Raw genomic sequence first — 57,671 nt, 5'->3', positions numbered from 1 at the left:
TAAAAGTGGGATTAAAGGCATATAAACGTGGAAAAGGTTCCCCTAAGCAACCAGTAGACAAAGAAGAATTTAAAGAATGGATGAAAACAAAACCTTATGAAAGTACTAAGCCACTAGATGAAACATATTTACCTTATCTAGGAGGTAGAGATGTTGGAAGATATTTTATAACTCCATATCATCAGTATATAAAGTATGGTGAAAATTTAGCTGAGCCACGTAGTATATCGATTTTTTCCGGGGGTCGACTGCTTATTAGAGAAATTAGCGGGCAATTACCCTATGCGATTAACTCTACATTTTTACGAGAAACGGCCGTAAATAATCAAAGTGCTAAAACAGTAGTTAATTTAACTATCAATGGTTATTTCCTAATTGGAGTATTAAATTCAAAGGTGGAATCATTTTGGGCAGCAATGAAATTTGATATGCTCCAGCGTAAAACATTTCCTCGTTTCACCACTGCCCAAATGAGGGAATTTCCTATTCCAAATTGTACAACAGAAAAACAAACAAAACTAGCTAACCTAGTTCAGCAGCAGTTAAGTTTGCATCAAAATGTTGAGTCTGAAGATGTACTGGAAGAGAGAACAAAATTAGATGATCGTATTGATGAACTTGTAATGGATTTATTCCAACTGAGTGATGAAGAAAAAGTAGTTGTTCGACATTTTAGTGGAAATTAATTTCACAATATTATTCTATTAATATAACAATTGAAAAAGTGTTTAAAGGGTCGATCCATATATGCACTCGATGAATAATATTGATACATTTATTTATAGAAGTTATGGAGAGGGCATATCATCCTCTTCATTTCATTTCCTCAACCATTATCATTTATCTGTTTATGATTTTTATGGCAAAAGCGGAAATCGTTCCTTTCAACGTATGCTGGTGGATGCAGGTGTGGAGGATGACTTTTATTGTGCGAATGAAGAAAAGATCGTGAAGCGTTTACCTAAACTGTTTTATTTGAATTCCAGTAAGCTCCCGACGTTTTTCATTCGATATGTAGAGGCGCAGGGTGAGCCCGAAGTTCATGATGAAGAAGAAAAACTAATGGTGAATATGCTTTATTACACCTTCTTTCAAAAGGATCAGCAAAGGAGGGGTTTGCATCAGTAAGTGAAGCCCTCCAGTCTGTGTTGGGACATGAGCGGATGTAGCAGGAGATACTAGATTTACTGACATTGAACTATAATTCGATTAAATCCATTGAAAAAGCTAATGATTTTGATTTTACAACACCTTTAACAGTACATACCATTTACACTAAACATCAGATTATGGCTGCCTTCGGTTATTACAACGAGGCAAACGCCCAGCATTTTGAGAAGGAGCGAAGCACTTTAAAGAGCAACGTGTGGATGTGTTTTTAATAACTCTAAATAAATCAGAAAAAGACTTCTCACCACCAACATTATATGAGGATTATGTGATCAATGAAAAATTATTCCATTGCCAGTCGCAAAGTACTCTAAGAGCTCAAAGCCCAACAAAACGGAAATCAGATTGCTTTGTTCGTTAGGGATTACAAAAGGGAACATGGCTATACGGCGCCGTTCACGTTCTTGGGTACTTGCGATTATGTGCGTTATTCTGGGGAGAAGCCGATTAGTTTTGTATGGGAGTTGCGAGAGGAAATGCCGCCAGGGTTGGTGGCTAGGGCGTATAAGAGTATGGTTTGATGGTTTTGGAAAAAACTGTTCTTCATGATCTTGTTAATCACTCATTGTTCTTGTATAGGAAGAGTTAACAGGTGTGCTTTTCATAATTAATGTAAGCCCTTGTAGCCTGATTTTCTTTATCCATTAGGGCTTTTCGTGTTTCGCTATTGAAGTGAAAATAATTATTACGGTTTTATAACTAATAAGGGCGTCTAAGTTATTATAAAGTGAGGTGATGGTGAAAATGAAGAGATCTTATCTATTAGGAGTTGCAATTATTTTACTGTTGATATTAAGCGGGTGTGGAAAGTCGGATTTTTATGGAGAATATAGTGGAGATGGTAAACCAAGGTATAATATTAAGATTATGGATAACGATACAGTGACATTGAATTTTGATCAAATGTTTACTGTAGAATATGAGAAGAATGAAAACCGTCTGGAAGTCATTCAGGACGATGTCTATTATTATTACGTAGATGGAGTGACAGAGGTTTTTTTCGAGCTTATAGATGATGATACGCTTTTCTATGGCATTTTGCAGAATGGGAAAGAAAGTGAAATTGGTACGTTCACGAGAATAGAAGGAAGCGATGGGAAAAGTGGAGAAACTAGTGTTTTCTGGATGACAATTAAAAACATGATTTATGGACTGCTTATATTCCTTGGCATGTTTATTGTAATAAGGGTAATTTTTGCATTTATGGGTAGAGAGTAGTTGTGTGGGCTTATTTATAGAAATAAAGCTTACTTCTTTGAACTAATTTCATAATTCTAAGCTTTTGACCCCCCAAGCAGTTTAAGGCATAAAAAGAAAGCACCTTTGCAAAACTAGATAAAAGACTCGAAGGTAAAAGATTTGAAGCAGAGTTGTTAAAAGTAATTACTGACAGAATGAATTTTAGGGTCAGTCCCCCGTTCGTTAACGCTTTAGCACACTGTGGGACTGACCAGGACTGACCCAATAGCGTTTGAAATATACCGGACGCAGCATTTGCAGTTGACCGTTCTGCATGCAGTTCACTTCCTTTGTATGTTTTATATTGCTATACATATGCGCAGGTAAATAGGTAAGTGTGTAGTGAATGCATAAAAAATTTGATCGTAATCCCATTTTCCTTCAAGATTTTCCCCTCCCGCCCCACTCAACATTGGTACTGACAAAACAATCCCAATCATATTCTTATAAAAGAACCCATGAGAAGGAGGTCAACTTCTTGAAAAACGTGAAGGTTAACTTACGGCCAATTGTAAGCAATTTAAATTTACCCACTGTTATGAAATCAGCGATGCCTCCAGGTGACGCAGTGGAAAGGTTATTTATCGCTACCCAGTTAGGGGAAATTTTTTGCATAGGGAATGGAGAAATCAGAACTTTTTTGGATATCAGGCAGCGAGTCCTGGAGCTTGGTACTGCTAATGGCGGGTATGATGAGCGGGGGTTGCTTGGAGTAGCGTTTCATCCGGCATTTTATTATAATGGTTTGTTTTACCTTCATTATTCCGCAGCTGGAACACAAGGTCCGGGTGCGCCTCTAGCATCTTTTATTCCTGATCCGTGTGATCCCGAGAACTTGAACAACACGTGGACAAATAGAGAGACGCACTATGATCATATTGATACCGTTGAAGAATGGGTGTGGCAATCGAATGGTCAGCCGCAAATACGACGGACATTACTTAACTTAAGAAGACCGTTCGCTAATCATAATGGTGTTGATAGTTTAAACTTTTCACCTGAGACAGGAAAGCTTGTTTTAACAACCGGGGATGGCGGATCAGGCTATGACCCATTTAATTTGAGCCAGGACGATAGGGAAATATGCGGAAAAATAATTGAAATCGATGTAGCCCAGCATACATCTGTCGGGCATCCACCCATCGTCACACGTTTTCATGAACTTCCTGCATCTATTCAGGGGACACTTACGGTAATTGTCAAGGGGGTTCGCAATTCACCGGGTATTTCTTTTCAAAGGTATTATGATCAGTATATGAAATATGTAGGTAATGTCGGACAGGAACTGGTAGAGTCCATTTTTTCATTCGCACCTTATAAGCCAATCTCTGTGCCCCATATTGTTCAAGCCACTAAAAGAAACGCTGAACTTGATCAGGAAGGATTTATCAACCTTGGCTGGCGGGGATGGGAAGGTGATTTGCCAACTCCGATTTTAAGAGACTGCAATCATAATCCGGACTCAGATGAGAAAAGCCTTGCTTATTACGATGAAGTAATTAAAACTTCAGTGAAGCGGATTCAGCCGTTAACCAGCTATTATCATCAAGATCCCCGACCGGATAAGTTTGCGGGAACTGCACTTACAGGGGTTCATGCCTATATGGGGAGAGACATCCCCGATTTAACGGGAAGCGTTGTGTTTACCGATATTTTTCGGACGGATAACTCCCAAACTCCTGCCAGAGGGGTTTTAGCTTATACCAGGCCCCGTCCGGATTGTAAATTGAGTGATTTTCATGTGATTGAAACCGATTATGATTTTGGGTCTGAATCTGCTTATTTTGTCAGTTTGGGAACGGATCCGGACCAGAGCCGATTATATTTAGGGGTTTATGGATCTATGAATGTGACGGATTTTAACCAAGGTACTGTTTTTGAAATTGTCCCATGACTAAATCATGATCCTTTTTAATCTGTTAAAGAGGATGAGGGAAATTTCAACCCATAACCAGCTGTAAAGGAAAGTAAATAACAAAATACCCCCAGCTGCCACAAAGGAAAAGGAATCAGAAACGACTGGACCTAAAATAGGAAAGCGAAAAACAAACAAGAGACTCATAATCCCCAACATTAAAAGAATAGCGCCAACAGCAATGATGCTTATTCTCTTCCTGAAAAAGGAAAAAGAAGCCCCGATGCCAAGTCCGAGCATACCCGTTGTAAAAGGAAATATGATCAGTTCCGTCGGCTGCAGGATGAATAACAGCATAATTGTCAGGAAACAGGACATTATCCCAAACGGAATGGAAAACATGGCACATAACAGAATAGGCGCAGTGGCAAGCGGACTTAAAAATAAACCTATCCCCGGCAAAAAGCCCCCAGCTGACTGAAAAATAGCGGCAATACTGGCAAAAATAGATGCTAAAATGAGTTTCATCGGTTTTTTATGGTCCCTGAATTTATGTTGAAATAAGCGAACCTCATCAGAAACAGGTTTAAAAAAATACACCCTTCCACCTCCAATAAGTGATTGATTCGTTACTATTGTATGTGGTGTTTATTGGAGGTGGAAGACATAGTTATTCTTGATTTTTAACGGGTTTCTTGGTTTGTTGATCCTGTGCATGGTAATGCTTTAACAAGCGCAAGTTAAATAGAAATATCTGATCATGGCTATTATCTATTTACTAGATCTATGATGCAAATCAATCTGTATGACCGGAGTGACTGGTATGTAAATAATAAACAATGCCATGAAGGGATTTGCCCGAACATTGATAGACAAGATCCTGTGAGAAAAATAATTGATGGACCCGCACCAATGACAGTCAGTAAACCGTCTATCTTATACGACTATTATTGGCTAATCAAAAATTCAACCCTCTATCCATTTAAAAATTATCAAAATAGGTTTATAATAAAGAAATAAGAGACTTTCTATTTATCTAACACATACCTTTATATAAAACCAAACCCAAACAATCTACATACACACAAACCAAACCACAAAAGACAAGGAAGGATAAAATGAGTAACAAACACACACAAGCAGACGTTATCTTAATTGGCGCTGGGATTATGAGTGCCACGTTAGGGTCATTACTAAAAGAGTTAGCACCAGAATGGGACATCAGGGTGTTTGAGAAACTCGGGCAACCAGGAGAGGAAAGCTCGAACGAATGGAATAATGCGGGCACGGGGCATTCTGCATTGTGCGAGCTGAATTATACATCCGAGAAACCGGATGGATCTATTGATATTACGAAAGCTGTAAAAATTAATGAACAGTTTCAGCTTTCCAGGCAGTTTTGGTCATATCTTGTGAACCGCAATGTGATCCGCAATCCACAAGACTTTATTAGAGCCTTACCACATATGAGCTTAGTACATGGGAAAGACAATGTAACGTTTTTAAAAAATCGCTTTAAAGCGCTATCAAGTAATCCGCTATTTGAGGGGATGGAATTTTCCGATGAAAAGGAAAAACTGAAGGAATGGATGCCGCTCATCATGAATGGTCGCGCGTCAGATGAACCGATGGCTGCAACGAAAATAGATGCTGGTACAGATGTGAATTTTGGAGCGTTAACGCGTATCTTGTTTGATCATCTGCAGAGCACGGACATTGATGTGAACTACAACCACAGTGTGGAAGATATTAAGCGTAATAGTGAAGGATTATGGGAAGTAAAGGTGCATGATAAGCAAGACGAGAAACTTGAATACCATACAGCAAAATTTGTCTTTATCGGTGGTGGAGGCGGAAGTCTGCATTTACTTCAAAAAACAGGTATTCCGGAAGCAGAGCATATCGGGGGATTCCCAGTAAGCGGACAATTTATGGTATGTGATAATCCACAAATTATCGAGCAGCATCATGCAAAAGTTTACGGAAAGGCGAAAGTTGGTGCACCACCAATGTCTGTCCCACATTTGGACACACGTTTTATCAATGGTAAAAAAACGATGCTATTTGGACCGTTTGCAGGCTTCTCACCGAAGTTTTTGAAAACCGGCTCATTGCTTGATTTAGTTACTTCCGTAAAATCGGATAATCTTTTAACAATGTTATCAGCAGGTGTTAAAGAGTTGCCGCTCACAAAATACCTCATGCAGCAAGTTGTTTTATCGAATGAGAAACGGATGGAAGAATTACGAGAATTTATTCCGAATGCGAAAAGTGAAGACTGGGATATTGTCGTAGCTGGCCAACGTGTGCAGGTAATCAAAGATACCAAGGACGGTGGCAAAGGAACACTTCAGTTTGGTACGGAAATTGTGAGTGCTGAAGATGGATCCATTGCCGCACTATTGGGCGCGTCGCCAGGTGCTTCTACTGCCGTTCAGATCATGCTTGAGATCATGGAAAGATGCTTCCCTGAGCAATTGAAAGACTGGGAGCCGAAAATTAAGGAAATGATACCTTCTTATGGTGTTTCGCTATCAGAGAATCGAGAGCTTTATAAAGAGATTGAAGCTTCGATTGAAAAGGCGCTTGGTTTAAGTGAGAAAGAACTGGAGTATAGTTGATTTTTAATCGATCGTATAGGCGGTTTGCGGGTATGGATAAGGTGAAGACCGGGAGCCTATGAATTACTCGTTTTTCAGAGGTTATCAGAGTATCAACAATCATCATGTTTAAGGCTAAATAGAGAGGGAGGCACTTTGTTTCTTTTAACCACGGAAGTTGCATAGTTACTAAAAAACCGGAAATGCTATTGGTAATATGCATGAAGGTTAGAGGTGACTTACAGTGTGGAATGATGAACGGAATAAAAAGCATTTTAAAAATGTGCAATATGAAACCGACAATCCTGCTATTTTAAATGATGTCATGAGTACTGATTTGGAGCAGTACACCGATGAAAAACGAGAAAAGAACCACTCCCTTCACCCAGTACAGGAGGTAGCCCGCGATAATATAGACGGAAAGACATGGCAGAATGTAGACGAATAAAGGTGGTGCTCTTGTCACTTCACGAATCGGAATAGAAATCCCTTTCCAAATAAGACCACTGAAAAAGTTTAAAAAGGTATGATTTCCGAATTTACGATGGGAATCGTATCTTTTTTACTTACAATAAAAGTTGGAAGTGAATGATGCGAAGAAATTGTACATGCCTTTGGTTTAGTAAAAAGAACTGGAATATAGTCGATTGTTGAACGGACCTGAGGCCGGAGCCAGCTTCTGCACAAAATTTTCATTCCGTATTGACATATCATAGAATTTTGTGAATAATTATATCAGTGATCACTACAAACACATAAGTGTTTAGGGAGGTATGTCATGGCTGGAAGACTTTGGCTAGGTCTGTTTTTTCTTGTATTTGGTTTTGGTTTTCTCTTGAACCAAGCGGATGTCATTGATTTCGGGCAAGTACTGTCTACTTGGTGGCCGCTCATTCTAGTTGTCATCGGTATTATGCAGCTATTCAGCCGCACGCAGTCTTCTAAAATTTCAGGTTTTTTGTTTTTATTTGTGGGAATCTTCTTTTTCGTGAATCAAAGTTTTGACTTGAATTTAGCTTCTTACCTATTCCCACTAATTTTCATTTTTATCGGTATCATCATTATTTTTACCCGAGGTAATCGTGGAAAAACGCCTCATACGGATGGGAATTTAAACACGTTTGCGCTTTTTTCAGGTGCAGAGATTAGGAGTCAATCGAAGAACTTCCGTGGTGGAAGTGTCACGGCGATATTCGGTGGCGCGGAAATTGATCTCCGTGATGCGGTGATTGCAGATGGAGCCACGCTTGACTTGACCACTGTCATGGGAGGAGCGAGTATCATGGTACCAGAAAATGTTCATGTGGAAGTTTCCGGTACCCCAATTCTTGGTGGATGGGAGGATAGCACAAGGAAAGCTAGGGAAGATGATGAAGTCGTCGTGTTGAAGCTAAATTGCCTTACGATTCTTGGTGGAGCGGAGATTAGGAATTAATAGAAGAAAGAGAATCCCTCACATGCCGCGTGGTGAGGGATGTTTTTATTTAAAAAGTTTACATTTAAATGCAGTGCAGGAAATTACTATTTGGTGTAAATTAGGTTATGGTGGAGTTATCCTGATTTTAATGAAAATAACTATTTAAAAAGCTTGGTGCTGCCATGTTGTAGGGATCGGGATGAAGAGTAGGATCAACCCGAGAGTGAAAACAATAAAATTAAACTTGGAAGTGAACATATGAAATATGGAGAAGTTATACACGCTCGACTGCACAAGCGTATAAACAGATTCATAGCCGAAGTCCTCATAGACGGCAAATTAGAACAGGTACATATAAAAAATACCGGCCGCTTAAAAGAACTTCTCAGGCCGGATGCTGAGGTTATTTTGGAAAGGAGTGGGAATCCCAATAGGAAGACAAGGTTTTCGCTAATTGCTGCAGCTAAAAATGGTAGCTGGGTAAATATTGATTCCCAGGCTCCGAATACGGTCGCCTTTGATGCACTTAAGGAAGGCAAAATAACGGAGTTTGGTTCGGTGAAATTGGTAAAAAGGGAAGTTACTTTCGGTGCTTCTCGATTTGCTCTTTATTTTGAGCAGAAGGATGCAAAAGGGTTTATTGAGGTGAAAGGCGTAACACTTGAGAAGGGTGGGATCGCCTTATTTCCGGATGCGCCGACTACCAGAGGGACGAAACATGTATTGGAGTTGGCAAATGCCGCTTTAGAAGGATATACGTGTGTGATTTTGTTTGTCGTACAAATGAAAGCTGCCCGTACTTTTGTCCCTCATAGAGAAATGGATGCGGCTTTTGCCGATGCTTTATTAGAGGCATCACGACAGGGTGTGCAGATTTTGGCCTATGATTCGATTGTTAAAGAGGATGAATTGGTGCTGGATAAAGCTCTTCCGGTGTATTTAGCATAAGTAAACATGGAGGGAATCGACCTCTCTTTCTTTATTTCATAGATTTTTTAAAAATATACTTGCATAAATATACATTACTATTTATAATTATAAATAACTTGTTACAATTATAGGAGAGAGTGCTATGAAGAGAAAAAATATTATAATTATAGGTGCGGCCGGAAGAGATTTTCATAACTTTAATACGTATTATCGTGATAATGAAGCATATAATGTTGTTGCTTTTACAGCAACACAGATTCCAGATATTGATGGACGTAAATATCCAAGTGAATTAGCGGGAGATCTCTATCCAAATGGGATCCCGATTTATTCACAGGATCAATTACCGGCGTTGATTAAAGATTTAGACGTGGATGAGTGTGTTTTTTCATTTAGTGATCTTAGTTACGAAGATGTGATGGGTATCGGGGCAATTGTGAATGCAGCGGGTGCTAACTTTACGTTGCTCGGTCCGAAGAGCACGATGTTAAAAAGCAAGAAGCCAGTCATTTCTGTTACTGCTGTTCGGACTGGAACGGGAAAAAGCCAAACATCGCGGAAAATTATTGAAACACTGTTAGAGCATAACTTAAAAGTCGTTGTATTGAGACATCCGATGCCTTATGGTGATTTAAATGCGCAACGTGTACAGCGCTTTGCGACAGTGGAAGACTTAAAGAAACATCAATGTACGATTGAAGAAATGGAAGAATATGAACCGCATGTATCAAGAGGAAACATTGTGTATGCTGGCGTTGATTATGCAGAAATTCTAGCAGCGGCTGAAAATGACCCCGATGGTTGTGACGTGATTTTATGGGACGGGGGAAATAATGATTTCTCATTCGTTGAGCCGGATTTAGCGGTTACTGTCTTGGATCCGCATCGCCCAGGCCATGAGCTGAAATACTATCCTGGCGAAGTGTGCTTGCGGACAACCGATGTGTCTATCATTAACAAGATGGATAGTGCAAAAGAGGAAGCTGTTCAAATTGTAGAAGACAATATAAAATCTGCAAATCCAACGAGCACGATTATTAAAGCTGAATCAGAGATTACCGTTGATGATTCCGAGCTTATTACTGGAAAACGCGTGTTAGTCGTTGAAGATGGGCCAACGTTGACACATGGGGAAATGAAGCTTGGTGCAGGTACCGTTGCAGCGGAACGTTTGGATGCTGCGGAAATCATTGATCCACGGCCATTTGCAGTTGGTACACTGAAAGACACATTTCATAAATACAACCATATTGGTAATGTGCTTCCAGCAATGGGATATGGCAAAAAGCAATTAAAGGATCTGGAAGAAACGATTAATAACGCGGACTGTGATGCTGTCATTATTGGAACACCAATCGATTTAACGCGCGTCATTTCCATTAATAAGCCAAGTACACGTGTATACTATGATTTAGATGAAATGGACGGTCCGAATTTAGACGATACATTAAAAGATTTCATCGAAGCGCATAAGCTGGTGACAGATAAACACACAGCGCATTAGACTAATAGAAAAAAAGACTAGCGGCTATTTAGGTTGCTAGTCTTTTTGAATGGGAGTATCAAAGAATTTTAGGCGCTGAAGGTGGATGCTTGTAAAGATTTGTTAAGTAGCTTATAGTGATTACTTACTAATTTCAGTGGAGGTGACCTTGTGAAGCAGATTTCTAATAAGAAACCAATTTTATGTATCATTGTCATTCTTTTCATTGCTGGTCTTTTTGATATGAAATACAAAGGATTATTCTATCGACTATTACAAACGTTTCGAAGCGATTAGCATTGTGGAAAAGCTTGAATCGTACATGATCGCTTTGCTTTTGTTACACTAGAGAAAACTTACCCATATATGTACACATGTGAATTTTTGTACAGGTTCGCTATGGGAGATGGAGTGTAGGAGAAGTGAAATCAATTCAGGTTGCGGATTTAGTACGGGAATTTTCCTTAGAAATATTGGCTGGGGACGATCAATTGCACCGGCCGATTACGAAGCTGAGGACACATCGGCCAGGTCTGGAATTCATTGGCTACTTTGATTTTTTTCCAATGGAACGTGTTCAGATACTTGGAAAAAAGGAAATTGGCTATTTGCATCAGCTAACGAGTGAGGAACGAGACCTCAGAATAGGTAATGTCGTCCATTACCATCCGCCGTGTTTTATCGTAACAGGTGGACAGAAGGGTCTGACCTATTTGAAGCAATATTGTACAAAAGAAAATATTCCTTTACTCAGAACAGCTGAGACGACAACGGATTTTGTTGCCAAAGTAGACGGGCATTTAACAAGAACCCTGGCGCCGGAAATTGCCGTACATGGGGTCTGCCTGAATGTGTTTGGAATCGGAATACTCCTGCGTGGTGAGTCAGGTGTGGGGAAAAGTGAAACAGCCCATACCTTAATTGGCAGAGGGCACAGGCTTGTAGCGGATGACATTGTTATTTTGAAAAAGCTGAGCCATCAAACGGTCCTTGGTACCCATAATGAGAAAAACAGGGAGTTTCTTGCACTAAGAAGCATTGGATTATTAAATGTTTCACGAATGTATGGAAGGAAGGCTTTTCAGGAAGAGACGAGGATTGCCTTGGATATCGAACTGACGAAATGGGAGAAGGATTCCTTGAATAATGAGTTGGAGATGGAAACGGAAAATACGGATTATATGGGTGTCCCCATTCCCCATATTGAAATCCAACTCCAGCCAGGCAGAGATGTGGCCGGCCTGATTGAAGCCGCAGCAAACAACTGGTACCTGCAGCAGCAAGGATACAGCGCGGCGGAAGAGTTTATGAACCGGATAGAAGAATCGGATGAGTGAAGGCGATTTGTCTACAGTGGAGTATGGCAGTCCGAACCGGGAGAGAGCACCTTCAAATTGGGAGAGAGTCAGTCCGAACCGGGAGGCAGCCTCTTCAAATTGGGAGAGAGTCAGTCCGAACCGGGAGGCAGCCTCTTCAAATCGGGAGAGAGTCAGTCCGAACCGGGAGACAGCGCCTCCAAAACGGGAGAGAAGCAATCCGAACCGGGAGACAACCTCTCCAAATCTCGATTCCAAAAAAACAAAAGCCTCCCTCAGATGTGGAGGCTCTTGCAATAATTAAACATTTACAAATAAACACCAATCCCCGGCCCAAACGGGAGTCCCAAAAATACAAATGCCAACAACAACAAAATCCACACGGTAAGGAATATTAAGGCATATGGCAGCATTAAAGCCATTAGTGTTCCTAAACCGGCTTTTTTGTCGTATTCCTGCATAAACGCGAGGACAATAATAAAGTAAGGATTCATCGGCGTAACGACACTGGTTGATGAATCAGCAATCCGGTAAGCTACCTGAATGAAGGCTGGGTGGTAACCTAGGAAATAAAACATCTGTAGGAAAACAGGTGCTTCTAGTGCCCATAGAGCTGATCCGCTAAAAATAAGTAAATTTAAAAGAGCAGTCAATAAGATAAAGGCAATAACAATACCAATTCCTGTCATGTCGGCAGATTCCAGAAATGTCGCTCCGCTCACGGCAAGCCACGAGCCGATATTTGTCCATTCGAAATAGGCAATAAACTGTGCCGCTGCAAAAACCAGCACGATAAATCCGGACATATCCTTGATCGCATCGCCCATCATTTTAGCAATGGAGCGGGAGTTTTCAATTTTCTTCGTGGTGGTCCCGTAGGCCACAGCGGTAGTAACAAAAAATAGCATAATAATTGGCACAATCCCGTCTAGAAATGGTGAAGGGATCATTCCGCCATCTTCACTTCTTAGTGGTGAATTTGGTAAGAAGAGAACAAGCAACAAGAGGCCAATATAACCAATAGCTGCAATTGCGGCATTTCGTAATGCCCTTTTTTCAATTGGTTTTGTAGGTTCAAATTCCTTATTTGCATTTCCCTCGTATTTTCCGAGTCGTGGTTCCACTATTTTTTCCGTAATCAATGCGCCTGTTACAGTTAATAAAAGCGTGGAGGCAATCATGAAAAACCAGTTATCAACCGGTGTAACAGTCACATTCGTGTTTAATGCTCCCATTACCTCTGCTGAGATACCGGATAGTACCGCATCTGTATTGGTCACAATGATATTAGCGGTAAAGCCCGAACCAACTCCAGCAAAACCTGCAGCAAGCCCCGCTAACGGGTGACGCCCAACATTGTAAAACACCATTGCTGCAAGTGGCGGAACGATAATAAAAGCCGCATCAGCAGCCAAATTCCCCAAAATACCTGTGAAAATGACGGCATAGGTTACAAGTTGCTTCGGTGCCTGTAAAATCGTATTTTTGATAAGCGTCTCCAGCAAACCAACTTTATTGGCCAGCCCTATCCCGAGCATCATGGTGAGCACGATTCCAAGTGGGGTGAACCCAACAAAGTTGTCCATCATGGACGTGAGCATATATTGTAAGCCTTCTGCTGAAACAAGGCTTTGTATAGCAACCTCTTCATTCTCTCCAGGCTGGGTAAAGGTAACACCAAATGAAGATATAATCCAGGATGCAATGATAACGATGACAGCCAAAATGATGAAAAGCATAAACGGATCCGGAAGTTTATTCCCGGCCTTTTCAATTCCGTTTAAGAACTTGGTGAGCTTTGTATTTTTTGCTGTATCGGTTTGTGTGGTCATGATGTTATCACCCTTTTCAATTCATAGATGAAATAATCCTATCAGAATAGTAAAGTTTGGGCAAGAATGCTGTTTAGTAGGTATATGTATAGCTGTATGATGAGGGATTAGTGGGGGAGTTTGATGTCCATAAAAGCTAATCCAGCAATTCTTCATGTGGTAAAAGATAAACTTAATATTAATAGATATTGCAGTGTTTTTTGGAATATGTGGAGAATATAGTAACTTACACCAAGAAGCCGACTTCTAGCAAAATAAAGCCTGGGAGAAGATTTGATGACTAAGTATAATGCGTTTAAACTAAGAATATATTATGATATAGAACAAATACTACAACGAAATGATATTGAAGTAAAACATATTGACCTCATTCTAAATGACTTTATTATTGTGGAAACTAATGATAAGGATAGATTAGTTCAACAAGTCAATAAAATAGTCCAGGAAGGGAAATCCTTTTGCCGTTTCATTCTTCACCCTTATCAATCATATATAATGCCATTTGAAATCACAAACGAGTAGAACCAAAAAATGGTTTTACCTCGTTTGTGTATATAACTTTCTTATTCACCCAACAAAAATAAGCCTTCTAACTATTCTTTTCTCGAACAACAGCTGATAAGTCAGTTACATTAACCAGATCAAAATCCTGTTCCCTAACCATGTAATTATTAAAAAAGCTCATATTAAAACCTGTTAATCGATGAAAGAAAGTAGTCTCTGCCATCCAATCATTTTCGATCATCTGGCGAACATCAACCATTCCCTTTTTGGCAACTAGATCAATAATTGATTTCACTTTTTGTGGCTTTTGAATAGGTATAGTTTCATCAAGAGGCTCTCGTTTCAAATAACCTTTTCGATGAAGGGCCGCATAAAAATTGCGGTGGCTTTTCGCATCCAGTATACTTAAATGAGCCGCTCGATATCCTAGAACTTGCAATGATGCTTTCCATTTCCTTTTTAGATCCATATATGCGTCTGGATTCGTTACACGGGCAACAGTTTGCATATCGGTTAAAAATGAATCTTCAGGCAGAAGGAATGCACTTGCGAACTGATTGGCTTCGTTCTCAATTGCTTTATGTTCTTTTCGATCCAAACTGGTAAACTCAACCAGATAATGAAGCAATAAGTGGCCGAGTTCATGTGCAATATCAAAATTCCTCCGTACCGCTGACTGTTTCAAGTTCCCTAAAATGATAAACGGTCGCTCCTGTTTCGTCCACAAACTATAAGCATCAATCTCGTCACCGATTGCCTTTTCAAAAATAAACACACCACTTTTTTCAACTAAAAACATAAGCTCATCATTTGTATCGTTACTAAATTGTAGTTGTTGACGTGCTAGCCAAGCTACGTGTTTTATTTGCGTTTCTCTATCTTCATTAGAACTATTTAGGTAATTAATTACTTCATTTCTTAGTCGAATAATTTTCTGTGTAGGATAAGCAACTTTAGCCGTTAAATAGTTAATGAAGCTATCCAAAAAGGCTATATGCTTTGCTTCTGCTTGCGTTTTAGAAGTAACGTTCATTACTTTTGAACGGTACGCAATGTTCATGACTGGTATATTGTCTGCTTTTACATATCGATGAAGTACATCTTTTTTGTAAAAATATTTGGCTTTCACTTGAAAAATTGATTTTAGTTCATTTACAATTTCCATTTTGGGTGATGTGTAATTATTTTCGTATTGCCAAACGGCCTGTTCTGTAACATCTAACATCTCAGAGAGCTGTTTTCGTGAAAAACCTAACATGATACGCAGGTTGGTCAAATTTCCACCAATAAACATAGCGCTCCCTCCTGTCTAAATTAAAATATTTATTTATTTTCTTCATCTTCAAAGATTCCAATATCATAATCTCTAGGATCGATTAAACCATCGTCTGGTTCCGGTGCAACGATCTTTCTCTCGTTATCGGTTAACGCTGCTCCAGATATATATTTTGAAAGATCCTCTACCATATACGCCATATTATTATCTGGATTCGGCAGATAATGCGCGATTTTTGAAATTTGGTATGTAGCATCAATTTCATATGTGAGAATATGAAACTCGTTATATGATGATTTAAATTGGTCAAGTTCACCTTTTACTTGTTTACCGGAAACAAAAAATGAAAGTTGTTCACTATATTTAATTTTATTTTCGTGATTTGACTGAATAGCTGGAAATTCCAGGCTTTGATTAATTTTTGAAAGCTCATGCAGATATGTTCGACGAAGTCCTTGATTTCTGTCTTTGTTAGGTAATACAGCCTGTGAAAAATTATTTTCATTAAAATAAGCCGCATTTTTGATGAGGAAAAGCTTTTTTGTGTCACCATGGATAAATTGTAGGTAATCCCATGTTAGGCCAGCTTTTGCTTTCTTGTATGATAAATTGAGATCACTACTAACTTCTGCAATTTGACTTTCAATAAAATTTCCCTTCGTCCATGCAAAAGCAGAACTAATTTTCATTTTTTCGTGACGATCTCTGCGATGTTCAACGTAATTTCGGTAACCTTCTACAATAGCATTAACAATCTCTTTACTATGGTTTGCATCAAAGTTATACTGTTCCACATCTATCACTCCTGCCAAAGAAGTGTACTTAATCTCATTTTAAATCAAATAAGCAAATAAAGATATGATTTTTTTATATTTTTTTAAAGTTTATATGAAATTGAGAGTTGTTTTTATAGTATGGAAGATAAATTTACATAAAACCTAAATATGCCTATTAATTCCCTTTCTGTCCGAGTCTAAATAATTTTTTCTTGTAACCACAAGCACCCACCAAATAAGCACTAACTGAAGCGGGAGTCTAAACCATAGAGCAATCGCTGGTAAATTATAATTTTCGGGTGTTAATACCATATAAATATTCACAGGAAATACAAGGACCAGGAAAATAGCTACCCATCGACCGGTTTTGTAACGTGTCTTCGGTGAGATCAAGCATAATGCCAGCACAATCTCTACAATACCAGATAGATAGACGGTAGTAGGGCGAAAGGGCACCCATTCAGGCATGGAACTGATGAAAAAATGATCCAGGAAGAAATGAGCAAATCCAGCGCCCATAAATAAGATAGCAAATACGTATAAGCCTATTTGTTTTATCATAGAGATCTCCTTTAACTGTCTGTTTCTCTATCATAAGGTTTTGAGTAAAAAATTGGCAAGTATAGATGTTACAGAGTGGATTATCCTCATAAGTGTTTAAGGAACGATAGAAATATAGAGATATTTGAAGAGGGATAGAAATATTAGTTAGTTGTCAAGTATCACTTTACAAGTGCGAGGAGAGATGAGAGACTCCTAAAGCTCACCCCACATCCTTACCTTTCCCCGAAGCTGCTTCCTATTCTGCTCAAATTGCTTTACTCGATGTCCATTCGCCCCGGACGGATGTGGAAATCCGTTCAAATAAGTATGCCCCGGCAGCATCCCTTCTTCGGCCAGCTTAAAGATCACTTGCTCAACCACCTTCCCAAGCGGGATCACCAATGCGTGTGGGTCGATTTGCGTTAATTCGTTTGGGAATTCTTCGTAGGCGTAACGTTGTAATAAAGGTGAACGATCGATAGGCGGCTGGTGTCCGGTGTAGTTTTTTCCTTTTAAAAATACTGGATATTTAATAATGGATGTTGTATGGAGGAAATGTCTGCTATCCCCGAACAAACAAGATGAATCTGAAATATCTAGCATTTGTGGGATATCACATTGATCAAGCATGTGGATAAGATTTCTCCGCATGGTACCAGCAAATCCAGCGGCTAATTTTACCGCTTTCAGGCACTTTTCAAGATTCTCACCAGATGCATTGCTTTCTATAAATTGCCCAAAGGCAGTTTTCATCTGGCTCCATCCCGGAGTAATCCCAACAATAATAATTTTGGCTTTCTTGTTGATGTATTCGTTGTGAGGAGCGTAGTACATTTCCAATTTCCCATCTTTTTCTATCAAAAATGGCTCTGTTAACAAATCCTCTTTCGTGAGTGCTCTATCTGTAGGTAGTGTTTGAATCCCCGGTAGAAATTGCTGTAACATATCCTGCCTCCTTATATTTATCCTTATTATATGTAAAAAGTCACTGTACTACCAGCGAGGTACCACAGTGACTTTCAAAATTTAGTCACTCCGGATGAGATAATCGAATGCACTTAAGGTTGCATTTGCGCCGGATCCCCATGGAAATGATGATCTGTTTGTTTGGATCATCGGTGCAGTCCCCTGCAGCAAATACGCCAGGTACGTTTGTTGCTCCGTGTTTATTCTGGATGTAATTCCCTATTGTTAAAAAAGTAATAAATAGTGAGTAAATGAAAGATACATAAAGTAAATTACGCTTTATACTAAATATTTGCGTATATTTAGAGCTTTTATATCTATATCAAATATAATAGACTAGTTGTACTTAATAGAGAACAAATAATTTCTATTAAAGAACATTTTTAATAGAAAGGAAGAGTGATAGTGAAAAAGATTGCGCGCGTCATTATTGCTGTTTGTTTTATCCTGACCTTTGCGTCTATTTATGTGTTTGCCAACGCAGGGGGAAATCTCTCCAATCACCAGACGGAGGTGGCACAGAAAAACACGGGGGAAACAGAAATAAATGCGGACAAGCAAATCCTTGCAATAAACGATTTACTGACAGAGCATCTCGAAACGTTAAAGGAAAATGTGGATGAAGGCATGGGGGCTTTCGCATCAACTATTCATTCGGCGAATAAGCAAGAGATAGAAAATTACCGAATCATTTACGTAAGCCGCTTGGAGGATAGCAAGCAGGAACTAAAGGAAAGAAATATGGATGATTTTGCAGAAGAAAAAGAGCGGGAAATACGTGCTGGAATCAGGCAGGATGTGGAAGATTATTTAGCTGAATTGCTGAATGAGTAAGTTTTTAATGGGCCGATTGCGTGAGCTTGGCCGTTAAGATAAATAATACAAAATGAGAGGGAGAATGCGAAATGAAGTTAGGATTAGGAACAATGAAGGGGAAGGTTTTGGCAGGGACAATGGCAGTAGGGTTGGTAGCAGGTGGAGGATTTGCGCTCGCTAATACGGATGCCGGGGAGCAGTTAAGAGCTTGGTATGATGGACAGTTTAATACAGCTGTAGAGGAAGCTACGGGTGAAGCAGATGATTACATGCAAGGGCAAATGCCGGAGTTATATGAGGAATATGAGGGGCTGAAGACTGATGCAACCTCTGATATTAACCAAACCAGAGATTCAGAAACAGCTAGCTCTGAAGATGCAATCGCGGTAGCTAGAGACAGCCATATAGGAGATGTTGAAGCTACAAGGCAGGAACTTTTAGATGAAGCTGAGCAGACATTCTATAATGCATTTGTGGCAGGAGAAGCAGAAATAAATAGAATAACGGAAGAATGGAGTGGCTACGCAGCAAATGAGCTCCCAGGATATACAGAAGTTGTTGGTAACAGCGCTGTCGCTGATGTCAATACAGCATTAGATACAGCTAAGGAAAACGCCGTTTCAGATTTGGAAGAAGCAATTAGACAGGCACAAGAAGAATTACAATCGGATTTGGATGGACGATCCGAAAACTTAGCTTATAATCTAAGGCAACAAGTAGATTTTAATATTAGTGATGTACGCGACACGGTTACCGAATTACTGGATGGACTTGTTCAGGAACAACAGACTATTGTAGCTAATGCTGCTCAATTGAAAGAAGATGAAGCTAAATCAGCTCTCGACGATGTAGTTGCGGGTATCGACGAATAGAGAGAAATAATGCCAGGGTCTCCCATTGTGACCTTGGCATCATCCTAATAAGGAGGTTCGATGATGTTAGGCAAACAGCATAAAAACAATAGACGAATGTACAGTAAATTCCTAGTTGGAGCTCTTCTTTTAATCATCATCATTGCAAGCAGTATTAACGTTGCTTTTGCGGATCGTGATATTGGTTCCGTGTTAACAAACTGGTTTAATAAAAATGAAGCCGAATCTATTGCAGAAATTGAACAGGTTATTGATTCCGAGCGGCAAGTTCAAACAGAGCGCTTAAAAGAAGAGCTGCGATTAGAAATAGAATCCAGTGAGCAGGAATTGAATAAGTTTACCGAAACGCAAAAAACGGATCGTATGATTGAGTTGGAGCGTTATACAGATAAGTTGATTAATAATCTGACAATCGATAATGCAGAGGAAAAAAGTAGAATCACTGATGAAACAGAAGCTATTGTTCAGGAAGCAAAAGAGAAAATGGATCAGTTAAAGCCAACGGGGAAACAAGATTCTGATAAAGAAGCGGAAACAGAGGAAAAAACAGTGGATCAAACAAAGGAATCTGAAGAGCTGACGGTACAACCGGAAAACGAGGGAGAAGCAGAAGCGGTTGAAAATGAAGCCGAAGCCGATCGCAAAAAAAAGATCAGCCTGCATTAAACCAGGATGAGGAAGCTTCAGCGGAATTTGAAGAGACAGAACAAACTGAGAAATAAGTACAAGGTAGTGATAAAGAATGAGCGTACAGGAGATCGAAACCAGAGAGCCAGAAAAGAAAAAATCAGCTGTAGGTGGTTGGATAGGATTTGTCTTCATTTTACTTTTGGTATTTCTTATATTTCGCTACGCACTGGGGATAATTGTTATAAGCGGAAACTCTATGTCTCCAACGATCGAGGACAGGGATATTATTATATCCAGCAATATATTTTATAGTCCGAACAGAAATGATATTGTCCTATACCGGGATGAAAATGGATTTGATGTGGTGAAGCGGATTATTGCTCTGCCGAATCAGACAGTTGAAATTAATGATGGTACAGTCATTGTCGACGATGATCCAATAGATGAAAGTTTCGTTGCCGGTACGCCAAACGATATGGAAGAGACAGTTGTTCACGAAGGTACGTATTTTGTGTTAGGTGATAATCGAACGCCAGGTGAAAGCTTGGACAGCCGGAGCCCTGACATCGGATCGATAGCCGAGGAAAGAATAAAGGGGGAGTTTCTCATTTCTGTTTTCCCGTTTCATTTTTAGCCATCTGGCAGGCTCCTAATTGGACAGCAAATTCAAGGTTATGAGACTATATAGTTGGAGTGAAAATTCTAGCATCGAAGAACGAGCCCGGGAAAGGAAGGATAAAAATGGGAAGAAAGTATATTGGATTTGCAGGTACATATACGCGCCAGAGCAGTGAAGGGATATATGGCTTTGGGCTTGATACAGAAGCAGGGACACTAACAGACACACATGTTGCAGCAAGAGTCGGTAGTCCGACGTATCTGACAGTCAGTGAGGATAATCGCTATCTATATTCTGTTGCCCAGGACGACAAATTGGGTGGTGTCGCTGCATTTGAAATTGATAAGGAAGGTGCATTGCAGCCTATTAACAGGGAACTCAAAGAAGGAGCGCCTCCGTGCCATCTTGATATTTTTCAAAATGAACTAGTAACCGCAAACTACCATGAGGGCACAGTAGAATTATCTAACGTTACCCAACAGGGAGCGGTGGAGCAGGTATCATCTAAAGTCCAGGATGAAGGAAATGGGCCGCATAAGCGCCAGGAAAAACCACACATGCACTTTGCAGGTTATACACCTGATGGTAAGTATGTCGTAGCGGCAGACCTTGGGACAGACGAACTTGCGACATATAAAGTGGAAGATGGCAATTTTATACATTCAAATACATTCCATACAGAGCCAGGAAGCGGGCCACGTCATATCGTGTTCCATCCATCAGGAAAAACCGCATACCTACTAACAGAGCTAAGTTCAGAGGTCATCGTGCTTGATTACAACGCGGACGAAGGCAGCTTTACGCAGAAACAAACCATTCGGGCTATTCCAGAAGATTTTACAGAAACAAATGACGCCAGCGCGATCCATATTTCATCAGATGGAAGGTTCCTCTATACAGGCAATCGCGGTCATAATAGTATTGTGGTGTTTCAAGTGAACGAAGAGAGCGATGAGTTAACGTTTGTTGAGCACACCCCAACAGGCGGCGAATGGCCACGTGACTTCGTACTTGATCCGAGTGAGGCTTTTATTATAGCATCCAATCAACACACGGGGAATTTAGTGTTATTTTCCCGCGATAAGGAAACGGGGCGACTCACGCAGTTAGACTCCGCTGTTGATGTTCCTGAGGTAGTTTGTGTGAAGTTTTTGGGGGAATAAGACGGTGTATTTCTATACAATTATGGAGAGGGCGAGATAACCCTCTCCATTTCTATTTCCCCATAGTAATCTTAGCATAAGTTAGTGCGGAGCCGTGACCACTGGATTGAGGCTCTTTGCGCGGGAAGAAAGGCTGCGAGCGCTGTGATCGCGGGACGAAAACTCGTGTGCGCTGAACGGATCACCCGGACCGCTGGACGAGACTCTTCGAGCGTTGAATAAACTGCTCCCTGCGCTTGTCGAGACGCCCTGAACGCGGAATAAACTGCTACATAGACTGAACGGAACGCTCTGTAAATATTATGTCTATTCCATATTCACAAACGGCGCTGGATAATCAAGTTCGCCTTTGATCCGTTTGACGTTAACATTGGCACCCTGAAGCCACTTGGAAAAGTCGAAAATTACCGGTTCTCGATCTGGACCGATTACAAACCATGCTTTCCTTTCTTTTGGAAAGTAAGTTGACGTGTGAATCGTCCCGGCTGCTGCATCGTATTTATTTGAAAATACGCCGTAATCAGGATCGTTCATCACTTTGAAAGCTTCATAAGGGTTCGTAGCATGCTGTTGTTGATATTGTATGGTTTGTTCCCGGTGACGTGTTTCATCCTGGCGGTAACGATTTTCTTCGTCTAGCAAATGAAAATGGTTCGTACATACATTGGATTTCCGTACTTCGACTTGTCTTGGTGAAGCTTCCACTACATAGGACTGGCCAGTGGGATCTAAAAGAACATAACTAAAAGAATGTCTGTGTGGAATTTCTTTAAGTAAGGAAATTGCTTCACTCGTGCTGCTGCAAGTCTCTAAAATGAGGCGGCCAATCATATTGCACAGAAAACCATCTCCTGATTTTTTGCTATGCGTGAAATTATACCCCATCACAAGGCCTTTTTCGTTCATTCCATCAATTCGCCCAGTGATTTGCATAGACGGTCCGATAAATGCATAACCTTGGTCTGTCGGCTCATATAGCATATAACGTCCTTCATACCCTTTAGGATGACTATCGTAATTACGGACCATGAATTTAGAATCGGCAAAAATGGAACATCCGCTTCGGGTATATTCCAGATAATAACCGCCAAATAAACGAAACGCATCGTCCATATCCATACGAAGCGCATCAGCAAGTCCACGGATTTCATTCAGTATGGCTGGGGCAAATTCTGTCATGAGCCCCTTATATTTCTCGGGATCGATTAAAAAGTGTCGATCTTTCTTTGAACCCCATTGTTTTTCACGATTAGGTAAAATAGGCGAATCTCTGAGAAGTTCACCTTGAAAATAACCAAACTCATAATGGGAGCCTCGATATTGAATAACATCACTGTAAAATTGTTTCATTCTATTCTCCTCTTTTGAATTCCCTACTGTCAGTGTACAGTATCTTACTGCTTAAATAAATTAATTTTGTTTGCTGGTATATCATTGGTTTCTTAGTGCGAATAGCGGCTATAAGCTAGTGAGGGTCCTTGCGACACTCTGTGCGCGGAACGAACAACCGCCAACGCGGAACAAGCAGCCCTGACCGCGGGATGAGGTGCTCTCTGCGCGGAAGGAGATGCTGTGAGCGCTGGAAGAAAAGCCGTGTACGCTGGATTCTACGCCCTGACCGCGGAACAAAATAATCTAATCATTTAATCGTATGTGCCAATTCGATCAGTGAACAATCTTAAATCCTCAATTTCCTTCCAAAACATAGGGACCCCATACAGGCTATTCCTTACCTCATCGCATATCCTATCTATAACAGAAGCGGTTTTAGGAGGTGTTTTCATTGCGGCGGGAACGAGAAATGAGGCGACCAGGATTTTGCTTCCCTAGAGGATATAGATGGTGTGGCCCAGGGTGTAGTGGGCCTGGGGAGCCAATTAATGATGTGGATGCAGCTTGTAAGGCACATGACGAATGCTACCGAAAATATGGTGATCCTTGTAGATGTGATCGTGAATTTATGAGAATCCTTAAATCTAAAATGGATCCGACAACAGAAAAAGGAAGACATGCGCGATCTTTATATAATCTTATGAGGGTAAAAAATGCCTTCACTTGTGGGTTTAGACGTATATAAGTATGCATTCAGCGACTTTCTGTATAACTTACATTTTTTACGATAATAGCACCCAAAATAAGGGTGCCTTATTATTTATCTTTTCCTCCTCACTGCAGCTAAGGCTATTCCTTTCCAGCTACTTCCATTTGCTGCAGAGTGACCTTTTTCACTTAGTTCTTCAACCAGCTGCGTTAAGGCTCTTCATTTCTTAGAAATTACATTGCCCTTAATTCAACTTTGCAGTAAAATTACAATTACGTAATTTTTAAGGAGAATTATATTATGATTGGTACTGCTTATAAAGATGCTTTTGATATACTTAACAGAAACTGGCTCAAAATTATTGGCATGATTCTATTAATCTATCTTATTAAATTATTAATAGGGACGCTTCCTATTCAAGGATCGATCAGTATCAGGTTTGATCCCGCGTCTGTGGCGACTTCGGAGTCATTAAAAACATTAGCGGTAAGGGCATTTATTAACAGCATTCTATTTTTTATTATGATTCACTACATAACCCTTACAAATCAAACGATGCGCGGGAGGTTGCTGACTGCGATTACCTATCCGTTTAAGAATCCGCGTCTGTTGTATAAAGGGGTGATTGTTCTATTTTTAACGAATTTCATTCTGTATTTTTTCTGGATGTTGTTGTTATACACAGCTTTCGGTGGACTCATTATATCTGCTACTGGAATTAACATAAGATCCAGTATAGCGATTTTAGTAATAATTCTTGTATATGTGCTGTTTTTCTGGCTATATTTAGGTATTTCGCAGGCTCTGTATCTTCTTCATGATGATCCCAAGTTAAATACATTCCGGAGTATCAGAAGAAGCTTTTCCCTTATGAAAGGGTATAGATGGCCGTTATCAGGACTTCTTGTTTTATCAGGACTGGGATTAATTATAGGCATCCTATTATTTATGATTGGCGCAATTTTTGCCTTGGTGTTATATGAATTAGTTCGATTGGCATTTTACCAGGAACTACTAAGGAAAAAAAGACAGCAGGAATGGCGGGATAAGGTCGCGAGAGAATAAGGTGACAGATTCATACGAATGTATCTATCATCTTTTACCTGATGCTTCCCAGCTTTTTCTTTCGTTTCATAGCTAATACAATTAAGAAAAAATCCCTTTAACATGAGCAAGGAATGCCCATACCAATGGGATTTATTCCAAAATACTAATTCATTATCTGTGATTTTCGCTCGTCTTCGCCTCAAATCCAACTTCATTAATTTCATGGATGATATCGGAAATTCCTATCAAATTTTTATCGAATTTTACATGACCTTTCTCGGTTTTATAATCAACGCTGATGTTACTTACGCCATTCATTTTACTAATCGCTTTCTCAACTTTTGAAGGACAATTAACGCAATGCATACCTTTCACATCTAAGTAAGCTGTTTCACTCATGGTAGTCACCACCTTCAACAATTATTATTCTAGCTTATTGTAGATGGAGCTAATTTAGAACAAACGAGCAGTGTTTAGTCATTACATTTTCACGAACAGGTTTCGACGCCCTTTTGAAGGCAGAAAAAGTAAGCACCCTCTTTATAAAGTAATTATTTTATTATTATTAATTTTTCTTAACACACCCATAATCAACGATTTGCTATTGTATACTAAATAATAGGACAATAGGGGGAGGGGAATGATGTGGGCAAGTTAAGTAAAGAAGAAAGAAGTTGGATGATGTACGATTGGGGGAATTCAGCCTATTCTATTATCATTACGACAGCTATTTTTCCTATATTTTTTAGGTCTGTAGCGGACAATGCAGGCGTTGCTTCAGCAGATTCAACGGCATATTTAGGGTATACGATTTCCATTGCGACGTTTATTTTGGCGATGTTAGCTCCCGTACTTGGAACAATTGCTGACTATCGGGGAATGAAGAAAAAGTTCTTCCTGTTCTTCTTTCTCATGGGGACAATATCTATTGTTCTACTCGTTTTTGTACCAAATGATAATTGGTTGCTGCTTTTAATCATCTATACGCTAACTTCATTAGGTTTTCGTGGTGCGAATGTCTTTTATGACGCTTTTTTAGTTGATGTTTCCCCAAAGGAAAGGATGGATGATGTTTCAGCCAAGGGGTATGCTCTTGGGTACATTGGGAGTACCATCCCCTTTATTCTTAGTATCACCGTTATTCTTTTATCACAACTGGAAATACTTCCATTATCAACGACAGCTGCAAGTCGAATTGCATTTTTGATTACGACAGTATGGTGGTTTATTTTTGCTTTGCCCATGGTCAGACATGTACATCAGATTCACGCCATTGAACGCGAGCCTAAAATCGTGGTAAATAGTTTTAAACGTCTAGGTCGAACGTTTAAAGAAATTAAGAAATACCGCGCCGTTTTTATCTTTTTATTAGCATATTTCTTTTATATCGATGGTGTAGGAACGATTATATCCATGTCAACGGCTTATGGAACGGATTTGGGGCTAGGCGCAACAGATCTTTTAATCGCTTTGCTTGCTGTTCAAGTGGTGGCTGCTCCATTCGCTGTTTTATTTGGTAAGTTAGCAATCAAATTCGGTGCGAAAAAAATGCTGTATACCGGAATAGTCATCTATATTTTTGTTTGCAGCTATGCGATGTTTCTGGAAACGATTGCTGATTTCTGGATTTTGGCTATGCTTGTGGCGACTGCTCAAGGTGGAATTCAGGCACTTAGCCGTTCTTACTTTGCCAAACTTATTCCAAAAGAAAGGTCAAATGAGTTTTTTGGTTTCTACAATATATTCGGAAAATTCGCTGCCATTTTAGGTCCCTTTTTAGTTGGTGTGACGTCCCAGGTAACCGGTAATTCTTCATTTGGTGTTTTCAGCCTGATCATTCTATTTATCATCGGGTTTGTATTACTTATCTTTGTACCGGACGTTGAAAGGAAGGGTATCGCAAGGGATAAAACAGCCTAAAGGGATGATGATCTTTAAAAAACATCCATTATGGCTTGAAGATTACGGATTACTTTGTTACTATAATTATATTGAAAATTAACCAATAAAGGCCATGTGTAACTGGCGAACGCGGATAACCGCGAGGGAGCACATGGTATTAATAGTCGTTCGCCTGGGCAGAGGTAAGGGGATTTAAATTCCTCTTACCTCTTTGCGTTATGAGGGGGCGATGATTTTGAGAATTAAGCGCTATTTAAAATTTAAAATAGAATAAAAAGGCTATGATTGTTGTGGGTTACACTATAACAGGAGCAGCTTCTGGAGAGGATGCAAGAACATTGCAACGCCGACGGGTTCACAATCTCAGGCAAAAGGACAGAAGAATAACAAATGCGTTTTTGTTATATCTTTTGATGCTGATGAGATTGGAGCCTAGGAGCCCAGTCTCTTTTTTTATAGCCGTCAAGATAAAAATAAAGGATGTGATGATTTGAAAAGGGTGTTTAATTTTTCAGCGGGGCCATCGATGCTTCCGCTTCCAGTATTAGAGAAGGCTCAGGAAGAGTTAGTGAACTATAGAAATTCAGGAATGTCTGTCATGGAATTAAGTCATCGGTCAGATTTGTTTACGGAAATTATTACAGAAGCTGAACAGCTGCTACGCGAATTAATGAGTATTCCAAAAGAATATAAAGTGCTTTTCATTCAAGGAGGGGCTTCGCAGCAATTTGCAATGGTGCCGATGAATTTGCTGACTAAAAGTGGAAAGGCATATTACGTCAATACTGGTTCCTGGTCAAAGAAAGCGATCAAAGAGGCGCAGAAATTCGGCGATATTCGTGTTATCGCATCATCAGAAGAGGCTAATTTCACTTATATTCCTGATGTCAATTCAAGCATGATTGACAGGCAAGCAGATTATGTGCATATCACAACAAACAATACAATTGAAGGAACCGCCTACGCAGAGATTCCAGATACCGGTGATGTGCCACTTGTAGCAGATATGTCTTCCAACATATTATCAGAGGAAATGGATGTGTCAAAATTTGGCTTGATTTATGCTGGGGCACAGAAAAACATCGCGCCCGCTGGGTTAACGCTTGTTATCATTCGAGAAGATTTAATTGGCCATGCACCTGAAAATTGTCCGGCTATGCTTAATTATAAAACGCATAGTGATAGTGGCTCATTGTATAATACGCCGCCTACATACGGGATCTATATGGCCAAGCTCGTGTTTGAATGGTTGAAGGAACTTGGGGGCTCTGGGAAATGGAAAAAATAAACCGGAAAAAAGCGCAAATTTTATATGATGCGATTGAAGCTTCTTCTCTGTTTCAATCCCCAGTCCTAAAGAAGAGTCGTTCATTGATGAATATTCCTTTTGTTTCCGATTCCGCTGATTTAAATGCAACTTTTATCAAGGAAGCGCAAGCGAAGGGGCTTGAAACATTAAAAGGCCATCGTTCTGTTGGGGGCATGCGTGCTAGCATTTATAATGCGATGCCGGTAGAAGGTGTCGAGTCTTTGATTACATTTATGAGAGATTTTGAAAATAAACATAGGTAGAAAAGAGGAGAAAGAATGAGTACATTAACGCTAGACAAGGTGAAAACAATCAAAACGCTAAATCATATTGCAGACAGTGGACTTGACGTATTTAAAAAAGGTGATTATGTGATAGAAAATGAAAGTGACAATCCGGATGCGATTGTTGTTCGTAGTTTTAACATGCACGGGATGGATATCGATGAAAATGTTAAGGCAATTGCACGTGCTGGAGCTGGTGTGAATAATATCCCAGTCGATCAATGTACGGAAAGAGGAATTGTTGTTTTTAACACGCCTGGTGCGAATGCAAATGCTGTCAAAGAACTCGTGTTAACATCATTAATGGCATCATCACGTAATTTATTTTCCGGGATAGAATGGGTAAAGACATTACAAGGAGAAGGAGATCAAGTTCCTAACCTTGTAGAGGCAGGAAAGAAACAATTGGTAGGAAGTGAAATTAAGGGTAAGAAATTAGGTGTCATCGGGCTAGGTTCTGTTGGTGCACTTGTAGCAAATGATGCACTTAACCTGGATATGGATGTGATTGGATTTGATCCATTTATTTCTGTAAATACAGCCTGGGAGCTCTCCCGTAACGTCGAGCGCGCTATGTCGATGGAGGAGGTTTTTGCAGAGGCTGATTACATCACCGTACATGTTCCTTTAACAGATGATACAAGCAATATGCTCAACGCGGAAACGTTCAAATTAATGAAACCTGGCGTTCATATTTTAAATTTTTCCAGAGGTGGGCTTATCGATGAACAAGATATGACTGAGGCTTTAGAAAGTGGGCAGGTGGGAAGATATATTACCGATTTTCCGAATGAGAACGTGTTGAATATGAAAAATACGGTTCCCATTCCACATCTCGGTGCCTCCACCAAGGAATCGGAGGAAAACTGTGCGATTATGGCAACAAGACAGGTGAAGGAATTTCTTGAAACGGGAAATATCAAAAACGCGGTGAATTTCCCGGATGCTTCTATACCGTACACCGGAAAAAGCCGTGTGACAGCCTTTCATCACAATGTTCCAAACATGGTTGGGCAAATTACTACTGCAATATCGAACAACAACTTGAACATCGCGGATATGGTTAACAGAAGCCGTGGGGATTACGCGTATACGATGGTTGATATTGAAAATGAGGTGGATGATGCGATTGTTTCTAGTGTAGAGGAAGAAATGAATCGGATTCCGGATATTGTTGATGTAAGGGTTATATAAATTTTGCCTAAGCTCTAGCAGTGCCCTACTAAATGAAAACTAACCATCATTATAATCGCCCCTCCTGCATACGATATATAAATTGCGACATGGATGGAGGGAGTATTACGGATATTTTAAATAAAGTAAAAAATCACCGGGGAGAAGAGGAAAAGCTAAAGTGGGAAGGAACTTTCGCGGAATATTTGGATATTTTAAAGGAAATACCGGAAGTTGCCCAGACAGCCCATTCACGCGTTTATAATATGATTAGAAACTCTGGTTTAATTGAAAAAGATGGCAAAAAAATGTACAGCTTTTTCGGGGATGACATATTTGGGCTTGAAGAGGCGATTGAAAGGCTTGTGGAGGAGTACTTTCATCCCGCTGCAAAACGACTTGATGTTCGCAAACGAATTTTATTATTAATGGGTCCTGTCAGTGGTGGGAAATCGACGATTGTAACGATGCTGAAACGTGGTCTTGAGCAATTTTCCAGGACAGGTGAAGGTGCTGTTTATGCGATTAAAGGCTGTCCGATGCATGAGGATCCGCTTCATCTTATTCCACAGCATTTGCGTGAGGATTTTTTCGATGAATATGGTGTTCGGATTGAGGGTAGTTTGTCCCCACTCAATTCGATGCGGCTGGAACAGGAATATGGTGGTCGGATTGAAGATGTGAAGGTGGAACGTATTTTCCTTTCTGAGGACCGACGTGTTGGGATTGGAACTTTTACCCCATCAGATCCGAAGTCACAGGATATTGCCGATTTAACAGGAAGTATTGATTTTTCAACGATTGCTGAATATGGCTCTGAATCAGACCCGCGTGCTTATCGATTTGATGGTGAATTGAATAAGGCGAACCGTGGGATGATGGAGTTTCAGGAAATGCTGAAGTGTGATGAGAAGTTTCTCTGGCATCTCTTGTCCCTGACGCAGGAAGGTAATTTCAAGGCGGGCAGATTTGCACTCATTTCCGCCGATGAGCTAATCGTAGCACATACCAATGAGACAGAGTACCGCTCCTTCATTTCGAATAAAAAGAATGAGGCGCTTCACTCTCGGATTATTGTCATGCCGATTCCCTACAACCTTAGAGTGAGTGAGGAAGAACGCATTTATGAAAAAATGATCGGAGAAAGTGATATGGCCCATGTTCATATTGCCCCACATGCACTAAGGGTAGCGGCTATTTTCTCTATTTTGACGAGACTCGAGAATTCGAAAAAGCAAGGCATAGATAACGTCAAGAAAATGCGCCTATATGATGGGGAAAATATTGAAGAGTTTAACCAGATTGATATCGACGAATTACGGAATGAGTTCCCTGAGGAAGGCATGAATGGGATTGATCCGCGTTATGTAATCAACAGGATTTCATCGACCATTATTAGTAAGGACGTCCCTGCGATTAATGCCCTTGATGTGTTGCGTTCATTGAAAGATGGACTTGAGCAGCATCCATCGATTTCAGAGGAAGATAAGGAAAATTACATGAACTATATTTCCGTGGCACGAAAAGAATATGACGAAATTGCCAAGAAAGAAGTTCAAAAAGCGTTCGTGTACTCCTATGAAGAATCAGCGAAAACATTAATGGATAACTACCTTGATAACGTCGAGGCTTATTGTAATAAGAATAAGCTAAAAGATCCACTGACGGGTGAGGAAATGAATCCGGATGAGAAGCTAATGCGTTCGATTGAAGAGCAAATTGGGATCTCGGAAAATGCCAAAAAGTCCTTCAGAGAGGAAATACTCATTCGTATTTCTGCCTATGCGAGAAAGGGCAAGCGTTTTGACTATAATTCTCATGAGCGCCTGCGTGAAGCAATTCAGAGTAAATTGTTCGCTGACTTGAAAGATGTTGTTAAAATCACAACAACATCCAAGACACCGGATGAGTCTCAACTTAAGAAGGTTAATGAAGTGGTTGCCCGTTTAATTGATGAATATGGCTATAACTCCATTTCAGCGAATGAATTATTGCGCTATGTAGGGAGTTTGCTTAATCGGTAAAAAAAAAGTTAGTCCTGTTATTTGCATTTAAGAAACTTGGCTATCGCCATTAAGTATGGTGATAAGCCAAGTTTTTAATAATATCCGAAATTTTTGGCAATTCCTTTTTTGACTTCGCATAGGATAAAGAAAACAACAAAGGTGGGGATTCAATGCAGGAAGAAAGTAGAAATTTCGTTGTCTCCAAGGAAGACTGGTCCCTCCATCGTAAAGGTCATCAAGATCAGCAGCGACATAGTGATAAAGTGAAAGAAGCGATTAAAAATAACTTACCCGATTTAGTTAGTGAAGAAAATATTATCATGTCAAATGGCCGTGATGTTATTAAAATTCCAATCCGCTCATTAGATGAGTACAAGATACGGTATAACTATAATAAATCAAAACATGTCGGCCAGGGGGATGGAGATAGCGAAGTAGGCGATGTTGTTGCAAGGGGTCCGAATGAAGGACAGAGCGGATCCGGGGATGGAAAAGCTGGAGATCAACCTGGCGCTGATTATTATGAACAAGAAGTATCTTTAGCTGAGTTAGAGGAAATGTTATTTAAAGAATTGGAATTGCCGAACTTGCAGCAAAAAGAACAAGCGGAAATTACCACAGAAAAAATTGAATTTAATGATGTCCGTAAAAAAGGATTAATGGGTAACATTGATAAAAAACGCACAATACTAGGGGCCCTAAAACGAAATGCTACAGAGGGGGAAGCGAAAATTGCTCCCATTCATAATGACGATCTTCGTTTTAAAACATGGAATGATGTTGTAAAACCGGAATCAAAAGCGGTCGTGCTTGCGATGATGGATACGAGCGCATCCATGGGCAATTTTGAAAAATATATTGCACGGAGTTTCTTTTTCTGGATGACGAAATTTTTGCGTTCGAAATACGAATCGGTGGAAATAGATTTTATTGCACATCATACGGAAGCAAAAGTCGTATCCGAAGAAGCCTTTTTTTCAAAAGGAGAAAGCGGTGGAACAAGGTGCTCCTCCGCCTACCGCAAAGCAGTAGAGTTAATTGAGACAAAGTACAATCCGCGTCGTTATAATATTTATCCTTTTCATTTTTCAGATGGTGAGAATATAGCATCCGATAACAAGCTTTGTTTGGAACTTGTTGATCAAATTATGGATGTCTCCAGCATGTTTGGTTATGGTGAGGTGAATGGCTATAACCGGCCATCCACCCTAATGGGTGCATACAAAACAATCGAAAACCCCAAGTTTCGCCATTATATATTAAAACAAAACCAAGATGTTTATCATGCCATGAAAAGCTTCTTTCGGAAAGAAAAGGCAACCACCTAAATTCGACAAAAACCGGGGCGTGTCTGTCACTGCATTTCGAGGAGTGAGCAGTGACGGGATTATTGTTCCGGGGTTATGCTTTCAATTTTATATACCGCTCGATCTGTGCTAATTAAAAATTGCGCGCCGTCGAATTCATATAGGGAAGTGTCTTCAAGCGGAATTTCGTATGTTGGGGATGGAAGCGGCTGGAAGGTATTCGTTGTCGTTTCTATTTCCCCATTTCCATTCAATTCGAGCACATGCATTGGCTGATAATCATCGATTCTTCTGGTGTCTGTATCATAGGAAATGGCTTGTAATTCCATGTGTGTTTCGTCCAGGTCACCCATTTCATGTTTGGTAATTTTAATATCTCTTCCGTTCCACCGGCTTAAGTAGTGATTAAATTCTTCAATCGATAAAAATTGTGGATCCATCATAATCCCTCCTTTGTACCATTTAAACTTCCCACTTTCAGACGCACCCATACAACACATTCAAGCCAAACAAAATGGTAATATATAACACTGACAAAATCCGACAAAACTCGGGTGGTGACAGGCACTGTTCGGTTTATGTTCGGTTCAGGATTACTTCTTTGCTTCATAAGCTATAAAAAGGATGTTTGGAGGGATTTTATTGTCGGAGATAGAGGCGCTTGATTATGCGATTGATGAGATTACGGAAATTGCATCCGGGTTTGGGCTTGATTTTTATCCGATGCGTTATGAAATTTGTCCTGCAGATATTGTGTATACATTCGGCGCATATGGCATGCCAACTCGATTTACCCATTGGAGTTTTGGGAAACAGTTCCATAAAATGAAGCTGCATTATGATCTGGGCTTGAGTCAAATATATGAGCTTGTCATCAACTCAAATCCTTGTTATGCGTTTTTGCTTGATACGAATAGTCTTACCCAGAACAAACTGATTGTTGCCCATGTACTCGCACACTGTGATTTTTTCAAAAATAATATCCGCTTTTCCAATACAAGGCGTGACATGGTGGAGAGCATGACGGCGACCGCAGAACGAATAGCGAATTATGAGCAGATTCACGGAAAAGAAGAAGTGGAAAGATTTTTAGATGCTGTGCTGGCTATTCAGGAGCATATTGATCCATCGATTGTAAGGCCAGGACTCGCAAGTTACGAACTGGAGGAAGACGAAGAAGGCGAAGAGCCAACTAACGTCAAGACACCCTATGACGATTTATGGAATCTTGATCAAAACCCAGCAGATAAAAAGCCAAAAAAGAAAAAAAGTAAAAAGTTCCCTCCCAATCCGGAAAAAGATCTTTTACTATTTATCGAAGAGCATAGTCGCGAACTGGAGGACTGGCAGCGTGATATTTTGACAATGATGCGGGAGGAAATGCAGTATTTCTGGCCACAGCTGGAGACGAAAATCATGAATGAGGGCTGGGCATCATACTGGCATCAACGGATTTTAAGAGAAATGAATTTAACATCTGACGAAACCATTGAATTTGCAAAACTAAACGCCTCTGTTGTGCAGCCGTCCAAGCAACAGATCAATCCATATTATCTGGGATTAAAAATGTATGAAGACATTGAGGAGCGTTACAATAATCCCACGGAAGAAATGCGATTACGCGGTGTTGAACCAGGTTCAGGCAGGGAAAAAATGTTCGAAGCAAGGGAAATTGAATCAGACATTTCATTTATTCGAAATTACTTAACCAAAGACCTCGTGAAGCAGGAAGATATGTACCTTTTTGAAAAACAGGGCAGGGACTATGTCGTTTCAGATAAGGATTATGAAAATGTAAGGAACCAGCTTGTCTCGATGCGTGTGAATGGCGGTTTTCCATATATAACTGTCGAAAATGGCGACTACTCGCGCAACGGTGAGCTGTATTTGGTGCATAGCTATGAGGGAACAGAACTGGATCTGCATTATTTGGAAAATGTTCTCCCCTATCTATACCAACTGTGGGGACGTCCAGTGCATATGGAAACTGTCGTAGAGGATAAGCAGGTTGTTTATTTGTATGATGGGGAAAAGATGCATCGGCGATCTGTGTGATACAAAAGCAGGAGATATTTAATTATATCTTCTGCTTTTGTATGTCTTTTGAGAAAAGAAGAACCCGCACCTAGTGAATAATTTTTCTGGTTTTTAAGAAATAATAGTTAGCCAAGTTAGGCATTTCTATATAAAAACATTACCGTTTTGTAAAAAATTAAAAAAATTATAGACTTTACCCTTCAACATGTTAAAATAGAAGTATAGTAGTACATACAAGAAGGGATCATTTTTTATGAAACTGTGGATGCGGAAAATAGCGGTTGTGCTTATTACGATTATGACACTGGGGATGTATACCCCGCCAGCCCTGTTAACAACAGATGCTGAGGAAAATAAAGAATTTACAAATGCCGATGAGGGTTTGACAAATGGGGCGCTCAAAACCGAAGCGGTTGAAGAAATAGATGAGGAGCTCATGTCTCCTGAGCCTCTGGATGAAGATTATTTTATCCGTACCATGACAGAACAGGCAAAAGAGCAAACGCTTACGAAATTAGGTCCGAGAATTACAAACCAGGTCGAAGATGAATTTTATTCAATGATTTTACCTAAAATGGAAGAAGTTCTTGAAACAATCCTGGGAGAAGCTGGAGAGGACGCGCTTGCCTATTACGGTATTACCGAACAGCCTGCTGCAGGTGATGGGGAAAGAATCTTTAACATTTATGATTATAGCACGCAAAAAGATGTTGCTAAATTTCATGTACGCCGGGATAATCGACCATTAGAGGGGTATTGGTTTAATTTTCACTATCATTTAAATGATGATAAATTCGCGAAGCATCATGAAATTGGGGAAATTTACTGGGATAAAAATATGCCTCCAAAGTGGATGGCATAATGTGATAAGCGCCAGGGATCTGGTGCTTTTTTAGGTTAATTGTTGGAGGAAGAAAATGAGCATGATTCTTTTTATCATCATCTTATTCGTTTACATTCTTATTTATCCATTTCTAAAAATGATCAAAAGCTTCACTACGAATTCAAGGGAGAATCTATTCGTAAAGAAGACGGAGATATTGCACTTCTTTATCATTTATTTTCTTATTTTTATAGGTTTATGGGCCAACGGTTACGGCCTGGAGGATGGGGAGCCCTTGCGGTTTTATGAAGATACAGGTACTTTTCTGAATGGATATGCATCGCTTAATGGTGTGCATATTTCTACAGTACTTGTATTTTTAATCCTTGGTATTATTGCCTATTGGATGCTAAGTACACAAATCGAGAAACTTTCACCTATTTTGTATGTTGTGTGTAGCACCCTGCTTGTTTTAACAATTCTGTTTACAGTCGTTTATATTACACATACTGGGGTTACGCATTATACGGACGGCTTCTTCTTGACTGGATTTTCCATCATCTCTCTGCAAACAGGTTTTGCCGCGTTAAGTTTCTTGTATATCGCCAGACTGAAAGATGCATTGGATTACTTTTCGGCGCAGCAGGGAAGAGACATTACTCATGGAAGTAAGTTTATGGCGTTTCTCTATCGTATATTTTTTTTGTATAAAAAAATGCCCGTTTTGTGGGTTATCATTTCACTTCCGGTGCTTCTTATTATTCAATTTATTTTGGTTCTCTTTGGGCAACGTCCTGATAGCTTTATACGGGTTTTTCTGGAGACGAGCAGTTTTAACTATTCGAAAATACCTGCTCCTAAACCAGAGATGGTCGAAGGGGATGGCCATTATCTATGTACGGTTTCTGCAAGAGGACATAAAAAGTTGGTAAAGCCAGTTCGAGCTGGTGTCAGGCACGGCGATAGAATTGTTGTGAATCGCCAGTTACTAATCGCAAATGCATTTGAAAATATCCTAGAAGAATATACGCCAAACTGTCATAGGGTCATTCGAAATTTTTATGATACATATGGTTACCCAATTAGTAAGCACATCAAAACAAAAGGTGCCGCGGATATCGTATATCTTTTTATGAAACCGCTGGAATGGTTTTTCCTTTTTGTATTATATGCCGTTGATAAAAATCCTGAAAATAGAATTTGTGTGCAGTATAGTGGGTTGAGGGAGAGAAAGCCTGAGGACTAGATTAATTCAAATATTTCAACTTCTATGGTAAGATCAAGGTAGGTTATAAATAAAAGGAGAGTATAATATGCGCTGGGATGAAGTGCAAGAGAGGTTCCCTAATGAGTGGGTTGTGCTTGAAGCAACGAAGGCACACTCCAAACAAGGCAAAAGATATATTGATGAGGTTATTGTTGTAGACCGATTCCAGGATTCTATTAGCGCGATGCATCGATATGAAGCGTTACACAAAGAAGCTCCGTATAAAGAGTACTGCTTTTTCCATACCTCACGCGCGGAGCTTGTTGCAGAGGAAAAATATGCGGGGATTAGGGGGCCTAGATGAAAATAAACGCGAGGTATGGGCTTCCTTTTGTGCAAATAAAAATAGAGTTTAGTGGAAAAGAACTGTTTCTGGAAAACGTTCTTTTAGATACTGGTTCAGCAGGATCAATATTTGATATTCTGATATAGTTAGATCAATTGGAGTATTTCCGGAAAGCGACGATATTGTTAAAACAATAAGAGGAGTAGGCGGAGTAGAGTATGTTTATACAAAGCATTTGGATAAGATTTACTTTGAAAAATCTTATTTAGAAAACGTTCAAGTTGAAATTGGGAATATGGATTATGGAATGGATATTGATGGGATTCTGGGGTTCGATTTTATCAGTAATTCAAACTTGGTTATTGATACAAGAAAAATGATGGTTTATGGAAATAACGAAGGTGATCTGAAATGAAGAACAATCATACAGATAAAGGATTTTTAGAAATGGAAGAACTCATCCTAAATAGTTTAAAAGAATTTTATGTTTACTATCATATTGAACCGCAAGCTGTTGATAACGCTGAATATTTACTTTCAAAATATGATGGGAAAATAAGTTTATTTCTTGAACAGCCATATGGTAGTACTTTTTCTCCAGAAGAAATAGCTGAAATGATCTTAACTCAGGAATATAAGAAAAAAAGTCCATCAGAGGAAGCAGCAACATTAGGATTCATAACATAAGAACCCCTCTTTCGCACAGATGGTCGAACAGAGTGGGTTCTTATTTTTATCACCTAGCATTACCCTTATTCACACTACGCTTCTCCTTCTTCCTCTCTGATTTATCAATAATGGATGTACCGACTAAGTCACCGGTAATATTAAGTGCTGTGCACCCCATTCCAATCAGTGCATCGACTGCAGTGAGTAGGGCCACTGCTTCCATTGGCAGGCCTAGCTGCACGAATACGGTGGCAATCATAACAATCCCTGCGCCCGGGACGCCGGCAGTTCCAACAGAGGCCAATGTTCCGACCAATACGACTTGCAGCATCTCCGTAAAGGTCAGTGGATCCCCAATGATATTGGCGGCAAATACAGCTGATACGGCAATACGCATCGCGGCGCCATCCATGTTTACCGTTGCACCCAGCGGTAGGCTGAACCCATAAAGGCTTTTGGATAGTCCCATGTTTCGTGCCGCATTCAATGTCAGGGGCAATGTCCCTGAACTGCTTTGTGTAACGAAAGCGGTGATCATTGGCGTGCGTGCATGGGTAAAGAATGTTTTCAATGGTACTTTCGAAAATAACATGAAAATAATATAAAAGCCGACCTGTACAAGCAATGCGATATAAAGTACAACAACCATACTTCCAAGTGATAATAAGGTATCTGCACCTTGGTTACCGACTGTTTCTGCCATGATGGCAAAAATACCGATTGGAACATATTGCAGGATAACCTTCATAATGCTTAACGTCGCTTCGTTTAGTCCATCAACGACTTTATAGACATGTTCCCCGAGCTCGCTATTGGTTTTCGAAGACCTTAAAGCAGCTATTGCGATCCCGAAAGCAAGTGCGGTGAAGATGATCCCGAGCAGATTTAGTTCACTGAAGGCAGTCACAATATTTTCAGGAACAATATTCAATAGAACACTTATGACACCAGGGTTATCCGGCACATCGAATTCCTGATTTGTATCTAGTGTCATCCCAGTTCCCGGTGAAAAGATGCTAGAAACAGCTAATCCAACAGCAATTGCTAAAGCTGAAGTTAGTAGGTAATAGAGAAATACCTTTCCGCCCATGCGTCCCAGGTTACTGATATTCGTTTGGTTTACCCCAACGATTAACGTGAATAAAATAAGCGGGATAATCAGAAATGTAAGCAGGCGAAGTAAAAGATCACCAAATGGCGCTAAAACGGCCGCATCTTCCCCAAAGATTAATCCAACAATAACACCTAAAATTAAAGCAATCGTAATTTTTAAAATAAGTGAGGCATTAATATAACCTCTCCAGATTCGCTTCACGCTTGACCCTCCTCTACTGTAGCGTTCTTCACAATAGATTATTAATTCAATAGCATTTTATTCGTAGAAAAATACTTGGATTAATATTTTCTAAGATACAGTATGGGGGTCTGAGAGTCAAAAGGATTGCTTGCAGTGAGTTAGTTCTCCTTCAAACCTCTTTCCGCTTATAAATTTGAATGGAAACAACATATGACACTACGAATAAAATAAAATTGATAATCAAAAAACTTAACGCAAAGAACAAGTCATGATTAACCCCTTGCAACACATCAAGAGGCATGATGAAAAGTTGGTAGACAAAAGTACTCAAGAAAAAGACGCCTAGTCCTGATACCCCACCAGCCGCAAGTACTACTTCCGCTTTTTCCGTACCTAGTAAGTACGTCAATGGATATACGACAAAGCCCATCGTAAGCGTAATACCCAAGATGTGCATCGCCGCATTAATGTAGCTTGCACCAGGGGTCTGCCCGAAGATGCCTTGAGCAAGTACAAACGCGGCAAACGCGATTAGTAACCCCGTGAGTGTAAGTATAGTGAAAAACAAGTAGTGACTTTGAACGACACGATTTCGTTTAACTGGTAATGTCAACACATATTTATTCCACCCCGACTTCGCCTCTTGCTTTAACACTTCGAGCGCAGCGGATGCCATAAATAAGATTGGCATAAAGGCCGCCAAACGCTGAACCATATGATTATCAAAGAAAATCAAGATAGTGGCAATAATAAGACCAAGGGGGACATAATTCCAAATTGACTTTTCAATAGAATAATACTGATTTAACAACAAACCTTTCATACTTTCACACCTCGCATTAATAGCAATGTAATATCATCGATGGAAAATTCTTTTGTTTTCATGGGAGTTGGAACTTCCCTTTTGTCTGATACAAGCACGTCCAAGGAGTCACTGTTTTTTCGGTAAGCCACAATGATGTCTTGCTTGATCACTCCATATAGGTCGTGCGCACATTGTACGATCGCATAGTTGCGTAGGAGTTTTTCCTTTTCAACACACAGCAAAATCTCTCCACCCTTAATAAAGATAAGAGCATCTGCTATTCGCTCAATGTCGCTTGTAATATGAGAGGAAAGTAAAATGCCGCGTTCCTGGTCGGCTGCAAATTCACTGAGAACAGCCAATACATCATCTCGTCCTCCTGGATCTAAACCGGCTGTCGCTTCATCCAGGATTAATAATTTCGCCTCGTGGGAAAGGGCGACGGCAATCGAAAGTTTCATCGACATGCCTCGAGAGAACCCGCTAATCTTCTTTTTCCTTGGCAAGCCAAAAAGCTGAATGTAATGGAAAAACGCCTCTTTATCCAACGCTTATAAATTTGTCGGAACACGTTTCCTAATTTTTCTACGGTTAGGTCACCCGGTAGATTCATGGAATCAAAGACAACGCCAATATCTTCTTTAATGTGCACATCTCCTGCATCCATCTCTTTGCCAAAGACCTTAATTTTCCCATTGTCTTTATGCAGTGTTCCTATAATTGACCCCATTGTCGTCGATTTTCCTGCCCCATTTTCCCCGATAAATCCAACAATGGAGCCATACGGAATCGAAAAAGAGACATCCCTCAATCCAAACTTCTTATCAGCATATGTTTTTTGTAAATTTTCAACCTCTAAAATGGCCGGCATATTCATTCTCCTTCCCTTTTGTCATTTCGTCTTAGACTTTTCCCGCGGTGTACACCATGATGTCCTCTAATGAAGCTCGCTCTATCACGACATACTCGCCCATCAAGCGCCTGACGTCCTCCTCTTGATTCGTAAGGGCCTCAAATCCGAAGGGCGTCGCACGTACTTGAAGAAACAACTTGCGAATATCTGCATCTAACAGTTCCTTCGCCCCACGAACCATGTAATGCTGCTCCATGATGGTTTCCTTATTCTCACTGAATACAATCTCTCCATTGTTAATAAATGTGATATAGTCGGCGATTTGCTCCAGGTCTGTCGTGATATGTGTGGAGAAAAAGACCGATTTCTCCTCGTCTTGAATGATTTCCGCTAATATAGCTAGAATTTCCCTGCGGCTCATCGGATCCAATCCTGACGTCGGTTCATCCAAAATAATTAAATCCGCATGGTGAGACAAGGCAATCGCAATGGACAGCTTCGTTTGCATCCCTTTCGATAGATGGCCAATCTTGCGCTTCCAAGGAATACCGAGGCGTTCCATGTATGTGGCAAACACCTGATCATCCCAATTCGTATAAAAAGATGCGATGATCCGCTTCATCTTTTCAATCGTCAAATGCTCATACAATTGATGATCAGCGTAAACAAAACCAATCCGCTGCTTGATTTCATTCATATGTGTCTCGTATCCTTTACCAAACACGGTTACTGTGCCCGAGTCCGCTTGAAGGAGGTCGAGCATCAGCTTAATTGTTGTCGTCTTTCCAGCTCCATTTGGACCGATAAAGCCAGTAATAAATCCTTTTTTTACGGAAAAAGAAACATCTTTTATTGCAAAGTCTTTATATGCTTTATTCACTTTTTTGAGTGTTACTATGTCTTCCACTACTTTCCCTCCTCATAAAGCATTGCCAGTAATTCTTGCAGTTGGTTTAAGGAGATATTCAAATTCCTGCTTTCTGCAACAATCTCAGCCAGCCCCTCTTCCACTATCTTGAGACGCTTTTCTTGCATCAGATCATTGCTCTGTCCTGCTACAAACGACCCCTTGCCAACAAAGGATGTGATAAATCCTTCCCTCTCCAGCTCCTCATACGCTCGTTTTGTCGTAATCACGCTGATGCGCAGATCCTGGGCAAGACGCCGCATGGACGGTAGCGCATCGCCCTCATTCATTTCATTGCGTAAAATGCTTTGTTTTATTTGATTTTTAATCTGCAGGTAAATCGGCTCCTGTGAAGAATTCGATAAAATGATGTCCATAATAACCTCACAACTGTACTCTTTGTTTATATTTTGAAAAAATGTCCTGTACGGCTTGACCCAATATAGCAATAACATGCAGTGTCATCCACAAATTAAAAAGCGGATAAGAGTAAGGGCTAATCCATTCTGTAAAAAGCTTTGAGCCTAAAATCGATCTCCCCAGGCTGGCAACAAAATTGTCACTATCGTTAATGTTTGGCTCCAGAAAAGTGCCATCAATGGCGATGAAGATCAATTGGACAATTATAAATATGCCAATAGTTATACTCCAGCGTTTTGCTGGATTAGGTGTTTTTTCTGTGGCTGCCATTTGCACACTTCTCCTCTCGCTCTTAACCCTCATATAATGTATATATACTATATGCACATTATATACATACATGAAGAATCATGCAAGTCTTTTTATTAGAAACGGATCTGTGCAATTGTCCCATATACCCAGAAAATGCATAGAATAGTAGCAGTAATGCAGGTAAGGAGTGTTATGTAAAATGGGATTGTATATCAATCAGGATAATCATACGGATATTTTTAAAAATAATACCGCGATTCATGAACCAAATCAGGGTATTTTCATACGAAACCATATGGCTGAAATGATTGAGGAGCAGCAAAAAGTAAATGTGTCATTACATCGCTCGTTCCATGGACTGAAAGATCTGCACCAGCAGCAGGGAATCGTGCAGGCGGACAGATGGCAGGAAGTCGGCAGCCGGTTGCATGAACTGAAGGAAATGAATTTCCAGCAGGAGAAGCTGGAGAGTCAATTGTTGGAGCGATTACAAAAATTAGAAAATGAAAATGTATCCGAGCAGGAATTTACGAGGCGGATAGATCAGTTGCGGCAGTCGCAGCAAGCGGTTGAAAATCAGCTGGAAACATATGGGCTGGCAAACGAGCAACTTTTCACGAAAATGGATGAACAGACCGCCCTGCAAAAACAGATGGCAGAGGAAATTGCAAATCAGGAAAATAGCAATGAAGAAGTGTTAAGCCGACTGGAAAATCAGGAAGCGTTAATGGAGAAAGTCGTGAGGCAGCTCGATCATTTTCGCTCCATTCTTTTCGAACGAACCATTTTTTTGGCGGAAAAAATGGAGGATGGTTATCATCTGACATCTTCTTATGTAGACCAATTAATGAGCGGATCGGATCAGCCGGTGACATTTTTTATGACGAAAAGGAAGCAGGAAAAGGACTCGGATTAGAAGAGAGACCCAACCGGATGGATCGGTTGGGTTGAATTTTTGGCAAGAATTTAAACATAATTCCTTGTCCGTTCTCTAATGGGGCCTTATTTGTTCTCTAATTATGCCCTATTTGTGCCTTATTTACATTTCCTAGCTTCACTTCTCGTAGCCCATCCAAATCCACTTCCTGTTCATGATCCATTTCATCAAGTGGAAAAACCGTTGCTGCTTCATTATTGGCATGGAGTTCCTGTATATAAACCGGGATGCCGTGGTAATTGACGTTAATCAATGCATGTGCGTTGAGTATTTCCTGTGCTTGTGCTTTGTCCATAAGATATGATCCTCCTTTGCAAAAGGATATCTCTTATTTTTCGCTTGCGCATACACAACTATACGAGGTAGCAGCATCCATTTTATTGTTCTTCTTCCAATGCCTCACACGCCTGTAGGAAGCTTTTGTACGTGGATTTTCCGTAACGGTCTTTATCTGATTGAAAAAATTGTTCAAACGTAGCATTTTTGGCCTGAACGAAGCTTAAATTATTGGCATTCATTCTTAATTTCAAATAGGAAGTGAAATAGTCTTTGCTTAAAGTTCCCGAATTTTTAATGACCATGTGATCGCTCTCCTTGATCGAAACTTGTGTAATCATTATAGAAAGATTTACATAAAATCCAAAGTTTTTTGCTTGAATATATAAGTACATTCTTATATGATTATAATCGTAAAATGGAGGTGTTCATCATGCTAAAAACGGAAATTGAAATAGATCAGGCAGCAATAATTCTGAAATTATTAGGAGATAAAACGCGCTTAACAATGATGAAAATACTTACAACTCAGGAATGCTGTGTTTGTGAATTTGTGGAGATTTTTAATATGAGTCAACCGTCCATTAGTCAACATCTCCGTAAATTAAAAGATATTGGATTGGTAAAAGAAGACAGGAGAGGACAATGGATTTTTTACTCCATCAATAACAATAATAAGTTTTATCCGTTTGTTCAAGAGCTTCTTCAGCAACTGCCGAGTCAGGCACATAAAATACAAGGAATTTCATGTTGTTAAATTGGGGGTAAATGGTTTTGTCTTTATCAGTAGCATTAGCAGTTTTTATTTTCTTAGTAACATTAATCCTCGTTATTTGGCAGCCGAGGGGATTATCAATTGGCTGGTCCGCAATTGGCGGTGCTGTTGTCGCCTTACTCGTAGGTGTTGTGAATTTTAATGATGTCATGGAAGTAACCGGGATTGTGTGGAATGCGACGCTTGCTTTTGTTGCGATTATCCTGATTTCACTAATTTTAGATGAAATTGGATTATTTGAGTGGGCCGCACTTCATATGGCAAGAATTGCAAATGGCAATGGTGTAAAAATGTTTGTCTACATAAGTATCTTAGGCGCGGTTGTTGCTGCCTTTTTTGCAAATGACGGGGCGGCGTTGATCCTTACACCGATTGTGCTCGCGATGGTCCGCAATTTAAATTTCAGTGAGAAAATGGTCTTTCCATTCATCATGGCAAGTGGGTTTATTGCAGATACCACGTCCCTGCCGTTTGTGGTGAGTAACCTTGTTAATATTGTATCAGCAGACTTTTTTGATATTGGATTTGTGGAATACGCATCGCGCATGATTATTCCGAATCTCTTCTCATTGACAGCAACGATTCTCGTATTATTTATTTATTTTCGCAAAAGTATCCCGAAAACGTATGATTTAGGGAAATTACATGAACCGGAAGACGCGATTAGGGACCGGCAAATGTTCCGCCTTTCCTGGTATGTGCTTGGTGTATTGCTTGTTGGGTACTTTGTCAGTGAATTCATCCATCTACCTGTCTCAATTGTTGCCGGAGTTGTAGCGATATTCTTTATCATGATGGCGAGGAAGAGTCAGGCTGTTGACACGAAAGCGGTAATTAAAGGAGCGCCGTGGAATATTGTATTTTTCTCTATTGGGATGTATGTCGTTGTCTACGGCTTGGGAAATGCCGGGCTTACAGATACGTTAGCTACCGTTATTCAAGCAGCAGCGGAGCAGGGTTTGTTCGTCGCTACGATGGCGATGGGGTTCATTGCGGCCTTTCTATCATCCATTATGAACAACATGCCAACCGTTATGATTGATGCACTGGCGATCGCTGAAACGGATACGTCCGGTGCCATTCGTGAGGCGCTTGTCTATGCGAACGTGGTTGGATCTGACCTGGGACCGAAGATTACCCCAATCGGGTCTCTCGCTACGTTAGTATGGCTCCATGTTTTATCACAAAAAGGTGTTAAGATAAGGTGGGGAACGTATTTTAAAATAGGTATTGTTTTAACAGTGCCGATCTTGGTCATCACACTTTTCGGGTTGTATCTGACTTTATTATTTATGTAAAAAAGGAGAATATATTATGGCTAAAAAAACAATCTACTTCCTATGTACTGGTAATTCCTGCAGAAGTCAAATGGCTGAAGGATGGGCGAAAAGGTATCTGGGGGAGGACTGGGAAGTTAGAAGTGCAGGCATTGAGGCGCATGGCTTGAATCCAAATGCAGTGAAAGCGATGCGAGAAGTGAGCATTGATATTTCCGATCAAAAATCAGAAACGATTGATGCAGAAGTTTTAAATAATGCGACGTTAGCTGTCACGCTATGTGCGGATGCCGCTGATCGATGCCCGACGACCCCACCTCAAGTGAAGCGGGATCATTGGGGATTTGAGGATCCTGCAAAGGCAGAGGGAACTGATGAGGAAAAATGGCAGGTATTCCAGCGCGTGCGTGATGAGATTGGCGAGCGGATTAAGCGATTTGCGAAGTCTGGGGAATAATAACGGGTCCAGTTTTATGTTTTCATGGCGACCTCCGTTTAACCACTCCTTGGACCAGCAGAGGACATAACATTGTAATGTGAGATTGGTACGGTTGGTTCGGGATTCCGACGGCGCCTGTTCGGCTTCGCGGTCTCGCGTTCGGCATTCGCGCACTCCGGTTCGGCTTTCATACGGTGGACATCGGCTCTCGGCACTAGGGCTTCGGCATTCAACGCTCGAGCTTCGGGTTTACTGAGATTCCGGTCCCAAGCCCCCACTGGGAAAAGGAACCTGTCCCAGCATAAAACAACTTTTTCCTTTTCTCATCCAATAAACTCATTTATTATGGAATTAAGTATAAACTAAAATAAGTTCAGGTTGATATACACAGGGAGGAACACGCTCGTGATCATAGCGATCATCATACTACTATTCGTTTCATTTTTCTTTTCAGGCAGTGAAACCGCATTAACGGCAACAAACAAGATGAAGCTTCAGACAAGGGCTGAAAATCAGGATAAAAAAGCGGGAAGGCTTTTAAAAGTGGTGTCTAAACCAGAAGAATTCATTACGGCTATTCTAATCGGTAACAATGTTGCCAACATTGTACTTCCAACACTTGTTACCATGGTTGCGGTTGAGTATGGATTTAATGTGGCGCTTGCTTCTGCTATTCTGACCATAACGATTATTATCTTTTCTGAAGTGATCCCAAAGTCAGTGGCTGCAACGTTTCCGGAACGTATCGCATTTATCGTGTACCCAGTCATACGAGGTGTCATGTTTATTTTCAAGCCATTGACCCTTTTGCTCAACGGAATTACAGGATTCATCATCAAACAGCTTTCTAAGGGACAGGAAGAGGATGCTTCGGTGTCCAAAGCGGAAATTCGGTCGATGGTTGATGTCGCCAGAACAGAGGGGATCTTTAAAAAAGAAGAATCGCATCGTATTAAAGGTGTTCTTGATTTTCATAATTTAGATGTGAAGGATGTCTTGAAAACACCACGTGTCAATTTGGTAGCACTTCCGCATACAGCTGATTATGAAGAGGCAAGAAATCTGGCTATTCAGCATCCGTATACAAGGTACCCGATTTATAAAGGAGATATGGATACGCTTGTTGGTGTTTTTCATTCAAAATACCTGCTTTCGTGGTCCATGAATCCTAAAGAATCACTACAGGCATTTAGTGACATGAACCCGATGGTTGTCTATGAATTTCATTCGATTGAGTGGGTTTTTCGCAAAATGACCCAGGATAAAAAGCATATGGCGATTGTCTTGGATGAATATGGCGGAACTGAAGGTGTGCTCACACATGAGGATGTGATTGAAGCCATGATTGGGTTGGAGATTGAGGATGAAATGGATTCGAACAGCGATTCACTTGTAGAAAAAGTCACAGATACGGAAATTATTTGTGATGGTAAAATTCCGCTGTATCGGTTGAATTCCCTTTTTCATACCAAAATACCGGAAGAGGAAGATGTGCTTGCAGGTTATTTGTTAAAAGAATTTGGATCTTTTCCGGCGGAGGGAGAAATGCTAACGAGGAATGACTTAACTTTTACCATACTAGAAGTTGGTGGAAGGACACTAAAGCAGGTTAAGATTGTGAAAAATGATACGGAGAAGTGAGGATATGAATATTCTTGTTACGCTAAATTCAAATTACATGAAGCCCCTGAAGATAATGTTGTATTCTCTATTTGTAAACAACGAGGGGGAAGCGTTTACGATATATTTGATGCATTCCAGTATGAAAGAAGCGGAACTTTCAGATATAAATCAATATATCGCGGATCACGGGCAGAGCCTTGAAATAATCACTGTAACGGATGATTATTTCAAAGGGGCTCCTGTTTTGAAGCATTATACAAAAGAAATGTACTATAGACTACTGGCATTTAAGTTTCTGCCATCTGAACTGGACAAAATACTATACCTCGACCCGGATATTCTTGTGATTAACGAGATAAGAACCTTATATGATATGGATATTTCCGGGTCTCTATATGCTGCAGCTTATCACGAGATTGCTTCCGTCACAGAGATCAATAAATTAAGATTAAAACCCTATGATATGGAAGCCTATTATAATTCCGGGGTACTTTTAATGAATCTGGACCTGCAGAGGGAGAAAATGAAGGAGCAGGAAATTTTCGATTATGTAGAGGAAAATAAGAAGCGGCTGCTTTATCCGGACCAGGACATCATTAATGCCTTATACTCCCAAGATATTAAAAACCTAGATGAGGTCATCTATAATTATGACCCCAGGTATTACAGGTATTATAAAGCGGTAAGCAGTGGGAAGATGGATGTTGATTATGTTATTCATAACACGCGCTTTATTCACTATCGCGGAAAGAAAAAACCGTGGAATAAAAATTATACAGGAAAATTTCATTCCATCTATAAGCATTATGAAAAAGAAGCCTTGACTGAATAAGCCCTTACTGATCCAGTTCCATTAAGACATCCCCAATTTCCCGGTCGTTAATCACCTCATCAGCGATAGAATCAAAGTCGGTTTTGTCTCTATTTACAATAACTAATTTTGCACCATTTTCCTTTGCGATGAGGGGGAACTGGTTTGCTGGCGTTACGCTTAATGACGATCCCAGCACGATAAACAGATCGCATTTTTCCGTTTCATTCAAGGCAAATTGGAAGGCGTCACGAGGCAGGGACTCGCCAAATAATACAATAGACGGGCGTAACACACCCTCGCAGCTGCAATAATATTCTCGGTCAACATACTCTTCGCTGCTGTATACACTCGCGCATGACTGACAATTTAGTTTCTGAAGTGTACCATGAAGCTCTGCCACCCGCTTGCTGCCTGCACGCTGATGAAAGCCGTCCACATTTTGGGTGATAATGGACTTAACCAGACCCCGTTTTTCCCATTCAGCCAAAATTTCGTGCCCCTTATGTGGCTTATAGTCTCTCACGCCAAGGACACGCTCCCGGTAAAAGGCGATAAATTCAGAGACATTGTCGTTCAGGGCAGTTGTGCTGGCGATTTTGCTGGGATCTTTTTTATTCCATAACCCGTTATCTGCCGAGCGAAAATCAGGCAACCCACTTTCGGTTGACATGCCTGCACCTGTATATATCACGGTATAATTCGATTCTTTAATCCATTTTTTAAGCACTGTTATTACCCCTTTATCTTGTAGGTTGTTAGACGAAGTAATTACTGTTTTCTAAGTACTTGCAGTAATCGCCGTTCGGGTCAGCGAAGGGCGGATGCGGACCTTAGGGCACGACGGCCTCAGCCTCCTCGCGGAAAACCGCCGCTGCGGGGTCTTCAGACTCGTGCTATTCCCGCAGGAGTCACCGCCCTTCGCTGACCCGAACTAGTGAGGTGGTTCGATATTTTGAATATTGATTACTAATGCAATTTAACGGTAGTAACCAGACTATCAGCGGAGGAAACACATGAAGACTCCTGCGGGAGGAAAGGCCTAGGTGAGACACCGAAGTGCGCCAGCACGAGGAGGCTCACCAGCCCCCTAAGGTGCGCGAAATGTGTTTCCGGAGCTAGTCCCTACTCTCAACCAGCATTTGCAAAAGAATTGTCACTGCGTCACATTTTATATTAACTGCGGAGATTTAAAAGCATCAATACTTATGAAAAGAGCCATCACGTAATCTAGTACTCATTATACTAGTATCAAGCTATAAAAACCATTCTACAGAAGTGACATCGTGTCATTAAATCCGTTGACATGTAACATCGTGTCATTTATAATAAAAATAGAAACAGATGACATTGTGTCACCATTTATGAAATCGGAGGATTGATCTTGCCGAAACAAACGTTTTATAAACTACCTGAGAATAAGAGACAAACACTGATACATGCAGCTGAGAAGGAATTTTCAAGGGTACCCTTATTTGAGGCTTCGATCTCCAATATAGTAAAATCAGCTGAGATACCACGGGGGAGCTTTTACCAATACTTCAAAGACAAGGACGATGCCTTTTTTTATCTATTAAATGATCAAGCAAAGAAAAGGCGAGCAATTTTTGTTCATCTCCTAAATAAATACGATGGTGATATATTTGATGCAATGGGTGAAATATTTCGTATAACCCTACAGGAGTCGAAAAAAGAAGAAAATCTCAACTTTTTAAGAAATGCGTTTTTAAATATGACCCATAAAATAGAAGATGCATTCACGCGAATTTTCAGTGATGACGATGAATGTGACGACCAGCATAAGGAAATAAGCCGATTAATCAATAAAGAGCGGTTGAATATTTCGGGGGATGAAGAATTATTTTATGTCATGCAAATTCTCACATCCGTAACTTTTCGTAATTTCATTGAAAAATTTGCCAAGGAATTATCAGATGAAGAGGCAATGAGAAATTATGCGACTGAAATGCATCTGTTGAAAAAGGGTCTGCATAAGTAAGTGAAAAATTGCACAATACTATAAAAAGAATGGGGTATGATAAATGAGTGTTATGGTTTACGGGGCACCATGTTCATCAACAAGAAAAGCGAAGGAATGGTTACGAAAACATGGGGTCTCCTATGTGGAAAGAAATATATTGAAAGAACCGCTTACCGTTAAAGAACTGCATAATGTCCTCCGCATGACACTGGATGGGACAGATGAAATTATCTCAACACGATCCAATGCGTATAAAGAACTGGATGTGGAGATTGACACACTTCCTCTACAAGAATTACTATCACTAATTAATGAAAACCCAGGGCTATTAAAAAGTCCCATTATTATGGATGAAAAAAGGATTCAAGTCGGCTATCACGAAGAGGACATTCGCCAATTCCTCCCAAGGAAAACGAGAGATCATCAATGGCTGCAATGGCGGAAAAATTATCTCCGGCTGGCAGAAGGATAATACATTGACTTGTAAACGCATGATTAGTAATATAACACTATCAAAAGTTAGTTGGAGGTACGTGCGTGTATTTAATAGCCGAACAGCCATATATTAAGATTGAACGTGAAGTTAGCAGTCTTGAGCAACGAGATATTGAACTAAATCGTACCATCTATTTGTATGATGAAAAAGTTGTTACACAGCACCATGAGTTTCCTGCGAATGAAGTATTTGATATGTCCTACCGGTTCATCGGCGGTGAAGGTGGAATCCTCTATATACACACAAGTACTGGCGTTTTCCCCTACACGGTAAAGTCCTCTCCGGAAGCATTTGTTAAAGCTTATAAGGAGCATGTAAAGCGGTGGTAATCTGCACCTGCCTATATGAAATTGCCTCAGTTCGAGCTGGGGTTATTTTTGCTGATAAGAAAATATAAAATACTTTCTTACTGAATAAGTGCGGGCTTTGGTTGTCACCCAAAAGCCTGTTGGCAACCAAGTTTTCTAATGTTTCAGGCATAAAGAAAGAATTACAGAAAGAAATCAGTTAAAATAATATAGGACTGAATGTATTAAAGCTGGGGTGAATGAAGTTGAAGATTGTAGGAATTTCTGGGTCTATTGTCGGCTCAAAAACTAGGGTGACCGTAGAGAAGGTTTTAAATCATATAAAAAAAAGTGAGCCTGACGCTGATGTCGAATTAATTGATCTAAAAAACTATCAGCTGGAATTTTGCGATGGGCGTCCCTTTACGGGTTACGTGGGGGACACAAAGCTCATTATTAATAAAATTTTGTCCGCAGATGCTTTTATTATTGGAACGCCTATTTTTCAAGCATCTATTCCGGGGACACTGAAGAATCTATTTGATTTACTGCCGATCGATGCGATAAGCAATAAAGCAGTCGGCATTGTTTCCACCGCCGGATCTGCCAAGCATCATTTAGTTGTAGAACATCAGCTTAAACCCATCCTTTCCTATATGAAAGCCATGACGTTGCCACAGTATGTCTTTATCGAGGAAAAGTATTTTAACGAAAAAAAAGAAATACTGGATGAACAGATTTTGTCCAGACTCAAGAAATTGGCGGACGATGTGGTGCGTATGAATGGGAGAATCGGAAGAATGGAGACGAATTCTTATTAGGTTTTTGTAAATAAAGGCGATACCTGTGAATGGGTATCGCCTTATCTTTTCCTTTTCATGATCTATCCTTTTGTTTTTTCGCATCCGACATTCTGAATGGTGCAATGAGAAGAGCCAGAATTAGGAAAAGGCCTAGCGTGCCAATAAGCGGATAGAAAAAGGAAACAAGTTCCGTGAAACCATAGAAGCTTAAGCTAAATGCTATGAGCCCTGAAATCAGAGCGAATAGTTTATGTTTCGTTGTTCCTTGTTCCGTAAATCTAGCGGCTAATGAGAAAAACATACTTAACGCTGTATTGAAAATCATCCCAAACAGAACGATGGAATAAAACATTCCAAGTAAAGGTGATATATCATCAGCAATTTTTAGCATTGGCATTTCATAGCTCGCCACTATATCAACTTGTGAAAAGATAGCAAGATGGCTTAAGACAATAATGACCCCAATACCAAGTCCTCCTATCAGCCCTCCGATAGTCGCTGTCTTTTCATCACGTTCAGATCCGCCCATGAGAAGAGACATGGAAGCACCCACAGCAATATTAAACGAAACATAATTAATTGCCGAAAAGAACCAGTTCGAAAGTGCGGATGGCGATTCCTGAGCAATTGGATTAAGTTCCGTGTAGGATGAATCCATGGTAAACAGGCTATAAATGGAAAGAATGATGATGGAAATGATAAGGAATGGTGTGATGCTCCCAATAACCGCAACCACACGATCAACATTCATCATCACGGTTAAAATCACGAGAATACTCATCAGTGAAATACCAACCGCTGGCGGTAGGCCGAACTGCTGGTTAGGAATAGAACCAGCTCCTGCAATCATAACGACCCCTACACCAAACAAGGTAAAAATGATAATGTAATCAACAATAACACCAAGATAGCGGCCACTTACCTTATAAATAGCCTCTTTATGCGACGTCGCGCGCAATCTGCTTCCAAGCCTAGTTAATGTCATTCCCAGATATGCGAACAGGGCAGTAGCAATAATCGCCCCAATTGTCCCCATGTACCCGAAGCTTGTGAAGTACTGTAGGATTTCCTGCCCGGATGCGAACCCCGCACCGACAATAATTCCGATAAAAGCGCTGCCAATTTGTAAAATCCGTTTCATGTTGTTCCCCCGATAGTCTGACAATGAAGATAAATTTTTATGCTTGCTGGTGTGCTTTATCTCTGATGCCTTTGATTTTTAATATGAAGCGGTTCTATCTAGTATATCATATTTAATTGTAAATTCATTTGAAAAACGTGCATGGCTGCTTTTGATGGAGAAAAAGGTTTTGTTCTACTATAATAGATATGGAAATATAAAAAAGTAATTTGTAGCGCGGTTTCAACTGCTAGCTAGATAGGAGAACGATATGAAACTCATTGCAAGTGATTTAGATGGTACCCTGTTAAACGAACAAGGTGAAGTTAGTAAAGAAAATGCAGAAGCAATTAAAAAGGCAATAGCTCAGGGGTGCGAGTTTGTTGTTGCAACAGGCAGATCTTATGGTGCTGCAAACAAACCGCTTCAGGAAGTAGATATAACATGCCCGATCATTTCCATGAATGGAGCGAGGACGTATACTTCTGATAAAAAAATAGTAAGAAGTGTGGCGCTGGACATAGAAATAGCTCGCAAAATTCAAAATGTTTGCCAGGAAGAAGAGATGTACCTCGAATTTTTCACAAATCAAGGCATCTATTCCACAAGCAGGGAATACTTTGTGGAGGTCATGATTGATGTCATGAAATCAGCCAATCCGGATGTGTCTGAAGCTGAAATACGTGAAGGTGCTGAGAGTCGTTTGCAGGAGGAGCAGGTGTCATTCATCGAAAATTATGATGATTTGTATGCGATGGAAAATCTTGAGATCTTTAAAATCCTGGGCTTTTCGCTGGAAAAAGAACGATTGGAAAAGGTTCGCACGCAATTTACCGAGAAGCAAGCGGTTGCGATCACATCTTCCGGCGATATTAACCTTGAATTTAACCACCCTCAGGCGCAAAAAGGGATAGCGCTTGAGATTCTGGCAAGTAGCATGGGAGTTGAAATGAAGGACGTCATGGCACTCGGTGATAATTTAAATGACGTAAGCATGCTGAAAATGGCGGGGCATGCTGTTGCGATGGAAAATGCGGAGGAAGAAATCAAGAAAATATGCGATTATCGGACGAAGACGAATAAGGAGCATGGCGTAGCGGTGGCTATTGAGGAGGTGCTTGGAAAAGATAAACATTAGAGTGATGGGTTTAGATCACCATGAGTCTTATAGGTGCCCGCAAGCATGAGAAAGAGGTTGCCCTGGTAACGAAGGGAGCTTCATGACGCCCGAACACCCATGAAAGAAGCCCAGACGGTGGCCATGAAGCTTCCATGGCGCCCAAACCCCGGAAAAAGAAGCTCAGATGGTAGCCATGACCCATTCATGACGCCCGGATCCCAGTAAAAATAGCCCGCCCAGCAGCCAAGACATATGTCTGCGTGATCACACATTCAAAGAAATCCATACAGTATAATCCACTAACGACACATCAACAGTCTTTTTTCAACAGTATTAAAAAGGGGTACAAATCATATCATGATTTGTACCCCACTCTTGCAATCCCGTTACCACTTATAGATTTTCCCCATTACTCTCAATAACATCTTTGTACCAGTAGAAGGAGTCTTTGCGGCTTCTATCTAATGTGCCATTTCCCTCGTCATCTTTATCCACGTAAACAAAGCCGTAGCGTTTTCTCTTTCCTTCGGTAACTGATCCTCATCCGCATACTTCTTCACCGTTTCCCAACAAAAACCAGTACGTTTTACAATCTCGTTGATCGATAGTGATTTAATATTCCTTAATTTTTTGATATGATTAATTTCAGGCATTGCCAGCATTCCTTTCATTACTCCCATCATTAACAGTTTAGTCGCTATTAACGATAGGGTTTTTTGATCGGGCTGGCAAGCCTTTTTTATTTGTGCAACCTTCTAAGATTTTGGTTGCAATACTCTCTACTTTTATTATGCACTAAACAGGTGGTTTGGACTATATCCCGAACTATGGGCGGTGAATGCCGAAGTTGACCCCATGAGTGCCGAACTCCGGCCTGCGAAAGCCAAACTGTAGCCTGTGAAAGCCGAAAGAAAGTGAATGAACGCCGAACTGTAGCCCGCGAAAGCCGAAGAAACCGCACAAGCGCCGAAACACGACCCACGAAAGCCGAAAGAAACAGGATGAGAGCCGAACCACTGGCTTGCGAATCCCGAACCAAACCGTTTCCATTCATTTTAGCATAAATAACAACAAAGCCCATATATGAAACTAAACTTTTAATAATTTGCCTTTTTAAAACGAAAAATGATTTTTTCACCCGGTTTGCGTGGTAAAATAAAGGAAGAGGGAAGTAAGGGTGACTGCAATTAAAAATTGTAAAATAACGCAGGAGCAATAGCAAACCGTTACTTGGAAAAATTCCTAAAAAGAGGTGCTAAACATGACATACAAAAGCAAAGCATATTACGGACACGTCCATACCCGTGACTGGTCGCTCTATATAGCGGCAACGGATAAGGGACTTTGCTTTGTCGGCTCACAAAATGAGGGTCTGGATGAGGTGAAAGATTGGTTTGACGCAAAAAGGCCAGAAGCCACATTGGTAGAAGACTGGGATAAAGTAGCGGCCTATGCGAAAGAATTAGTGGAATATTTTAATGGGGAGCGCCAATCCTTCGATTTACCGGTAGATTTTATGGGTACAAATTTTCAGGAGAACGTATGGACAGAGCTGCAAAATATCCCATTTGGTGAAAAGCGTACTTACACAGATATAGCAGAAAATATCGGCAGGCCTGGCTCGGTGCGTGCTGTTGGGGCGGCAATCGGTGCAAATCCTGTTATGATCGTTGTACCATGTCATCGGGTAGTTGGAAAAAACGGAAAATTGACAGGGTTTCGTGGTGGTATCCCAATGAAAGAACGATTATTAGGACTGGAAAGCAGCTGATGGAGGGCGGTTATCAATTAATCTACCAAAAGCTGTACGATTATTACGGCCCACAAAACTGGTGGCCTGCTGAGACGATTCCCGAGATGATGATTGGCTCCATCCTTGTGCAAAACACGAACTGGCGGAATGCGAACAAAGCACTTCATAACTTGCGCACCCTTTTGGATCCGGCAGTCATTGATCGCATGTCTGTCGAAGAGCTTGCCCAGCTGATCCGATCGAGCGGCTTTTTCAATATAAAGGCAAAACGAATCAAGGCTTTCCTGGAATGGTTTAAGGGCTATGATTTTGACATTGATAAATTTAAAGACGTGGACAAGCTGGAACTACGCCGGGAGTTATTAACGATCAACGGAATCGGCAGAGAGACTGCGGATGTGATGCTGTTATATGCATTTGATAAACCGATTTTCGTGGTGGATGCTTATGCGCGAAGGATTTTTTATCGGCTTGGGTTGGATATGCCAAAATCGTATGACGGGTTTCGTAAAGAGATAGAGGAAGCGACTCCCGGTGATTTGCAGCTGTATAATGAATTTCATGCGCTTATCGTGGAGCATGCGAAGGTTCATTGCAAGCAGGCGCCGATATGTGAGGGTTGCCCGTTGTTTGCTATTTGTGATCGGAGGCTGGAGTGAAGGGAGACTCCTGAGCAGGGATTAACTGCTCAAGCAGTCTCTTTATTTTTAATCCTTTTAAAAAAATGTATACAATTCTGTTCTAGAATAAATATTAAAGCTGGAGGAAGCTTACAGAAAAAACTGATCAATTACGATCAGTTTTCACTTATGATAGGTTTCAAATAGTGTAGGCTTTAGAAATGTTGTTTATCCTTAATTTTTCTTTTAATTCCAAATCATGATTTTTGGCTACCCATCTTAGGAATTCCTTTTCATCGGTTATTCACTCTCGATTAATTCGATTTTCAAATTCACGAACAAAATGCATGTATGTAGTTTCTTTAATAGCGATTATTAGAACCCGCCTTTCTTTTCATACATACCCCAGGTTAATGCGCGTAAAACTAATATATGTAATGTTTTCAAAAGGAACAGAAATCGGCTTGTGCCCTCCGTTACATCAGATGCTAATCTGAGATTACGATATAGATAGAGGGATGGTTTATATGGAAACGCAAGAGCTTGTTTTTACAATTAGTGAAATTGGAAGTCGACCAAGGATTATGGTAAGAACAACTTGAAAAAGCACAGAAGTCAATGGAATCAGACGTAGCAGATTTTCAGATTCCTACCATTTTGA

General features: G+C 40.4%; 63 protein-coding genes, 4 pseudogenes and 2 riboswitches (1 of these 69 only partly in view). Of the genes and pseudogenes, 46 read left to right on the top strand and 21 right to left on the bottom strand.

Features of this window, described 5'->3' with window-relative positions; translation table 11 throughout:
• The 5 genes from KFZ58_RS18715 to KFZ58_RS18700 all read left to right on the top strand — a co-directional run.
• A protein-coding gene (locus tag KFZ58_RS18715; protein WP_235792797.1) for a type IIG restriction enzyme/methyltransferase crosses the window boundary here: on the top strand, positions 1–686 show its end. 2,977 nt of this gene lie to the left of the window's left edge; 686 of the gene's 3,663 nt are visible here — the last part of the coding sequence; the start codon falls outside the window, past its left edge; it ends in the stop codon at positions 684–686.
• A gap of 70 nt (positions 687–756) precedes the next feature.
• On the top strand, positions 757–1,128 hold the full coding sequence (locus KFZ58_RS18710; RefSeq protein ID WP_235792796.1) for a hypothetical protein: 372 nt from the start codon (positions 757–759) through the stop codon (positions 1,126–1,128).
• 238 nt (positions 1,129–1,366) lie between these two features.
• Positions 1,367–1,531 (top strand): hypothetical protein, encoded by a 165-nt coding sequence (locus tag KFZ58_RS19430; protein ID WP_370642345.1) that lies wholly within the window; start codon positions 1,367–1,369, stop codon positions 1,529–1,531.
• A gap of 383 nt (positions 1,532–1,914) precedes the next feature.
• Complete coding sequence (locus KFZ58_RS18705) at positions 1,915–2,388, top strand: hypothetical protein (RefSeq protein ID WP_235792795.1); 474 nt, start codon at positions 1,915–1,917, stop codon at positions 2,386–2,388.
• 499 nt (positions 2,389–2,887) lie between these two features.
• Positions 2,888–4,303 (top strand): PQQ-dependent sugar dehydrogenase, encoded by a 1,416-nt coding sequence (locus KFZ58_RS18700; RefSeq protein ID WP_235792794.1) that lies wholly within the window; start codon positions 2,888–2,890, stop codon positions 4,301–4,303.
• Here the strand turns inward: KFZ58_RS18700 and KFZ58_RS18695 are convergent, their stop codons facing one another.
• A complete protein-coding gene (locus tag KFZ58_RS18695; protein ID WP_235792793.1) occupies positions 4,304–4,864 on the bottom strand; it encodes a hypothetical protein in 561 nt (186 codons plus the stop codon).
• Between the two features lie 443 nt (positions 4,865–5,307).
• Here KFZ58_RS18695 and KFZ58_RS18690 point away from each other — a divergent pair, with 443 nt between their 5' ends.
• The 8 genes from KFZ58_RS18690 (at position 5,308) to KFZ58_RS18660 (ending at position 12,314) form a co-directional block, all read left to right on the top strand.
• On the top strand, positions 5,308–6,885 hold the full coding sequence (locus tag KFZ58_RS18690; protein ID WP_255695136.1) for a malate:quinone oxidoreductase: 1,578 nt from the start codon (positions 5,308–5,310) through the stop codon (positions 6,883–6,885).
• 223 nt (positions 6,886–7,108) lie between these two features.
• The gene (locus KFZ58_RS18685; protein WP_235792791.1) at positions 7,109–7,312 is read left to right on the top strand and encodes a hypothetical protein; all 204 of its coding nucleotides are present in this window, start codon (positions 7,109–7,111) and stop codon (positions 7,310–7,312) included.
• A 330-nt stretch (positions 7,313–7,642) separates the two neighbouring features.
• Positions 7,643–8,299, top strand: a complete 657-nt coding sequence (locus KFZ58_RS18680; protein ID WP_235792790.1) for a LiaF transmembrane domain-containing protein — start codon at positions 7,643–7,645, stop codon at positions 8,297–8,299.
• 240 nt (positions 8,300–8,539) lie between these two features.
• On the top strand, positions 8,540–9,229 hold the full coding sequence (gene sfsA / locus KFZ58_RS18675) for a DNA/RNA nuclease SfsA (RefSeq protein ID WP_235792789.1): 690 nt from the start codon (positions 8,540–8,542) through the stop codon (positions 9,227–9,229).
• A 124-nt stretch (positions 9,230–9,353) separates the two neighbouring features.
• Positions 9,354–10,715 carry a cyclic 2,3-diphosphoglycerate synthase gene (locus tag KFZ58_RS18670; protein ID WP_235792788.1) on the top strand — a complete coding sequence of 454 codons (1,362 nt, stop codon included), beginning with the start codon at positions 9,354–9,356 and terminating at the stop codon, positions 10,713–10,715.
• A 150-nt stretch (positions 10,716–10,865) separates the two neighbouring features.
• Positions 10,866–10,991, top strand: a complete 126-nt coding sequence (locus KFZ58_RS19255) for a hypothetical protein (protein ID WP_255694983.1) — start codon at positions 10,866–10,868, stop codon at positions 10,989–10,991.
• A gap of 125 nt (positions 10,992–11,116) precedes the next feature.
• On the top strand, positions 11,117–12,031 hold the full coding sequence (gene hprK, locus KFZ58_RS18665) for an HPr(Ser) kinase/phosphatase (protein WP_235792787.1): 915 nt from the start codon (positions 11,117–11,119) through the stop codon (positions 12,029–12,031).
• Entirely contained in the window at positions 12,024–12,314 is a 291-nt protein-coding gene (locus KFZ58_RS18660) for a hypothetical protein (protein WP_235792786.1), read from the top strand. Before hprK ends, KFZ58_RS18660 begins: the two co-directional genes overlap by 8 nt.
• Positions 12,315–12,318: 4 nt before the next feature.
• Here KFZ58_RS18660 and KFZ58_RS18655 read toward each other — a convergent pair whose 3' ends face one another.
• On the bottom strand, positions 12,319–13,842 hold the full coding sequence (locus tag KFZ58_RS18655; protein ID WP_235792785.1) for an AbgT family transporter: 1,524 nt from the start codon (positions 13,840–13,842) through the stop codon (positions 12,319–12,321).
• 276 nt (positions 13,843–14,118) lie between these two features.
• Here KFZ58_RS18655 and KFZ58_RS18650 point away from each other — a divergent pair, with 276 nt between their 5' ends.
• A complete protein-coding gene (locus tag KFZ58_RS18650) occupies positions 14,119–14,364 on the top strand; it encodes a hypothetical protein (RefSeq protein WP_235792784.1) in 246 nt (81 codons plus the stop codon).
• A gap of 67 nt (positions 14,365–14,431) precedes the next feature.
• On the opposite strand, the gene KFZ58_RS18645 is transcribed toward KFZ58_RS18650, so the two are convergent.
• The 5 genes and pseudogenes from KFZ58_RS18645 to KFZ58_RS18625 all read right to left on the bottom strand — a co-directional run.
• On the bottom strand, positions 14,432–15,640 hold the full coding sequence (locus tag KFZ58_RS18645) for a spr1629 family repressor/antitoxin (RefSeq protein ID WP_235792783.1): 1,209 nt from the start codon (positions 15,638–15,640) through the stop codon (positions 14,432–14,434).
• Positions 15,641–15,669: 29 nt separating this feature from the next.
• Entirely contained in the window at positions 15,670–16,416 is a 747-nt protein-coding gene (locus KFZ58_RS18640; RefSeq protein WP_235792782.1) for a spr1630 family ClpXP-sensitive toxin, read from the bottom strand.
• A 144-nt stretch (positions 16,417–16,560) separates the two neighbouring features.
• Complete coding sequence (locus tag KFZ58_RS18635; RefSeq protein WP_235792781.1) at positions 16,561–16,959, bottom strand: DoxX family protein; 399 nt, start codon at positions 16,957–16,959, stop codon at positions 16,561–16,563.
• 195 nt (positions 16,960–17,154) lie between these two features.
• Positions 17,155–17,886, bottom strand: coding sequence for a hypothetical protein (locus tag KFZ58_RS18630; protein WP_235792780.1), 732 nt, complete (start codon positions 17,884–17,886; stop codon positions 17,155–17,157).
• An 81-nt stretch (positions 17,887–17,967) separates the two neighbouring features.
• Positions 17,968–18,112 (bottom strand): annotated as a pseudogene (locus KFZ58_RS18625) (FAD-dependent oxidoreductase); the annotation flags it as partial.
• Between the two features lie 200 nt (positions 18,113–18,312).
• Here KFZ58_RS18625 and KFZ58_RS18620 point away from each other — a divergent pair.
• The 5 genes from KFZ58_RS18620 to KFZ58_RS18600 all read left to right on the top strand — a co-directional run bounded on the left by KFZ58_RS18620 (position 18,313) and on the right by KFZ58_RS18600 (position 22,007).
• Positions 18,313–18,741, top strand: a complete 429-nt coding sequence (locus KFZ58_RS18620) for a hypothetical protein (protein ID WP_235792779.1) — start codon at positions 18,313–18,315, stop codon at positions 18,739–18,741.
• Positions 18,742–18,812: 71 nt separating this feature from the next.
• The gene (locus tag KFZ58_RS18615) at positions 18,813–19,595 is read left to right on the top strand and encodes a hypothetical protein (protein WP_235792778.1); all 783 of its coding nucleotides are present in this window, start codon (positions 18,813–18,815) and stop codon (positions 19,593–19,595) included.
• Between the two features lie 63 nt (positions 19,596–19,658).
• Entirely contained in the window at positions 19,659–20,261 is a 603-nt protein-coding gene (locus KFZ58_RS18610) for a hypothetical protein (RefSeq protein ID WP_235792777.1), read from the top strand.
• Between the two features lie 76 nt (positions 20,262–20,337).
• Entirely contained in the window at positions 20,338–20,859 is a 522-nt protein-coding gene (lepB, locus tag KFZ58_RS18605; protein WP_235792776.1) for a signal peptidase I, read from the top strand.
• A gap of 107 nt (positions 20,860–20,966) precedes the next feature.
• A complete protein-coding gene (locus KFZ58_RS18600; RefSeq protein ID WP_235792775.1) occupies positions 20,967–22,007 on the top strand; it encodes a lactonase family protein in 1,041 nt (346 codons plus the stop codon).
• A gap of 306 nt (positions 22,008–22,313) precedes the next feature.
• Here KFZ58_RS18600 and KFZ58_RS18595 read toward each other — a convergent pair whose 3' ends face one another.
• Entirely contained in the window at positions 22,314–23,357 is a 1,044-nt protein-coding gene (locus KFZ58_RS18595; protein WP_235792774.1) for a C45 family autoproteolytic acyltransferase/hydrolase, read from the bottom strand.
• A gap of 451 nt (positions 23,358–23,808) precedes the next feature.
• Here KFZ58_RS18595 and KFZ58_RS18590 point away from each other — a divergent pair, with 451 nt between their 5' ends.
• Positions 23,809–24,084, top strand: coding sequence for a phospholipase (locus KFZ58_RS18590; RefSeq protein ID WP_235794780.1), 276 nt, complete (start codon positions 23,809–23,811; stop codon positions 24,082–24,084).
• 264 nt (positions 24,085–24,348) lie between these two features.
• Positions 24,349–25,113 carry a DUF975 family protein gene (locus KFZ58_RS18585; protein ID WP_235792773.1) on the top strand — a complete coding sequence of 255 codons (765 nt, stop codon included), beginning with the start codon at positions 24,349–24,351 and terminating at the stop codon, positions 25,111–25,113.
• Positions 25,114–25,266: 153 nt separating this feature from the next.
• Here the strand turns inward: KFZ58_RS18585 and KFZ58_RS18580 are convergent, their stop codons facing one another.
• Entirely contained in the window at positions 25,267–25,494 is a 228-nt protein-coding gene (locus tag KFZ58_RS18580) for a heavy-metal-associated domain-containing protein (protein ID WP_235792772.1), read from the bottom strand.
• A 246-nt stretch (positions 25,495–25,740) separates the two neighbouring features.
• Here KFZ58_RS18580 and KFZ58_RS18575 point away from each other — a divergent pair, with 246 nt between their 5' ends.
• From KFZ58_RS18575 to yhbH, 5 genes and pseudogenes are all read left to right on the top strand, one after another.
• Complete coding sequence (locus KFZ58_RS18575; RefSeq protein ID WP_235792771.1) at positions 25,741–27,015, top strand: MFS transporter; 1,275 nt, start codon at positions 25,741–25,743, stop codon at positions 27,013–27,015.
• 88 nt (positions 27,016–27,103) lie between these two features.
• Positions 27,104–27,182: riboswitch (ZMP/ZTP riboswitch) on the top strand.
• Between the two features lie 123 nt (positions 27,183–27,305).
• Positions 27,306–27,386, top strand: a riboswitch (glycine riboswitch).
• Positions 27,387–27,487: 101 nt separating this feature from the next.
• Positions 27,488–28,569: pseudogene (serC, locus tag KFZ58_RS18570) on the top strand (3-phosphoserine/phosphohydroxythreonine transaminase).
• 15 nt (positions 28,570–28,584) lie between these two features.
• Positions 28,585–29,784 carry a phosphoglycerate dehydrogenase gene (locus tag KFZ58_RS18565; protein ID WP_235792770.1) on the top strand — a complete coding sequence of 400 codons (1,200 nt, stop codon included), beginning with the start codon at positions 28,585–28,587 and terminating at the stop codon, positions 29,782–29,784.
• Positions 29,785–29,873: 89 nt separating this feature from the next.
• Positions 29,874–31,787 carry a PrkA family serine protein kinase gene (locus KFZ58_RS18560; protein WP_235792769.1) on the top strand — a complete coding sequence of 638 codons (1,914 nt, stop codon included), beginning with the start codon at positions 29,874–29,876 and terminating at the stop codon, positions 31,785–31,787.
• Between the two features lie 152 nt (positions 31,788–31,939).
• A complete protein-coding gene (gene yhbH / locus KFZ58_RS18555) occupies positions 31,940–33,097 on the top strand; it encodes a sporulation protein YhbH (protein WP_235792768.1) in 1,158 nt (385 codons plus the stop codon).
• Between the two features lie 59 nt (positions 33,098–33,156).
• Here yhbH and ymzB read toward each other — a convergent pair whose 3' ends face one another.
• On the bottom strand, positions 33,157–33,516 hold the full coding sequence (gene ymzB, locus KFZ58_RS18550) for a protein YmzB (protein WP_235792767.1): 360 nt from the start codon (positions 33,514–33,516) through the stop codon (positions 33,157–33,159).
• 202 nt (positions 33,517–33,718) lie between these two features.
• Between ymzB and KFZ58_RS18545 the strand changes: the two genes are divergently transcribed.
• The 7 genes from KFZ58_RS18545 to KFZ58_RS18520 all read left to right on the top strand — a co-directional run bounded on the left by KFZ58_RS18545 (position 33,719) and on the right by KFZ58_RS18520 (position 38,176).
• Positions 33,719–35,131, top strand: a complete 1,413-nt coding sequence (locus tag KFZ58_RS18545; protein ID WP_370642344.1) for a SpoVR family protein — start codon at positions 33,719–33,721, stop codon at positions 35,129–35,131.
• Between the two features lie 235 nt (positions 35,132–35,366).
• Positions 35,367–35,975: a YpjP family protein gene (locus KFZ58_RS18540; protein WP_235792765.1), complete on the top strand. Its 609-nt coding sequence runs from the start codon at positions 35,367–35,369 to the stop codon at positions 35,973–35,975.
• Between the two features lie 55 nt (positions 35,976–36,030).
• Positions 36,031–37,182, top strand: coding sequence for a DUF6688 domain-containing protein (locus KFZ58_RS18535; RefSeq protein ID WP_235792764.1), 1,152 nt, complete (start codon positions 36,031–36,033; stop codon positions 37,180–37,182).
• A 67-nt stretch (positions 37,183–37,249) separates the two neighbouring features.
• Positions 37,250–37,507 (top strand): hypothetical protein, encoded by a 258-nt coding sequence (locus KFZ58_RS18530; protein WP_235792763.1) that lies wholly within the window; start codon positions 37,250–37,252, stop codon positions 37,505–37,507.
• Positions 37,504–37,635 carry a hypothetical protein gene (locus tag KFZ58_RS19250; RefSeq protein WP_255694982.1) on the top strand — a complete coding sequence of 44 codons (132 nt, stop codon included), beginning with the start codon at positions 37,504–37,506 and terminating at the stop codon, positions 37,633–37,635. The genes KFZ58_RS18530 and KFZ58_RS19250 overlap by 4 nt, the downstream gene beginning before the upstream one ends.
• A gap of 89 nt (positions 37,636–37,724) precedes the next feature.
• Positions 37,725–37,904, top strand: coding sequence for a hypothetical protein (locus KFZ58_RS18525; protein WP_235792762.1), 180 nt, complete (start codon positions 37,725–37,727; stop codon positions 37,902–37,904).
• On the top strand, positions 37,901–38,176 hold the full coding sequence (locus KFZ58_RS18520) for a hypothetical protein (RefSeq protein ID WP_235792761.1): 276 nt from the start codon (positions 37,901–37,903) through the stop codon (positions 38,174–38,176). Before KFZ58_RS18525 ends, KFZ58_RS18520 begins: the two co-directional genes overlap by 4 nt.
• 49 nt (positions 38,177–38,225) lie before the next feature.
• On the opposite strand, the gene KFZ58_RS18515 is transcribed toward KFZ58_RS18520, so the two are convergent.
• The 6 genes and pseudogenes from KFZ58_RS18515 to KFZ58_RS18490 all read right to left on the bottom strand — a co-directional run bounded on the left by KFZ58_RS18515 (position 38,226) and on the right by KFZ58_RS18490 (position 42,710).
• Positions 38,226–39,473, bottom strand: coding sequence for a dicarboxylate/amino acid:cation symporter (locus tag KFZ58_RS18515; protein ID WP_235792760.1), 1,248 nt, complete (start codon positions 39,471–39,473; stop codon positions 38,226–38,228).
• A 151-nt stretch (positions 39,474–39,624) separates the two neighbouring features.
• A complete protein-coding gene (locus tag KFZ58_RS18510) occupies positions 39,625–40,278 on the bottom strand; it encodes an ABC-2 transporter permease (RefSeq protein ID WP_235792759.1) in 654 nt (217 codons plus the stop codon).
• A pseudogene (locus tag KFZ58_RS18505) lies at positions 40,275–41,131 on the bottom strand (ABC transporter ATP-binding protein). Before KFZ58_RS18505 ends, KFZ58_RS18510 begins: the two are co-directional and overlap by 4 nt.
• Before the next feature lie 31 nt (positions 41,132–41,162).
• A complete protein-coding gene (locus KFZ58_RS18500) occupies positions 41,163–42,020 on the bottom strand; it encodes an ABC transporter ATP-binding protein (RefSeq protein ID WP_235792758.1) in 858 nt (285 codons plus the stop codon).
• Complete coding sequence (locus KFZ58_RS18495; RefSeq protein WP_235792757.1) at positions 42,020–42,397, bottom strand: GntR family transcriptional regulator; 378 nt, start codon at positions 42,395–42,397, stop codon at positions 42,020–42,022. Before KFZ58_RS18495 ends, KFZ58_RS18500 begins: the two co-directional genes overlap by 1 nt.
• Positions 42,398–42,404: 7 nt before the next feature.
• Positions 42,405–42,710, bottom strand: coding sequence for a YfzA family protein (locus KFZ58_RS18490; RefSeq protein WP_235792756.1), 306 nt, complete (start codon positions 42,708–42,710; stop codon positions 42,405–42,407).
• 181 nt (positions 42,711–42,891) lie between these two features.
• Between KFZ58_RS18490 and KFZ58_RS18485 the strand changes: the two genes are divergently transcribed.
• Positions 42,892–43,608: a hypothetical protein gene (locus KFZ58_RS18485; protein ID WP_235792755.1), complete on the top strand. Its 717-nt coding sequence runs from the start codon at positions 42,892–42,894 to the stop codon at positions 43,606–43,608.
• A 97-nt stretch (positions 43,609–43,705) separates the two neighbouring features.
• Here KFZ58_RS18485 and KFZ58_RS18480 read toward each other — a convergent pair whose 3' ends face one another.
• Positions 43,706–43,924 carry an H-type small acid-soluble spore protein gene (locus KFZ58_RS18480; RefSeq protein WP_235792754.1) on the bottom strand — a complete coding sequence of 73 codons (219 nt, stop codon included), beginning with the start codon at positions 43,922–43,924 and terminating at the stop codon, positions 43,706–43,708.
• A gap of 82 nt (positions 43,925–44,006) precedes the next feature.
• Complete coding sequence (locus tag KFZ58_RS18475; protein WP_235792753.1) at positions 44,007–44,246, bottom strand: hypothetical protein; 240 nt, start codon at positions 44,244–44,246, stop codon at positions 44,007–44,009.
• Between the two features lie 92 nt (positions 44,247–44,338).
• On the opposite strand from KFZ58_RS18475, the gene KFZ58_RS18470 reads away from it, so the two are divergent.
• The 5 genes from KFZ58_RS18470 to KFZ58_RS18450 all read left to right on the top strand — a co-directional run bounded on the left by KFZ58_RS18470 (position 44,339) and on the right by KFZ58_RS18450 (position 48,851).
• On the top strand, positions 44,339–44,662 hold the full coding sequence (locus KFZ58_RS18470; protein ID WP_235792752.1) for an ArsR/SmtB family transcription factor: 324 nt from the start codon (positions 44,339–44,341) through the stop codon (positions 44,660–44,662).
• Positions 44,663–44,679: 17 nt separating this feature from the next.
• Positions 44,680–45,978 (top strand): arsenic transporter, encoded by a 1,299-nt coding sequence (locus tag KFZ58_RS18465; RefSeq protein ID WP_370642343.1) that lies wholly within the window; start codon positions 44,680–44,682, stop codon positions 45,976–45,978.
• A 16-nt stretch (positions 45,979–45,994) separates the two neighbouring features.
• Positions 45,995–46,414 (top strand): arsenate reductase (thioredoxin), encoded by a 420-nt coding sequence (arsC, locus tag KFZ58_RS18460; protein ID WP_235792750.1) that lies wholly within the window; start codon positions 45,995–45,997, stop codon positions 46,412–46,414.
• A gap of 387 nt (positions 46,415–46,801) precedes the next feature.
• Positions 46,802–48,037 carry a hemolysin family protein gene (locus KFZ58_RS18455; protein WP_235792749.1) on the top strand — a complete coding sequence of 412 codons (1,236 nt, stop codon included), beginning with the start codon at positions 46,802–46,804 and terminating at the stop codon, positions 48,035–48,037.
• A gap of 4 nt (positions 48,038–48,041) precedes the next feature.
• Positions 48,042–48,851, top strand: coding sequence for a glycosyltransferase family 8 protein (locus KFZ58_RS18450; protein ID WP_235792748.1), 810 nt, complete (start codon positions 48,042–48,044; stop codon positions 48,849–48,851).
• Between the two features lie 4 nt (positions 48,852–48,855).
• Here the strand turns inward: KFZ58_RS18450 and KFZ58_RS18445 are convergent, their stop codons facing one another.
• Positions 48,856–49,560 carry an NAD-dependent protein deacylase gene (locus tag KFZ58_RS18445; RefSeq protein ID WP_235792747.1) on the bottom strand — a complete coding sequence of 235 codons (705 nt, stop codon included), beginning with the start codon at positions 49,558–49,560 and terminating at the stop codon, positions 48,856–48,858.
• Between the two features lie 654 nt (positions 49,561–50,214).
• On the opposite strand from KFZ58_RS18445, the gene KFZ58_RS18440 reads away from it, so the two are divergent.
• From KFZ58_RS18440 to KFZ58_RS18425, 4 genes are all read left to right on the top strand, one after another.
• A complete protein-coding gene (locus tag KFZ58_RS18440; protein ID WP_235792746.1) occupies positions 50,215–50,829 on the top strand; it encodes a TetR/AcrR family transcriptional regulator in 615 nt (204 codons plus the stop codon).
• A gap of 43 nt (positions 50,830–50,872) precedes the next feature.
• Positions 50,873–51,283: a transcriptional regulator Spx gene (spx, locus tag KFZ58_RS18435; protein WP_235792745.1), complete on the top strand. Its 411-nt coding sequence runs from the start codon at positions 50,873–50,875 to the stop codon at positions 51,281–51,283.
• 65 nt (positions 51,284–51,348) lie between these two features.
• The gene (locus KFZ58_RS18430; RefSeq protein ID WP_235792744.1) at positions 51,349–51,636 is read left to right on the top strand and encodes a hypothetical protein; all 288 of its coding nucleotides are present in this window, start codon (positions 51,349–51,351) and stop codon (positions 51,634–51,636) included.
• A gap of 224 nt (positions 51,637–51,860) precedes the next feature.
• Complete coding sequence (locus tag KFZ58_RS18425) at positions 51,861–52,415, top strand: NADPH-dependent FMN reductase (protein ID WP_235792743.1); 555 nt, start codon at positions 51,861–51,863, stop codon at positions 52,413–52,415.
• Positions 52,416–52,470: 55 nt separating this feature from the next.
• Here KFZ58_RS18425 and KFZ58_RS18420 read toward each other — a convergent pair whose 3' ends face one another.
• Positions 52,471–53,538, bottom strand: a complete 1,068-nt coding sequence (locus KFZ58_RS18420; RefSeq protein ID WP_235792742.1) for a YkvI family membrane protein — start codon at positions 53,536–53,538, stop codon at positions 52,471–52,473.
• 250 nt (positions 53,539–53,788) lie between these two features.
• Here KFZ58_RS18420 and KFZ58_RS18415 point away from each other — a divergent pair, with 250 nt between their 5' ends.
• Complete coding sequence (locus KFZ58_RS18415; RefSeq protein WP_235792741.1) at positions 53,789–54,655, top strand: Cof-type HAD-IIB family hydrolase; 867 nt, start codon at positions 53,789–53,791, stop codon at positions 54,653–54,655.
• Between the two features lie 375 nt (positions 54,656–55,030).
• Here KFZ58_RS18415 and KFZ58_RS18410 read toward each other — a convergent pair.
• Positions 55,031–55,168 (bottom strand): annotated as a pseudogene (locus tag KFZ58_RS18410) (family 1 glycosylhydrolase); the annotation flags it as partial.
• Between the two features lie 730 nt (positions 55,169–55,898).
• On the opposite strand from KFZ58_RS18410, the gene KFZ58_RS18400 reads away from it, so the two are divergent.
• Entirely contained in the window at positions 55,899–56,408 is a 510-nt protein-coding gene (locus KFZ58_RS18400; RefSeq protein ID WP_235792740.1) for a methylated-DNA--[protein]-cysteine S-methyltransferase, read from the top strand.
• Complete coding sequence (locus KFZ58_RS18395; protein ID WP_235792739.1) at positions 56,408–57,049, top strand: endonuclease III domain-containing protein; 642 nt, start codon at positions 56,408–56,410, stop codon at positions 57,047–57,049. The genes KFZ58_RS18400 and KFZ58_RS18395 overlap by 1 nt, the downstream gene beginning before the upstream one ends.
• Positions 57,050–57,671: the final 622 nt, after the last annotated feature.

The organism is Virgibacillus sp. NKC19-16 (assembly GCF_021560035.1).
GTDB classification, from domain to species: domain Bacteria; phylum Bacillota; class Bacilli; order Bacillales; family Amphibacillaceae; genus Virgibacillus_L; species Virgibacillus_L salidurans.
This window is presented reverse-complemented; position numbering and strand designations above follow the sequence as displayed.

Coding starts and splice junctions, on each gene's coding strand:
- KFZ58_RS18530 (WP_235792763.1), top strand. CDS start 37,250: ATGCGCTGGGATGAAGTGCAAGAGAGGTTCCCTAATGAGTGGGTTGTG.
- sfsA (WP_235792789.1), top strand. CDS start 8,540: ATGAAATATGGAGAAGTTATACACGCTCGACTGCACAAGCGTATAAAC.
- KFZ58_RS18490 (WP_235792756.1), bottom strand. CDS start 42,710: ATGGCAGCCACAGAAAAAACACCTAATCCAGCAAAACGCTGGAGTATA.
- spx (WP_235792745.1), top strand. CDS start 50,873: ATGAGTGTTATGGTTTACGGGGCACCATGTTCATCAACAAGAAAAGCG.
- KFZ58_RS18510 (WP_235792759.1), bottom strand. CDS start 40,278: ATGAAAGGTTTGTTGTTAAATCAGTATTATTCTATTGAAAAGTCAATT.
- KFZ58_RS18635 (WP_235792781.1), bottom strand. CDS start 16,959: ATGATAAAACAAATAGGCTTATACGTATTTGCTATCTTATTTATGGGC.
- KFZ58_RS18650 (WP_235792784.1), top strand. CDS start 14,119: ATGACTAAGTATAATGCGTTTAAACTAAGAATATATTATGATATAGAA.
- KFZ58_RS18710 (WP_235792796.1), top strand. CDS start 757: ATGAATAATATTGATACATTTATTTATAGAAGTTATGGAGAGGGCATA.
- KFZ58_RS18495 (WP_235792757.1), bottom strand. CDS start 42,397: ATGGACATCATTTTATCGAATTCTTCACAGGAGCCGATTTACCTGCAG.
- KFZ58_RS18680 (WP_235792790.1), top strand. CDS start 7,643: ATGGCTGGAAGACTTTGGCTAGGTCTGTTTTTTCTTGTATTTGGTTTT.
- KFZ58_RS18645 (WP_235792783.1), bottom strand. CDS start 15,640: ATGTTTATTGGTGGAAATTTGACCAACCTGCGTATCATGTTAGGTTTT.
- KFZ58_RS18400 (WP_235792740.1), top strand. CDS start 55,899: ATGACATACAAAAGCAAAGCATATTACGGACACGTCCATACCCGTGAC.
- KFZ58_RS18580 (WP_235792772.1), bottom strand. CDS start 25,494: ATGAGTGAAACAGCTTACTTAGATGTGAAAGGTATGCATTGCGTTAAT.
- KFZ58_RS18655 (WP_235792785.1), bottom strand. CDS start 13,842: ATGACCACACAAACCGATACAGCAAAAAATACAAAGCTCACCAAGTTC.
- KFZ58_RS18600 (WP_235792775.1), top strand. CDS start 20,967: ATGGGAAGAAAGTATATTGGATTTGCAGGTACATATACGCGCCAGAGC.
- KFZ58_RS18395 (WP_235792739.1), top strand. CDS start 56,408: ATGGAGGGCGGTTATCAATTAATCTACCAAAAGCTGTACGATTATTAC.
- KFZ58_RS18585 (WP_235792773.1), top strand. CDS start 24,349: ATGATTGGTACTGCTTATAAAGATGCTTTTGATATACTTAACAGAAAC.
- KFZ58_RS19250 (WP_255694982.1), top strand. CDS start 37,504: ATGAAAATAAACGCGAGGTATGGGCTTCCTTTTGTGCAAATAAAAATA.
- KFZ58_RS18540 (WP_235792765.1), top strand. CDS start 35,367: ATGAAACTGTGGATGCGGAAAATAGCGGTTGTGCTTATTACGATTATG.
- KFZ58_RS18535 (WP_235792764.1), top strand. CDS start 36,031: ATGAGCATGATTCTTTTTATCATCATCTTATTCGTTTACATTCTTATT.
- KFZ58_RS18470 (WP_235792752.1), top strand. CDS start 44,339: ATGCTAAAAACGGAAATTGAAATAGATCAGGCAGCAATAATTCTGAAA.
- KFZ58_RS18450 (WP_235792748.1), top strand. CDS start 48,042: ATGAATATTCTTGTTACGCTAAATTCAAATTACATGAAGCCCCTGAAG.
- lepB (WP_235792776.1), top strand. CDS start 20,338: ATGAGCGTACAGGAGATCGAAACCAGAGAGCCAGAAAAGAAAAAATCA.
- arsC (WP_235792750.1), top strand. CDS start 45,995: ATGGCTAAAAAAACAATCTACTTCCTATGTACTGGTAATTCCTGCAGA.
- KFZ58_RS18420 (WP_235792742.1), bottom strand. CDS start 53,538: ATGAAACGGATTTTACAAATTGGCAGCGCTTTTATCGGAATTATTGTC.
- KFZ58_RS18475 (WP_235792753.1), bottom strand. CDS start 44,246: ATGATTACACAAGTTTCGATCAAGGAGAGCGATCACATGGTCATTAAA.
- KFZ58_RS18520 (WP_235792761.1), top strand. CDS start 37,901: ATGAAGAACAATCATACAGATAAAGGATTTTTAGAAATGGAAGAACTC.
- yhbH (WP_235792768.1), top strand. CDS start 31,940: ATGCAGGAAGAAAGTAGAAATTTCGTTGTCTCCAAGGAAGACTGGTCC.
- KFZ58_RS18670 (WP_235792788.1), top strand. CDS start 9,354: ATGAAGAGAAAAAATATTATAATTATAGGTGCGGCCGGAAGAGATTTT.
- KFZ58_RS18595 (WP_235792774.1), bottom strand. CDS start 23,357: ATGAAACAATTTTACAGTGATGTTATTCAATATCGAGGCTCCCATTAT.
- KFZ58_RS18560 (WP_235792769.1), top strand. CDS start 29,874: ATGGATGGAGGGAGTATTACGGATATTTTAAATAAAGTAAAAAATCAC.
- KFZ58_RS18485 (WP_235792755.1), top strand. CDS start 42,892: ATGGGATTGTATATCAATCAGGATAATCATACGGATATTTTTAAAAAT.
- ymzB (WP_235792767.1), bottom strand. CDS start 33,516: ATGGATCCACAATTTTTATCGATTGAAGAATTTAATCACTACTTAAGC.
- KFZ58_RS18565 (WP_235792770.1), top strand. CDS start 28,585: ATGAGTACATTAACGCTAGACAAGGTGAAAACAATCAAAACGCTAAAT.
- KFZ58_RS18630 (WP_235792780.1), bottom strand. CDS start 17,886: ATGTTACAGCAATTTCTACCGGGGATTCAAACACTACCTACAGATAGA.
- KFZ58_RS18615 (WP_235792778.1), top strand. CDS start 18,813: ATGAAGTTAGGATTAGGAACAATGAAGGGGAAGGTTTTGGCAGGGACA.
- KFZ58_RS18415 (WP_235792741.1), top strand. CDS start 53,789: ATGAAACTCATTGCAAGTGATTTAGATGGTACCCTGTTAAACGAACAA.
- KFZ58_RS18590 (WP_235794780.1), top strand. CDS start 23,809: ATGAGGCGACCAGGATTTTGCTTCCCTAGAGGATATAGATGGTGTGGC.
- KFZ58_RS18705 (WP_235792795.1), top strand. CDS start 1,915: ATGAAGAGATCTTATCTATTAGGAGTTGCAATTATTTTACTGTTGATA.
- KFZ58_RS18660 (WP_235792786.1), top strand. CDS start 12,024: ATGAGTGAAGGCGATTTGTCTACAGTGGAGTATGGCAGTCCGAACCGG.
- KFZ58_RS18610 (WP_235792777.1), top strand. CDS start 19,659: ATGTTAGGCAAACAGCATAAAAACAATAGACGAATGTACAGTAAATTC.
- KFZ58_RS18480 (WP_235792754.1), bottom strand. CDS start 43,924: ATGGACAAAGCACAAGCACAGGAAATACTCAACGCACATGCATTGATT.